This window comes from Brumimicrobium sp. (assembly GCF_048268645.1).
GTDB classification, from domain to species: Bacteria; Bacteroidota; Bacteroidia; order Flavobacteriales_D; family Crocinitomicaceae; genus Brumimicrobium; species Brumimicrobium ulvae.
The window spans coordinates 115,343-159,388 of the sequence record NZ_JBLWVE010000007.1 but is presented as its reverse complement, the minus strand read 5'-3'; the positions used below and the strand labels follow the sequence as shown (position 1 = coordinate 159,388).

Below are 44,046 nucleotides of genomic sequence, written 5' to 3'. Positions count from 1 at the left end.
TATCAAGTTAGCTTAAGTAATGTTTGGGTTTTTGGAGGTTTAGACATTTATTTACCTTCACAGGCAACAGGAAACGGTACATCTCAAGATTTAAAAATTGACAATTTCCGTTTTTATGAGTTCCCAATTACTCTAACGGATATAACTGCATTATATAACGAGAAAAATAACACTGTGGGTGTTGAAGACATTGAATCTTCTGAGAACATTTCAATTTATCCTAATCCTACAAACGGTGACTTCTCAATAGATTTAGGAGAAACGATTCAATCTTTAACAATTTACATTACGGACATTACTGGAAAAGAAGTATATTCTAATGGTTATAAATCTACACAAAAAGTAAATCTTAACTTAAACGATGCTCCTGGAGTTTATTTTGTAACAATAGAAGCAGATGGGGTTCAATCGAAATATAAGTTAATCAAAAAATAACTGAAAATGAAAAGATTGTACACAACATTTTTGGCTATAGCAATAAGCTTGTCGGCTTCAGCGTTAAATAGATTTTATGTAGATGATGATGCTACCGGTAATAATGATGGAAGTTCATGGGCAGATGCCTTCACAGATTTAAACGACGCGCTTTTGCATGTAGCAAGTTCTAGTAGTTATGATGGATCAGAAATATGGATTGCAGAAGGCTTTTACACAAGACTATCCAATTCTCAAAGCTTCATAGTGGATAATAATGCTCTATTATATGGTGGATTTGCAGGTAATGAAACTGATCTTAATCAAAGGGATATAAAGAATCACCCGACCATTGTAAGCGGAGATGTAGGTTGGAATGATACAGGAGCTCCAAGTAGTTCAAATTCATATATGATGTATGATAATGCAGCACATGTATTTAAAGTTCAAAGTTCTAACCGTGCTTTGTTTGACGGTTTAATTATTGAACGCGCATTCAGCACAACTGAAGCCGGAGGTGGTATTCATGTTATCAGTACTTCTCTTGAGAATCTGCAAATATCTAATTGTATTATCAGAGAAAATGTCTCTATGAATAGAGCAGGTGTACTCTATTATTCTGATTTAAATGGTAGTGGCTTCTATCTATTTAACAATAGAATTGAAGATAACGTAAACACAGACGGTTCTTCTTCATATACCATTGAATTTCGGGCTTCGAGTAGCAACTGGACGTATTCGGATGTTCATTTTGTAAACAACTTATTTAAAAACAATAGTTCAGAATCTTCATTTCAAATGGGAACGTGTGCTAGGTTTACAGCTTTCGGCGGAAGCGACATTGATTTGTATTTAACAAACAACACATTCGTGGACAACCCACAAACTGGTTCTAATACAAATAACGTTTCTTCACTTATTGTCTATCAACACGGAGGTGGGGGTAGTGCTCTTCACGCATTTGTGAACAATAATATTTTCTATAATAATTCTGGAGCAAACGCTATTTTTGGAGAGAGTATACAAGGTAGTAGTGTAACTGGTGAATTGAATATTTCCAATACAAGTTCTAATCAAAACGTACAGGATTTTGCAGATAATTTAAACTTGCTAAATACCCATGAAGTAACTTCTTCTCCTTTTGTTGATGCATCGAATGGAGACTATACTCCAATAGCGACTTATCAAACTATTGGAGATTTAACTTACTACGATAACCAGTATTTAAATAATCCTTATCCAGGACAAGAATATCCAACAATAGATTTAGCTGGAAACCCAAGATTTGATGGGCAGGGTAACCTCTCGATTGGTGCTTATCAATATGATGAAACAGCAAGTATAGATCGCGTTGCAGAGTTTAATTTTAACGTGTTTCCTAATCCTTTTACTGAAGAAGTACAAGTTGATGCGAATTCTACAATTGAATATGTAGTAATTAGAAACACTATTGGTCAAGTGGTTTATGAATTACAAGAGGTGAATTCGAAGAGTTGGATATGTGACTTATCAACTTTATATTCAGGCGCTTACTTCATTGATGTTAAGTGTGTTGGTAAGAAAACCCAATCACTCAAAATAGTAAAATGAATTCATTACTTCTCGTATTAGCCAATTGCTAATGAAATTAGCCAGTTGTGAAGATTTCGCAGCTGGCTTTTTTTTAATAACGCTGCGTTGTATTTTAACTGCTGCGCTCTTTGTTTAAAAATCCCTAAATCATTTTCGAAGCTCACATCTTTTCATTAAGTTCAAATTATATAATAACGAAACAATTTATCATGAGCTCAATTCAATCAAAAACAAAAGATAAAAACTACGAACTAGAAATTCACTCCTCAACAGGACATACTGTTATAGCCGACGAACCAATAGAAGTCGGAGGACAAAACAAAGGAATGGCACCAGACGAGTTTATTATTGCTGGATTAGCTGCCTGTATCTCTGCCACACTTAAAATGTATGCCCAAAGAAAAGAGTGGGACCTGCAAGAAGTAAAAACATCAATTCGTTTTGTAGATGCAGAAAAGAAAAACGAAGTACCTTCAATTGAAACAGAGATTGAGTTGATTGGTGAACTCGACAGTAAACAAAAAGAACGTTTAATGGTTATAGCAGGTAAGTGTCCAATTCATAAAATGCTGACAAAAGGATTGGAAATTAATAACGCAATGAAGTAATACACCTCAGCGTTATCTTAAACCATACCATTGTAACTTTAGTTACTTACCTTAATGAAAACATGTCTTATCTTTGAACTGTGAATCAAAAAAAGAGAAATATCTTATCGTACTTTCAAGTATTGGCTTTCGGGCTAATACTTGTTTTTTCGCCATGTTCTGTGCGAAATTCAATACAAGACTCTCTTGGTGTAGCACAAACAGAGGTTACCAACAAAAGTAAAACCACAAATAATTTTGAGGAGCTGTGTTCTACCTTGAATGTAGATTTGTCAGGAGACCATTCTTCTGAATTGACTAATTCAACACCAGGGCTTCCTACTTTTGGAAACTTCAACGATTATAGCTCCCAAAAAGAATGGATCATTGATGAATCCATTTCATTAAGTCAATACAAAGCTCCAACTACCGTAAAAGACAAAACCCCTTTGTATCTTTTACATCAACAATTCAAAGTCTACCTGCAAGAGGCTTAATCGTTTAATTGAGCAATCCGCTTTTTTAATCCGTTTTGAGGAACGAAATTACCTCAATATTTCAAAATACTTATCAGGGCTTTGGCCCAACAACTTTAATTTGAATCATTCAACTGCGTTGACTATGGTTCGAATCTAAAACACATTAAAATGAAAAAAATACTTTCAATTCTCGTTGCAGGGAGTTTTCTAACTGCATGCGGATCAAATACCGAAACAAAGGAAGTTGTAGATCTTCCCGACAATAGTGGCGATACCATTACTATTATACAAACAGCAGACATTCATGGTCAAATCGAAGTGCATGATGAATTGTTCTGGGAAAACGAAGAGATTACCTTTAAGCGTTTAGGAGGCCTGGCTAACATGAAAACGCTTTTCAATACCGAACGTGCTAAAAATCCAGAAGGAACTATAATTCTCGATGGAGGAGATTTAATTCAGGGTGGAGCAGTAGCCGCACTCTCTGAAGGATCAGCATTTTCAGGTATTGTAAAAGCCATGGAGTATGACTTCTTAATTCCTGGGAACTGGGAAGTAGTTTATGGAAAAGAAAAGATGATAAATGTCCTAAAAGGATATGAAACCCCTGTTATCGCTGCGAATATGTATGACGATAAAACAGAAGAATACATTTTCCCACCTTATTTTATTAAAGAGTTGAAAGGCGTAAAACTTGGATTTATTTCGTACAACGACCCTGATATTCCAGTGCGTCAAAACCCTTCATTCAGTAAAGGAATTCGTTTCGATAAAGTACACGATAATCTGGCGGCTTTGGTGAACAAATTAAAAGATGAAAAAGAGGTCGATATATTATTTTTGGTAACTCATATTGGAATTTCAAAACAATTTGATTTATCAAACGACCCAACTTTAAGCAAAGTAGATTACATTTTAGGAAATGATACCCATGAAAGAATCCGTGAACCGCTTCAGGGGGAGTTTTCGAGGGTTACAGAACCAGGTGCTTTTGCTTCATTCGTCGGGAAAATGCAATTGGTGTTTAAAGACGGTAAAATCACTTACGAAGGCTACGAATTAATGGAAGTTGATCCTGAAATTTATGCCCCAGATGAAAAGGTAGCTGCTGTAATCGAGGAAGAGGTCGCACCATACAAAGAGAAAATAAGCCGTGTTTTAGGATATACTTCAACACCACTGTACAGGTATTTCGTAGTAGAGAATCCAATGGATAACTTCATTACAGACGCTTCAAGGTGGAAGACAGGAGCTGACATATCAATTTCTAACGGATTCCGTTTTAGTCCACCACTAGTGCCAGGAGAGGATGGGAAAGCTGCAATTACTTACGAATATTTATGGAATATGCTTCCGGTAAACGAATACGTAAAAACAGGTAAAGCCACAGGTCAACAAATTCACGATTGGATGGAAAAAGAAATTCATAACGTGTTTGCTGAAGATCCAAAAGAACGTTTTGGAGGTTGGTTGGTTCGTTTCTCAGGAATGACGCTGAAATTTGATTCAAGTAAGCCCAAAGGTGAACGTGTAATTGAAATTACAGTTGGTGATGAAGTATTAGACTTAGATAGAGTGTATACTGTCTCTGCATGTCGACGTGAAGGAGAACCAGATCACATGCTCTGTAGAATGCCAAATCTAACAGAAACTGAAGTGAAAGAATACACGGTTCATGAAGTACTTGAAGAGTACTTAAAAGAAAAAGGAACGATTTCTCCAGTGAGAGATGGTCGTGCACAAGCAGTAGATTTGGGCGATAATGTTTTGTCTCAACTGCCTGGAACAGATTATCATTTCCATTAGACTTTTTACGAATACAATCGAATTAGTGTCCCTCCCCCTTTGAAGGGGGATTAAGGGGGAGGATTTTTTTTGAACATTTAAAATATCAATACGTATGAAGAATTCAACTTTCGAAGTGAAAAAATCTTCAGTGCTTATTTTACGAATGATGTTAAGCGGAATTTTTATCGTGGCGAGTTTAAACCATTTTTTCAATATGGAAAAAACTGTTGCGCGAATAGAACAAGCCAATTTTGGAGCGATCGGTCAACTTTTGGGCCCGCCAGAAGTAGCTGTAATCGCCTCAGGAATCGTAATGATCAGTGCAGGAATAGCTCTTTTAATTGGTTTTAAGACCAGGTGGGCAGCCATTTTGCTCTTACTCGTTCTCATTCCAATTACCTTAACCATTCAAGTTGGACAAGTACAATCGATGGGACCTTTGTTTAAAAACATCGGACTCGCTGGTGGATTACTGTTCTTCGCTATGAATGATTTAAAATTCCGAAAAACATCGGAATCAACTATTAAAAACAAACAATTATGAAAAATATAATAACAATCCTTACCCTTGCTTTTGCATTTACTTTTGTGCAAGCAGCAGTTGCTCAAAACTTAGATAACATCGATACAAGTAAGAAAAACTATATTGTTTTAACCAAAAAAGTGCAACAATTAAAACCAATAACCTTAGCTGCCGAAGAAATGAAAGCGGAAGATGGCTCTGAATACGGGGAGTTTCATGTGGTGTTTTGTGGGAAGGATATTCCGCAATTAACTGATAAAAAATTTATGAAGCCTTATTTAGAAATGCTAGAGAAAGGAAATGTAAAATTAATCGCGTGTGGATTCTCATTAAAGAAGTTTGGAGTTGATCCAAAAGACCTTCCTGAAGGAATCGATATCGTAGACAACGGAATCGCGTACAGTCTTAAGTTGAAGAAATTAGGATTTTATGGGATGGAGTTGTAGATGGTAGGAGTTCCTAGTTTTAATTCCAGTTTCTTTTGAAAATAGTAAATACTGTTTTGATAAGGAACTGGATTTTCTTTTTTTTTGGGGCTGCCCCTGACAATTCATGACAATAAATTGATCAAGAATTGCAGGGTCGGGTCATCCGCTATATCTCTGACTGAAACGTCAGAGGATGTCGCTGCTACCCCTCAGCCGAAATGAAGCTAGCAATTAATCATATCAAGCTATATTTAATTCCTAATTACTCTAATTCGTAATTCGTAAATGCCAATTCATTTCTTATTTTTGAACTCCCACATTATACAAACCAATGGATTCAACAAAGAAAGTACTTGTTATTGCATATTACTGGCCACCAAGCGGTGGAGCAGGCGTACAGCGTTGGTTAAAACTAACTAAGTATTTAGCCAGACTTGGACATGAAGTTCATGTTTTATCGGTAGATCCAGAAAAAGCAAGTTACTTTCATGTGGATGAAAGTCTAAAAAACGATATTCACCCTAAGGTAAAAATACATTTATCAGATTCTTTTGAACCCATTAATATTTATAGTCAAATGGTGGGCAAAAAGAATGTCCCTACTGCAGGTTATTCTAATGTCGACGAACAACATTGGAAACAAAAATTAGTCAGCGGAATACGCAGCAATTTATTTATTCCAGATCCACGTATCGGTTGGAAAAAACATGCTTATAGGAAAGCAATGGAAGTTATTGCTAGCGAAAATATACAGAATGTGATCACTACATCCCCACCACATTCTACACAGTTGATTGGACTAAAACTTAAAAGAAAACTAAAAAGTAAAATCAATTGGATTGTCGATTTTAGAGACCCTTGGACAGATATTTATTATTATTCACTACTTCAACATTCTAAATTATCACACAAAAAAAACTTAAAGTTAGAACGCCAAGTTGTTGAGGAGTCAGATCAAATTATAACAGTTGGTGAAGGGTTTAAAGCTTCGTTTTTATCTAAAACTAACAAAGTTTCTCCCGATAAGTTTGAAATTATTTCTAATGCTTTCGATCCAGACGATTTCAATATGAAAGATGAGGTTAGACCAGATGAAGATGTATTTTTAGCGTCATACATTGGTACTGTTTCAGATAAATATGAACCGGATGTTTTCTTCGAGGCACTAGGACGATTGGCAAAAGATTTTCCTGAAGCTCCAATACGATTTAAAGCGACTGGTGTAGTTTCTGAAAGATTGCAAAAGCTAATCGTTGATCACCTTGGTGATAAAGCCTCTTTTCATCCTCCAGTTCCTCATGAGCAAGCCGTTCATGCAATGCTCAAATCGCATGTGTTATTATTGATTACGCCTGGTATTGAAGGTACAATCCCAGGAAAAACATTTGAGTATTTAGCTTCAGGTAGACGTATTCTTAGTGTTGGAAAAGGCGATAGTGCAAAAGCAATAAAACAGTGTAATGCAGGAGCAGCTTTCGAACGATCAGAAAAGGAAGCAGTTTACGAATATTTAAAATCAGCTTTATTAGATTTTCAGAACAAAATTCCTTTCGAAACCAATAAAAACGAGCTTAAAAAAATGGCTTGGGATTATAAAGCAGCTCAGGTAGTTGAACTGCTTCGATAAGTTCACAGCAAAATAAATATTTCCCTGCCGCGAGCTTTTAGCTCATGGTCGAAAATACTTATTGGTCGTCTGTGGCGTTAAAACAATCTTTGAAAACCTCCACTCAACAATGAAATATTCAATCTCGCCGTTTGATATTCGATTTGTGACTGCAATAACCTTCCTTCAGCTTGAATAGCGCTGTATTGAATTTCTCTCAATTCTAGCGGTGTAATGCTTCCCGCAACAAGTGCTGTTTGTGCAATCTCTGCAATCGATTGTGTTTGGGTAATATTACGTTGTTCAAACAATAGTTTTTCCTCTGCAAACTGCATGACTTCATAGTAATTTCTTAAGTCTGCCAACGCACTAATCGAATCGTTTTTGTAGGCCAGTTGAGATCGTTCTTCACCCAATCGACTGTTACGTAATTCGGTAGCCCTAGACAAATGATTGAGAATACTCCACTTTGCAGTTATACCTATGCTTGGACCAAAACTTCTGTTGGAAGCTAAAAAACCAACTTCGCTTGATGATGTTCCAAAATCGTAAGCAGCATAAAAACTTAATTGTGGATAAAATCTGCTTTTCGCCTCTTTTGTTGTCAATTCTGAAATTGCAATATTGGACTTTGCTTGCATAATTGAAGTGTTTTGCTCCATAAACTGCTCTGCAATTGCATCCCATTCTTTTTGCTCCTCAAGCTGATTCAAATCTCCTTCGACTATGAGTTCTTCAGTAACAGGAAGCTGTAATATCTTTGTTAAAGCTGCTTTTACTTGTGACTGAGACTGTTGATTGGCGATGTATGCTGCACTATCTGCTGTTAAATCTAATTCTGCTTGCATCAATTGAATCCTGTTGGCTGCTCCACTATTATACTGATTTTCTGTATAAGTTTTACGCATTTTAGAAAGCTCAATTGCACTAATGTAAACCGCTTCCATTTCCTGTAACGAAAGCAGGGTGTAGTAATTGACAACAGCTTCGTAAACCTTCATTTCCATAGCGGCGCGTAAATTCATTTCACTATAACGCTCTAGTTCATCTAGCTTTTTGTCCGTCGCAAACATTTTAAATCCGTCAAAGAAGGTCCAGTTTAACATTGCCCCAGCGCTAAATGCTCGGTTTTTTGCATTGTCTGCTTCGTTGACATCGCCTGTTAGGAATTCTTGACGAGCACTCGACATACCAAGGTCTTGTGTTGCTTGAAGATCAAGCGTTGGCAAATATCCAGCAGCTCCAGGATTGTTCTGATTCTTGGCGATTTCTGTATCAATTTTTGCAATCTGAATACCGAAGTTTTGATTTAAAACTCGGTTGACAACTTGTTCTAACCCCATTCTTTCTTGCCCAATGGATAATGAACTTAGCAATAATAAACAACTTATAATTAATGCTTTCATGATTCGATTTCTTTTAATTCTGTTTTTGCTTTTGGCTTCGAAGAAATATAAATATATAGTCCCGGAATAATGTAAAGCGTTAATACCAAGGAGAAGGTTAAACCTCCAATAATAGCTAACCCCATAGGGACACGACTTGTTGCTGCATCACCCAATGCCAATGCTATAGGAAGCGCTCCTAGTATCGTGGCCAAAGAAGTCATCAAAATCGGTCTAAATCGTTCTGAAGACGCATCTATAATTGCAGACTTTAATGTTAAACCTGCTTGTTTACGTTGATTCGCGAATTCAACAATTAAAATTCCGTTTTTGGTTACTAATCCAACAAGTACGATAATTCCAATCTGACTAAAAATGTTAAGTGTATGATCAAATAACCATAATGTTAGTACTGCTCCAGCAAGTGCCAGAGGAACGGTCAACATAATCGTAAACGGATCTCTAAAGCTTTCAAACTGGGCAGAAAGTACTAGATAAACCAAGATTAATGCGAGTCCAAATGCGAAAACCAAACTTCCCCCACTTTCCATGAATTCTTTTGATGTCCCAGAAAGAGAGGTAGAGAAAGAGGCGTCTAACAACTCGTCTGCTATCCTGTCCATTTCCACAATTCCATCTCCAATGGTTTTTCCTGGAACTGGAGCAGCCGAAACCGTGGCCGATACATATCTATTGTATCTGAATAATTGTGGAGGACTCGATTCGTCTTTGATGTCTACCAGGTTGCTCAAAGGAATTAACTCACCACTTTTACTGCGGACATTGATTTCTTGTAAATCACTAGGTTCGTTTCGGAATTCCTTATGGGCTTGTCCGATAACTTCGTATTGCTTTCCGTCTTTTATAAAATATCCGTAACGTTGACCAGAGAAATACAATTGCATAGTCTGCGCTATATCCATTACAGAAACACCAACTGTGCTTGCTTTTTCACGGTTAATGGTTACTTGTAGTTCTGGCTTGTTGAATTTTAAATTCACATCAGACATCGCAAAAATTGGGCTTTGACGTACTTCATCCATGAATTTTGGAAGTACCTCTTCTAATTTCTCTAAAGTTGGTGCTTGCAGTACATACTGTACAGGAAGTCCCGACATTCTACCCCCTCCAATGGTTTGCTCCTGCACTACAAATGTACGAGCGAAATTGAATTCTTTTAATTTTGTAGAAATCTCATGGGCCAATTCCGCTTGACTCTTTTTTCTTTCTCCTTTGGGCACTAAATTTAATCTCACAAATCCAGCGTTAGTAGAAATTGATGACCCAAATCCTGGAGAAGTAACCGCAAGAATGTTTTTTCGCTCAGCGAATGTGTCTACATAAGCAATAATTTCCTCTTGGAACTTGTCCATTCTTTCAAATGAAGTCCCTTCTGGTGCTGTCGACATAATCATTAAACGTCCTTTGTCCTCCATTGGCGCAAGCTCTGACTGAAGCTGACTTCCAAAGAAGAAAATAGATCCAACAATTAGGGCCATGTATATAAAAGACTGCCAAGGCCTTCTCATAAAGGCAATTAAGGAGCGTTTATAGCTTCTCTCTATTCCTTTAAAGAATTGTTCGGACTTTAAGAATATTTTACTCTCATTTTGGGTCTTTTTCAGCATCCTAGACGACATCATAGGAGTCAAAGTCAGGGACACAAATGAAGAGATAAGAACAGAACCTGCGACGACCACTCCAAACTCCCTAAATAATCGACCTGTTAATCCTTCTAAGAAAATAACAGGCATAAATACAGCGGTTAATGTAATTGTGGTCGCAAGAATGGCAAAAATAATTTCATTTGCCCCTTCTATAGCTGCCTTTTTTGGTTTCATCCCACGTTCAATCTTAGTGTAGATGTTCTCCATCACAACAATGGCGTCATCTACCACCAATCCCGTAGTCAATACGATGGCTAAAAGTGTCAAAATATTAATGGAGAAGTCCATTAGATACATAATGAAGAATGTACCAATCAATGAAATCGGAATAGCAATAATTGGAACTAGCGTCGTTCTCCAGTTTCTTAAGAAAAGGAATACGACCAGAACAACCAACAAGAACGAAATCAACACAGTTTCTTGTACTTCAGCAATCGATTTACGAATGTTTTCTGTTGTATCCATGGCTACACCCAAGTGAATGTCTTCAGGTAAATCCACACTAATCTCGTTGATTTTCTTGTAGATTTCATCTACAATTTCAATATAGTTGGCACCTGGTTGTGGTTGAATGGCTATACCAATCATGGGGACACCTTTGTTTCCACGTAAAAGAGACCTTTCGTTTTCTGGACGCATTTCAGCAGAACCAATGTCTTTCATACGGATGATTTCGCCGTTTTCCTCTCGAATGATCAGGTTGTTAAATTCTTCCTCCGTTGTAAGTCGACCAAAAGTACGTATCGTTAACTCCACGTTATCTCCTTCGATTCTACCAGAAGGCAATTCAATATTTTCACGTAATAATGCCGTTCTCACTTCTGGAGCAGTAATGTTTTTAGCCGTCATTTTGTTGGGCTCTAACATTAACTTCATCGAATACTTTTTCTCTCCCCAAAGATATATTCTACTGATCCCAGAAATGGTCTGTAAACGTTCTTTAAAGAGGTTAATTCCAATGTCTGTTAGCTCCAGCAAACTTCTGTTGTCTGACTGAACCGTCAGAGAGAAGATAGTTTCTGCATCGGCATCTGATTTTGCAACAATCGGCGGATCAGCATCGTCAGGCAACATTCGAATTGCTCCAGAAACTTTATCACGAATATCATTGGCCGCGTTGTCTAAGTCCAAATCTAAATTGAACTCCACAGTAATGGTGCTTCGCCCATCACTACTTACTGAGGTCATGGTACGAATTCCTTGTACTTGGTTGACGGCCTCCTCAAGGGGTTCCGTAATTTGGGATTCGATAATGTCGGCGTTGGCACCTGGATAGTTGGTCGTAACTGTAATGATTGGTGGATCCACCGAAGGAAACTCTCGCACCCCTAATGAATAGAATCCAATGGCTCCGAAAATGATGATAACAATGGACATTACCATTGCTAAAACCGGACGGTTTATACTTAATGATGAAATACTCATTTGATTTCGTTTTTCGCTTTAATTGACATTCCGTTTCTCATACCTAAAAGTCCTGACATTACTATGGTGTCATTTGGTTTTACTTCACCATAGATTTGGACATGTGTATTCGATCGGTTTCCTAAATTAACTTTACGTTGTACTGCTTTTCCGTTGTTAAAAGCCCATACAATTTGACCATCGATCACAGAAACTATAGCCGAAGTTGGAACACTAATGCTGTTAGGAGACTTTCCTAAGTTATAGTCTACATTTACAAATCCTCCAGCAACTATGTTTTTGCTATTGTCTATTTTAGCCCTAACATTCAACATTTGTGTATTCTCATTAATGATAGGACTAGTGGCGTAAACAGTTGCGTTTAATGGAGTTGGATTGATAGAGTCTGAAGGAGGACGTAAGGTTACCTTCTGACCAACCTCAATCTTATGGGCATAGCGTTGTGCGATTGAAAAATCAACTTTTAATTGGTTGGTTTGGGCCAGTACAGTAATTAAATCGTTGGTCGTGATAAAAGCTCCTTCACTGATGGATCTAAGTCCTACAATCCCTTCAAAAGGCGCTGTAATTCGTCCCTTAGAAATTTGAACGTCCAAAGATTGTATTTGTGCTTTTAAAGAATTGACCCGTGACTCAGATTGTTCGAAAGCCTCTTGTGTACCTGCTTCACTTTCTAATAAGGTCTGCTTACGCGCTTTATCTTTTTGAGCTAAATCTAAATCAACTGTAAGTTTATTTCTTTCGGCTTGTAATATGTCGGTGTCCATTGTGACTAACAATTGACCTTTCTTAACAGTATTTCCTTCGCTAAAATGAATCTTCTTTACGCGTCCATTTATTTCACTATATACTTGCACTTGTTCAAAAGGCATGGTTTTACCTGGAACAGTAATAACTTCCTCAAAAGATTCAGGTACAGCAATATAATAATCAACGTTGGTGTAGTCGATTTCGCCATTTTTGCTTTTTAACCCTGGGTCTTCACTGCATGAAAATGCTAGAAATAAGGGGAGTGAAAAAAGAAGTACTTTTTTATTCATTTTTTAATTGTTTAGTCTTTTGTATTCTAATACGATTCGGTCACCCTCTATTGGTCCGATTTTGTTCACCATATTGGTGATTTCAGATAAGAAATCTGCCTTTTTATCTGCGCTAATTGCAGAAGTAAATATTTTGTCTGTTTCTATTAATGCTTTCTCAATGGCTGGTATGTACTTTCTTCCCTTTTCGGTAACATGAAGTAAAAATGATCTTTTATCTTCAGGGTGCTTAAGGCGTTGAATAAATCCTTTTTCAGTCAGGTACTTAATTATTCGAACGATAAAAACCTTGTCTGTTTGCGTAATTTCAGCCAATCTCTTAGATGTTATCTTTCCATCATTGTTTGAAATCACCCAAAAAGCGTAAAAATAACGGTCAATTGGAAGATCACTTAATTTGGCCCCTAAAACACTTAGGTACTGCTTGGTTAACAAGGCGAAAAGCTTTCCTAAAGGTGTTATTTGTTCTTTAATCTCAGGCATTTTAAAACAATAATTTCAGGTAAAAAAGTTTACAAAGTTAACCAATTAACACGTCAAACTCAATTTTGTTTGATGAAGTGTTGAATAAAAGTTTGAAAAATATTGATGTGCAGGTTATCGATGTGTTTATTAGGTATTGTTTTGATTTTATCTATAACTTTAGCAAAAATAATTTGATCGAAATGAAATACTATTTAACGTTTACATTGATTGTTTTTACATTCTTTTTTTCAGTAGAATGTAAAGCATGGGGGTTGTTAGGACATCGTGTTGTTGGTGAAGTTGCGAGTAAACACTTAAATGAGACAGCAAAACATAAGGTCCAAGGAATTTTAGGTAGTCGGACCTTAGCAGAGGTGAGTAATTGGATGGATGAAATCAAATCAGATAAAAAATATGATTCTTTGAAGCCATGGCATTATGTTACAATTCCTAATGGAATGAAATATAGTGAAACCAATGTTAATCCTAAAGGAGATGTGATTTCTGGAATTAATTTCGTAGTTAAACAATTGAAGAAAGGTGATCTTGACCCTCAATTAGAAAAGGAATACCTAATGATTTTGGTGCATTTGGTAGGAGATGTTCACCAACCTCTGCATGTAGGAAATGGAAAAGACAGAGGAGGAAATGATGTAAAGGTTTCGTGGTTCGGAGAAAATTCTAATTTACATAAGATTTGGGATAGCGAAATTATTGATGGAAAAAAATACAGTTATACTGAACTAACGGCTATCATAAATCATCCAACTCACGAAGAACTTGTCGAATGGCAATCAGACAGTGTTGAAGATTGGGCACATCAATGTATGGTTTTTCGAGATGATATTTATAATTATGAAACTGGATATGCTTGGGAATACAAATATCAATATGCGCATTGGGGAACCCTAAAAAAACAATTGCTAAAAGGTGGAGTTAGATTGGCGGGTGTCTTAAATGATATTTACGGATAGTTTATAATTATTAATGGTCAACCCTATTTAGGGAAGTACGAAGTACACAATTCGTAATTCTCCAATTCATAATTAACTTCGTTGAGGGCTAAAGCCGTTCGTAATTAATTATTCTTGTCCCCTCAAACGTATTACAAACAACCAATTTAATGTTGGGTGTGGCTCAATGCTTAAATCCAAAATTTGTAATTCATTCAATTGCTTACGCCAAACCTTATATGAAGATTGTTGCGAAAAATCACTTTTGATTAGATAGTCACTTTCTTCAAAAGGAAGGAAATTTTGCTTGTCATTTGTGGTAAAAACAAATGATCGGGGTTCATAGTCATTTTTAAGTGGAAGAAAAGACAAGCTTGAATCTAAACGACTAATTTCATTCCCTAAACTATCAATAACAGAAATATTGTTTTTGTTCCAACTTTGAATTTGCTCAAAGAAGGCTGAAATCAACTCTTCTTTCGTTGGTTTTCTTTCTTCTTTTTGATTTTGTAACTTCTCTTGACCTCCGCATGAGGAGAGTGTTATTAGAATAGTACTAAGAATAAATAATATCTCCTTCTTCAACCAAACCATCACCTTTCATTTTTAATAGAAGTTGTATCAAGGCTACAACATCTTTTTCGCAATATACTTTTATTCTTTCAAGGTCATTCTCCTCAAAGTAGACCCTAGCCACATCCGCTCCAGAAATATCATCTTTAGGTGTCGGTATTTTAAAAATATGGCATAAAAGAGGAAGTGATGTATAGTGTTTGTAGTCACCAAACTTCCATAGCTCTAAAGTGTCTAAATGGTTGACTTCCCAGGGTTTTTTACCTGCGATATCCAATGGTGGAGGAAGAGGTATTCCATGAATTAACATGCGTCTAGCGATATACGGAAAGTCAAACTCCTTTGCATTGTGCCCACAAAGTAAATGATATGGGGAACTATAGTGGTCATTTAATAGTTTTGCAAACTGTTTCAATAAAGTTTCTTCATCATCGTGATAAAAAGATTTTAATCGAATTTCTTTTCCTGTATGGGTTTGGTGGATATAGCCAACCGAAATACAAACAATTTTTCCAAATTCAGCGAGTATTCCTCCTCGCTCTCCGTAAATTTCTTCTACAGTTTTCCCATCCTTTTGCTGAAATCGGGTTTTTTGGTTAAATAACTCGGCAGTAGTGTCGTCCAGGTCTTTAAAATCATAGGTTTGAGGGACTGTTTCGATATCAAGAAACAAAATCTTTTCGAGGTTAATTTTATTGAGCATAAATATTGTTTTAATATTAAATATAGTAATTTTTAGTTCAGATAAATCAACTAATAGGATATTTTATTTTTTATTCAAGGTCAAGGCAAATTGATGAAACTTATATTTTTTTTGACGGTCCCTGTTGGATTTGTTTTTAGAAATTAATTGAAAATGAATTCGCTGAGCTTAAAAATTCTGTTAAATTTGTTAACTAACCTTATTATTAACTATAATTTAAATTTTATGAAAAAAGTATTTTTTGTTGGAATGGTATTCGGAGCTTTAGCTTTAACTTCTTGTAAAAAAGAGTATACATGTGAATATTCAGATGGAACTAAAGTAAGTTATTCAGAGGATGACTACTCAGATGATCAAATCAAAGATAGAAAGGCAGCTTGTCTTGCTACTGATGGTACATGGAGTGAATAGTTATTGACTTTAATAATTTAAGAAGGAGTTCTATTAAAGAGCTCCTTTTTTTATGCCTATTTTTTTTGAGAATCCCATTTTTATTCCGAACTTCAAGTAAACCTAAAAAAATTAAAGACATGACCACCAAAGAATTAGGAGATCTTGGAGAGCTTAAGGCGCTTCAATACCTCCGCAAAAAAAGGCTGCAAATTATAGAAACGAATTACCGTTTTCATAGAAATGAAGTAGATATCATTTATAAACTACCAGGTAAAGTTGTTTTTGTTGAGGTAAAAACCCGACAAACTGCTGAAATAGGACCTCCATGGAAATCAGTAACCCGACATAAGCAGAAGCAAATAATTAAATGTGCACACAATTATATAGTGACAAGAGATTTGGATGTGGAAGCCCAATTTGATATTATTTCTATCGTTCATAATTCCCATGGAACGTTTATAGAGCATATCGAGGAGGCTTTTTATCCAAGGTTATAGCGATTGGGAAGTATTTGTACCCTGAAGTTTAACTTATTCTACTTAAAAAAAGACTGTGATGAATTTTTATATATTTTATCGTAGTCTTTCTTTATCTTTGCAATATAATTATTAGAATATGAGTAGAAATAGTGGAGATAATCCAAAAAGTAGAGAGAATAGAAGAGGGGGAAATTCTAAATATGGTGCGAAGAAAAGTAAATACCTTTCTGATAAGCCAAAAGGAAAAGAAAAAACAGGTACCACTTCAGCAGGATTGCCTAAGAGACAGCGAACTAGACAGGGAGAGCCTTTGCCTAAGTTTGATGATAAGATCAGATTGAATAAATATATTGCAAATGCTGGAATTTGCTCAAGAAGAGAGGCAGATACACTCATCTCATCTGGAGTGGTGAGTGTAAATGGTGAAGTGATTGTTGAATTGGGGTATAAAGTCAATCCAACAGATGTAGTAAGGTATGATGGAGCTACAGTGAAACATGATAAGAAAAGGTATGTTTTAGTCAACAAGCCTAAAGAATTTACCATTCGTTATTCTGAAGACCCGTCTAAAAAATCGGTATACCATTTTATTGAAAAAGCTTGTAAAGAACCCTTGTTTCCTGTTGGAAAGATGGACAGAAGTGCAGCAGGATTAATGCTATATACGAACGATACGGATATGGATAAGAAATTGATGCACCCGAAATTTAAAGTATCTCAACTTTTTCATGTGGTACTCAACAAAGCTGTTTCTGATGAAGATCTAGAGAAATTGACGAAAGGTCTTTATGTTGACGATAAAATGTTTAGTGCTGAAGAAGCTAGTTTCGTAAGTGGTAAACCCCATAACGAAATTGGTGTGAGAATTCTTTCCCATAAAAGTAACATGGTAAAATTGATGATGGGAAAACTGGGATATGAAATCCTTGTATTGGATCGTGTTGAATTTGCAGGATTAACAAAAAAAGATTTACCAAGAGGACATTATCGTCATTTGACAGAAAAGGAAGTGGCATTTTTAAAAATGAGCTAAATGAAAAATTTATTCATATTGATTATTGGTGTAATCATTCTTTCGGCTTGTAATACATCAGAGGATAAAGGAAATGAATCAGTAGATTATGCGGAGTACTTCTATCCAACAGATAGTATCATTCCATTTATTTATCTTTTTCAAGAGGAAAATAACCCTTTGAATGAGAAGATGCACCGCATTTATAGATTAGAGTCGGCAGCTGATACTACATTGGCGGTTGAAATTTTTAATTCAGAATTTCGGATAACAGAAGGCTTTACCTATGATGTGAATGATTTTTCAGTAGAAGACCATATGGTTGTTGATGCTGAAGGATTGAAAAGAAAGGCTAAACTGACTTCGAATACGATTTTTCCTTTACGTAATGGTGAACAATCTTTGTTTGTATCCGATTTCCCTTCGCACTTAGATTCTATATCGATGGTTTATGCTTCGAAGAAATCTGTAATTGACGATGCAACAGAAATAAATGTCTTAGGAAAAAATGCTCCTGCGATTGTTGTAAGGGACTCGGTTACTGTTACCATGGTGAATGTGTACACAAAGCAAGGAAGTAGTCAGCAGTTTGCTATGGATCGTGTTTATGCAAAAGGATATGGACTTGTTAAATGGTCGTTGACTGATGATTCGGTAGTGTATGAATTGAAAAATATATTGAGCAATAAATGGTGGGAGGAAGTAGCTCAGGCACCGAGTGTTAGGCTTTAATTATTTATAGGCATAAAGTTTGCTAGTAAAGAAGGAATTATAGAAAAGACATGAATTATATTATCACATCTCTATTAAGTATCTTTTTTGTGCTTAACTCCATATTATCAATTCCTTTTAAGGAAGTAGAAACTGCTTTTACACAAGGTAACGCCGCCAAGGTGGTTAGTTACGGAACGACGAAAATGCTAATTTCAATCGACGGAAAAGAAGGCGTTTATAGTAAGTCGCAAGGAACCCAGGTTTTAAGCAGCTTCTTTAAAAGCAACCCTCCAAAATCTTTCACCTTTAGTTTTAAAGGAAAAGATGAAGGAGCTTCTAGCTTTGCAGTTGGAGAGTATCAGTCAGTAAAGAAGTACAGGGTGAGTATCAAGTTCAAGAAAATTCAAAGTCAACACCAAATCGAATCCTTAACCATCGCCTCTTCTCAATGAAAACCAAATTGATTTATGTCGGAAAGACAGGAAAGTCTTTTCTTACCGAAGGTGAAAAAGAATATACCAAAAGGGTAAAGAGATACACGCCTTTCGAAACCATCGAACTCCCTGATGTTAAAAACGCCAAGAAGCGCACGGAAGAAGAGATCAAATCAATTGAAGCAGAAGCGATTTTAAAAAAGATAAAGCCGAGCGATTATGTGGTTTTGTTGGATGAAAAAGGGAGTGAGTTTACTTCAATTCAATTCGCCTCTTATATTCAAAAACAGTTTAATTCGGGAAGTCAAGGGTTGGTTTTTGTAATAGGAGGTCCGTATGGCTTTTCAAACGAAGTTTATCAGCGTGCAAATGATCAGTTAGCATTGAGTAAACTTACATTTTCGCATCAAATGGTAAGAATGTTTTTTATTGAACAGCTGTATAGAGGTTTAACCATTTTAAAAAATGAACCTTATCATCACCAGTAACTCTATTTTTTTAAGGTGGTGGAACAGCTTGAACATAAAGTCCTCCGTATAATTTATTTAAAATAGCACAAGTTTGGGTGAGTTAAACAATAAAATTCAGCCCTCTGACCTTTTGATTTAATATTTGTAATACTGAATACTGTCTATCATCAACTCCCATTGCCCAAATTCATTGATAAAAGGTTCACGATTTACTGTATGGATTTGTTGGACAGAATTTCCTACTTGAATACCTTGACTTGCTTTGTTATACTTTACTTTTCCTGTTTGGAAATATAAACACTTTTCAAAAGGGTCATCCTTGTCACAAGCAATTCCAAACCCACTATCAGCACCGTCTATTGTTAAGAAGTTTCGAATAGAATCCCCTTTTGTAGGTGAGAAATAAACTCCGGTCCTCCATTCACCTTTGAATTCTTCGTTGTACTTTTCTATGTTTTGTACATTGCATGAATTTGTTGTGAATATTAGAATTACTCCTAGCGCGAAAAATTGAAGTTTGCTTTTCATCATCTTTTAGTTTCGATAAATAAAGATACAAAAAAAGCCATCAACATTGTTGATGGCTTTTAATATTTTGTTCAACCTTGAGCTTATGCTTCAGTTGTTTCCTCTAATGGGGTAACAGATACATAAGAACGATTGTCTTTTTTCTTTCTGAATTCAACAATACCAGTTGTTAGTGCATATAAAGTATGGTCTTTACCAATCCCTACGTTTAAACCAGGGTGGTGTTTAGTACCTCTCTGACGAACAATGATGTTTCCTGCAACTGCAGCTTGTCCACCAAATATCTTTACACCAAGGCGCTTACTTTGCGATTCACGACCGTTTTTCGAACTTCCGACTCCTTTTTTATGTGCCATCTTATTTAGTTTTTTACAATTGAAAGAGCAAATCCTTCAATTTGAGTTTATGCTTTTATTCCTGTAATAGTCAACTCTGTAAATTGTTGACGGTGACCATTTTGTTTCTGGTAACCTTTTCTTCTTTTCTTCTTGAAGATAATTACTTTATCTCCTTTCAGGTGACGTTCTACTTTCGCAGTAACTGTTACACCTTCTATAGCTGGGGCGCCAACGTTAACTTTCCCTTTGTCATCCGTTAATAATACACGGTCGAAATCGATTTTATCTCCTTCTTTAGCGTCTAAACGGTGAACAAATAAACGTTGATCTTTTTCAACTTTAAATTGTTGCCCTGCTATCTCTACAATTGCGTACATAGCTAATTCAATTAATTATTAATATTCGTATAAAAATCAGACTGCAAATGTAATGAATTATTTAATAAAATCATAAATCAACTGCTTTTTTTACGATTTGTTTTCTCATTCTATTGGCTGTAAATATTCCAGCGAGTATGATAAACATCGCAACAACTTGAATCCAACTGATTGTTTCGCCATCTATAAACCCTATGAGAACTGCTACTATAGGAATAAGATAGGTGACGCTGCTGGCAAATAAGGCTGAGGTTTTACTGATTAAGTAATTGAATAATATGACAGATAAAGAGGTGCCTACAATAGCTAAAATCAAGACGTAAATCAAAGCTTTTGTGGCATGAACATTTTCAACTATGGTTTTTGGAGTGTCAAAGTAGAAAAACAAAATAACCGCAGGAAGAAAAGCGAAAACAAAAGCAACCGAGGTGACTTTCAATGGTGGAAGGTGACTTAAGTTATAGCGAATAGTGTTGGTACTTAATGCGTAACATAGAGTTGCAAACACAATAGCGAAAACATGCAGCAATGTTCCTGAAGTATCTACAACGGTCACTCCATTCACCAAAATCACTATTCCAACTGTGCCAATGATTACGCCCAAAACTTGATTGCTAATTAGTTTTTGATTGAATAATATAGCGCCAAGTAATAAGGTGAATATGGGGGTGGTACTGTTTAACATTCCAGCGTAACCAGAGCTGATTCCAGTCTCTGCATAGGTAAACAAAAAAGCAGGTATAAAACTTCCCGCTAATGAAACAACAGCTAGGCTCAAGCCAATTTTAAAAGAACTGATGATCTTTAAAGACCTTAACCCAATTGGAAGTAAAGCCGATGAAGCAAATAACATTCGCATTGCGCCCACTTGGTTGCTGCTGAAAATTGCATCTCCAGTAGCTTTGTCAAACATTCCTCTTTTCATCAGAATAAATGAACTTCCCCAAACCAATGACAATAAAACCAATATTGCAGCATACTTTATATTTGACTTCATCTTGCAAAAGTAATACTTCATTAAAGATTTTATTTGTTCATTAGGAGGATATCTTATGTTTTCTTATTTTTGATAAAAAATGTTAATCATGAAAAGAGTTTTCTTATTGACCTTGTTGACCGTTTTGTTCTTTGCTTGTGATTCAACAAATAACGCTGTCGCTGAAGCTGAAGACGAAACGAGTGTTTCCCCAACCCATGTTGCTGTTATTGAAGTTGAGGGTATGATGTGTCAGAAAGGATGTGGAGCTGTTATTAGAAAAGGACTTTACGAAACAGGAGGAGTTTCAGAAGTTGAGGTAAGCTTTAACGAAGAAAACCCTGTGAGTGAAATCAAAGTTTATTTTGACATTAACAAAACAACGACAGAGAAAATGTTGAGCGTCATTGGCGGATTAGCCGACATGCGTTATACAGCAAAATTGAAAAAGGTAACAGAATCTAAAATTGTAATGCACAACAATACATCTAAAGAAAACACAATTCAAAACCTGAAATCTGTTCCTGCGACTAAAGCTTCTGCAGCAACATTTTCATTGCCTGATTTAACAAAATTGTTGAATGGCTTGATTCGCTAAGAATTAGTTTTCCTTCCGTTTTTCTTGCCTTTTATGAATTGATTTGATATTTTCAAATCATGAAAGTAATTAATCCATACGACAGTAAGACTATTGGTGAAATCACCTTGCTGAGTCGCAAAGAAGCCCTTCAAAAAGTTAAAAACGCAGTAGGAGCAAAACAGAAAATGCGTCAACTTTCAGCGGGTGATAAGTCCACAATTTTGAATCAAATCATAGAGGGTATTCAAGATCATTTTGACGATTTTGTGAATACTATTGTTTTGGAAAGTGGTAAACCCTATCGCTATGCAAAAGGAGAGGTGAATAGAGCTATTGCTACGTTTAAAGTTGCCGCAGAAGAATGTAAACGCTTACCGCATGAGTTGATTGATATTGATGCTACTGAAAATGGGCGCCATTTGAAAGGTGAAGTGGTCTATTTTCCACGAGGTGTAGTCTTTGGAATTTCACCCTTTAACTTTCCTTTAAATCTTGCAGTGCATAAAATAGCGCCTGCTATTGCTTCAGCTTGTCCGATTTTGTTGAAACCATCAAGTAAAACGCCTTTAACTATGGAGCTGTTATTTAAGGTGATTCAGTCTACTGATTTACCACAAGGAGGTTTTGAATTGATCCATTGCTCAAGAGAGGTAGGTGATGAATTAATTGCGCACCCGTCAATTGACGTGTTGTCGTTTACAGGTTCGCCTGATGTGGGGTGGGCCATGAAAGCAAAGGCTGAAAAAAAACATGTGGTTCTAGAATTAGGAGGAAACGCAGCGGCCATTATCGGAAAAGACGCTTCTCTAAAGTTGGCCATAGATGAATTGCTTGTTGGCGGATTTGCTTATTCTGGTCAGGTTTGTATCCATACCCAAAGAATTTATGTGCATGAATCTTTGATGGAGGAATTTGTTAGCACCTATGTTTCTAGAGTAGAGGAGTTTGAGATTGGAGATCCTCTAAGTCCTTCAACAGAATTTGGTGTGATGATCGATGAAGCAAATGCAAAACGTGTGGAAAGTTGGGTGAGTGAAGCACTTGAGGCGGGAGCAGAATGTCTTGTCGGCGGAAGTAGGGTTGGAGCTTTTTATGCTCCTACGGTTTTAATCAATGTGCCCAAAGGTCAAAAAGTTAGAGACGAAGAAGTGTTTGGTCCTGTTGTGATGATTGAGTCGTTTGCCTCTATAGATGATGCAATTCAAGAGGTTAATGATTGCCGATGGGGACTACAATCCTCTATTTTTACAGACAGTATCGAAGTAAGGAATAAGGTTTTTAACCAACTCAATGTTGGAAGCGTAATTCACAATAAGTCAACTACTTTTAGAGTAGATGATATGCCTTATGGTGGAGTGAAAGATTCAGGTTTTGGTAGAGAAGGAGTGAAGTATGCTATGCTGGATTTCTTAGAACCGAAGTTGCTGGTGAGGGAGTGAGGAGTAAAGAGGTTTGTGATACGGTATTATCGTTTTCATTGTTGTATCGCTTAAAACAATCAAGAATCTATTTTATTAAGAGGGGGAACAGTTGTTTTTTTGGAGAGCTTTTTATTGATCAAAATGAATCCTTTAAACATATTCTGTGTAAATGTGTTGACCCTTATTCTAAGGACTTAAATTCTTGTGTCCCTTATCTGAAAAATACAAGATAAATTGTTTAAATTTGCAGGCATGAAAAAGAGTGAAGACAAGCTAAAAGATGTTATTTCCCATGCGAAAGAGTATGGGTATGTATTTCCATCTTCAGAGATATATGATGGGTTATCGGCAACGTATGATTACGGTCAGTTAGGTGTTGAATTGAAAAACAACATCAAAAGATATTGGTGGACAGCAATGGTTCAGATGAACGATGAAATCGTTGGTTTGGACGCGGCTATCTTTATGCATCCGAAAACTTGGGAAGCGTCTGGACATACAGAAGCTTTTAATGATCCAATGATTGACAATAAAGATTCAAAAAAACGTTACCGTGCAGATGTACTTATTGAAGAGCACATCGAAAAATACCGTGAGAAAATTGCCAAAGATGTTCAAAAAGGTAAAAAACGTTTTGGAGATGACTTCGATGAAGCACAATTCTTGGCAACAAATCCAAATGTTAAAAGAAATCAAGAGAAGATTGATCTACTTGAAGGTCGTTTGGAGGAAATCTTCAAGAATGATGATTTGGCTGCCTTGAAAGATATGATTGATGAATTAGGTATTGCTTGTCCTGTCTCTGGTTCAAAAAACTGGACAGATGTACGTCAGTTTAATTTGATGTTCTCAACAGAGCTTGGTTCTGTTGCTGGAGATGCCTCGAAAATTTATTTACGTCCTGAAACGGCACAGGGAATTTTTGTAAACTTCTTAAATGTGCAAAAAACAGGAAGAATGAAAATACCTTTCGGTATTGCTCAAATTGGAAAAGCTTTCCGTAATGAGATCGTAGCGCGTCAGTTTATCTTCCGTATGAGAGAATTCGAACAAATGGAGATGCAGTATTTCGTGCGTCCAGGTGAAGAGTTGAAGTGGTATGAGCACTGGAAAGAGAAAAGAAAAAGATGGCATAAAGCATTGGGGCTAGGGGATGAGTTCTACAGAGATCATGATCATATTCAATTGGCACATTATGCTAACGCAGCCTCTGATATCGAATTTGATTTCCCAATGGGATTCAAAGAATTAGAGGGAATTCACTCAAGAACAGACTTTGATCTAAAAGCACATGAAAAGCATTCGGGTAAAAAGTTGCAGTTTTTTGATCCTGAATTAAAGAAGAGTTATAATCCGTATGTGGTTGAAACCTCAGTAGGATTAGACCGTTTGTTCTTGGCTGTATTTAGTGCTTCATTGAAAAGTGAAACCCTTGAAGATGGATCTGAAAGAGTTGTTTTGTCTCTTCCGCCAGCTTTAGCGCCTTATAAAGTTGCCGTGATGCCATTGACTAAAAAAGATGGTTTGCCAGATAAAGCAATGGAAATTATTGATGATTTGAAATTTGATTTCAGCTGTCAATACGACGATAAAGACTCTATCGGTAAACGTTACCGTCGTCAAGATGCAATCGGTACGCCTTTCCATGTTACGGTTGATCATCAAACATTAGAGGACAATACAGTAACAATTCGTGATAGAGATACCATGAAGCAAGACCGTGTAGCAATTTCAGATTTACATGACATTATTGAAGAGAAAGTAAGCTTGAAAAAGTTACTTCAGAAAGGATAATCTGATATAGAATTGATAAAAGCCACTGCATTTTGTAGTGGCTTTTTTGTTGAGAGAATTTTTATATTTCGATTCGCTAAAACAGCGAAGTTAAGGCTCGGCTTAATTCTGCTCGTACATAAAAAAATAACTTGTTGGTGGTTTAATCGGCTGCCGAAGTTCTATAATGGGAAGTTTTCGATGGACTTGACTTAGGGTGAAAAAAAAGACGAACCAATCAGTTCGTCTTCTTGTGAAATGTTGTGTAAGTCTAATTGGGCTTTAGAATGCTGATTGATTTATCACCAAAGACATTGTTTCCACCGTATGGCGATCCAATTCCATCCCATTTTTCCCACTTTTTCAATTCGATGTATTGTGGGTTTCTTGCGATTTGCTCAGCCTCAAGTCTGATGGCTTCAGATTTAAATTTCGCAGAAATAATTAAAGACGAATCTCCTCTTGCCTTCTCAATTCTGGCATTCGCTAAATACTCTTGTTCTTTTTGTTTTTCCTTAGCTGTAAGGTTTCTTTGTTTTTGCGTTTCTTTTTCTTCAATTTGAGCAGCAATGTTCTCTGGAAGATTAACGTCTGCAATCTCAACATAATTTAAATGAAGGTAATTATTCATGAAATCTTTCTCAAGAATCTCTTCAATTTCTCCTTCTAAAGCTTCTCTTTTTGAAGAATAAACTTGTTCATACGTGTATCGACCAATTACATCTTTGATTGCTCCTTTTGATTTGTCATCGATAAAAATAGTGTAGTTTTCACGATGTTTAACGTGAATCTGTGCTACTTGATTTGGAACGATGTTGTAGTTTACAGAAACTTCAACCGTTACATCTGTACCATTCAGGTCCATCACTTTTTGAACATATTGTTTCGACTTGTTTACTACCTCATACTTAATCATTTCGTTCCAAGGAAGAATAAAATAAGTTCCTTCCATGTACACTTCGTTAGAATCAATACTCGGAGTGTTAAAAGGTTTAAAAACGAACCCTCTTTCACCAGGTTTAACATCTACCCACGAGTTTAAAAATATGACTACTCCAATAAGAAGAACTGCTCCTATTGCAACATACCTTACCATTTGTTTACTTTCCATATCTGTCTTTTTTACCTTTTTTTACTATGTAATCTATTGTTAAATATATGATCGCCACCAAAGCAATTAAAACTAGAATTTTAAAAAAGGGTGGAGATTTAAACAAATACCTAAATGAAACATAAAGTGAACCCCCAATTATGATTGATCCTAGTATGATTCTGAAGATTTGTCTATTTCGAATATTCATTAATTATTTAATTAAGAGGTGCAAAGGTAGTAATATAATATGTTTTGAACCAATGAATATTCTCAAAAGTGAAACCTGTTTACTTTCTTTTTACTTTTGAATATATTTTGTACATCCATTTAAACCAAAACGGAGAATTATCCCAAGAATAATTGAAATATTCGGTGTCTTGTCCATTAAAACGTTGGTTAAAAAATTGAATTCCTTTTACACGAGAACCACCAAAGTCTATCCCGCAATTTTCTTTAAAGCCATATTGTATAAAATGATTCATTAAAGCATACATTGCACCTTCTTGTTGAAGTTTTTCCATGGCTGTACCTTTTAGGTAAAGTAAGGTCTTGTTAAACTTTAATCCGATCAATCCACCTTTTAAGATATTGTTTTCAAAAACCCCAACTTTGTAGATATAACCTTCTTTTTCTGCTTTTTTTATGACATCAAATAAAAAATGAACATCCGAGGTAGCGTATATCGGTAGTTTTTTAGCGAGTTCTTTAGCTATTAACTTCGACAATTCATCAGTGTCAATATGCGCTTCACGAATTTCATAATTGGTTTTTGAAAAACGCTTAATCATTCGTTTGGCTTGTGTTTTCAATTTGAATTGATCTACGTCTACAACTTGATGAATATGTTTCGAGAGACGAATGGTTTTGTTCTTTTCAAGCGTAGGAATAGTAGTTTTAAAACTTAAGTCTCCCTTCGCGTAGCGTTCTAATAAAGATGCTTGAAATTTTTCCCAATCAATTTTTGAAACATCGCCAATGGGTTCAATGTATCTTTGGAATAGGGGAGGATAAACTCTAGAAATTCCTCCTTTACGGACCACACCTACAGGAATAGCAAATGAAAAATCCTCTGCAATGTATGCCTCCCAATCAATGGAAGTAGCGTCTAGGTAAAAAGAGAGGGTGTAAATGGTAGCATCAGGTGTTTGCCTAACCAACTTATCCCATTGTTGACGGTCAATGTCTTTTTTATTTATCCAATTTGCTTTCATATTGCTAGGCAGCTAAGTTAAAGAAATTCTTTTGAGCGTTTGATTAATGGAGAAAGAATAAGGGATTTGTCCAGATTAATAATTATTTAATACAGAAAAATGAAGTTAGATTATATTCTTTTATTTTTTTTCCACTAGATTCGTATTGGAATTTTAATGGAATGATTTCTTCAAATACACCCTTATGAAAAATAGAATATTTAGTTTGCTTCTCTTGTTTGTTTCTTTGCTAGTACAAATAAATTGGAATGCATTTCTTGCACAGACAACTATTTTTTCAGAAGCAGGAGGAGGTGCATTTCCTGCTGGATGGAGTGGAGTTAATAATGTTACGACAAATATAATTGATAAAGGGAGTTATTATTTGGTGGATGCTGGAAACCCTTCAGATGTAATTACCACAGCAAGCTATGATTTAAGCGCTTATGGATCGGCAGAATTTTCATTCAATATTAGATCATATGGTTCTGGTTCATACGGAAGTGCAATAGTAGAAGTTTCGTATGATGGTGGAACAACTTTTACCCAGACTTATACCTCACCTGTTACAACCGATGGTTATGTTACTCATTCCTTTTCTTTGTCAAGTGTTTCCAATCAAGTTGTCTTAAGAATTTCCCATAATGCAACATCAGGAAGAGGAATTCGGTTACAAAACTTAATATTAGAAGCAACTCCTCCTGTTGGGCCTACTTTAGTTGCTACACCAACGTCTTTAGCTGGATTAGATTACAATTTAGGCTCTGGCCCTTCTGCTGTGCAAACTTTTGAGTTGACAGGCTCAAATCTTAATGGAACAGATGCTATAGAATTACTGACAGGTACTGAGTTTGAAATTTCATCTGATAACATCTCATTTTCGGATTATATAGACTTAGGACTTTTAACTTCTGTTTCACAAACAATTTACGTGCGATTAAAGGCTGGTTTAATTGTGGGAAATTATAATGATATGATCTTAATTGCCGGTGGAGGTGTTCCTTCCGCAAATGAACCAGTCGTTAGTCTTTCAGGTGAGGTCTACGAAGCTTATGACATCATCTTTAATTCAAACGGAGGAACGGGTACAATGCCCAATCAAACCATTACTTCAGGGAATACTGAAAACATTAATCCAAATACCTTTACCAGAACAGGTTATGTTTTTGCTGGCTGGGCAACTACCGCAAGTGGAGCAGTAGTTTATGCAGATAACGACGCATATACTATGGGAAGTTCTGATGTTACTTTGTATGCGCAGTGGGATGTTTATGTTGGGCCTTGTTTTTCAATGAATGGACCTGATTTTCCTAATACGTCTGGATATACATCTTCAGGTGATACTGATTCCGGTGGTTCTCCTACAAATACAATCAGATTAGCTTCAAGTAGTACGGCAGGTTCAATTTCAACAACCGCAACAGGCGTGACTGCAGGTGATATTACAGTAAAGTTTAGAGCAAAAGGTTGGAGTGGCTCTGAAACGGAGGTGACTGTAACAGTAAATGGAGTTTCTCAAAATATATCAACGTTACCCACTTCTTTTGATGAAGTGGTGTTAACTTTTACATCAGTTCCAGCGGATCCGATTATTGAATTTAGTACTGCCTCAGGTAAAAGAGTCCATATAGGTAATGTTGAAATTATTTGTGAACCGATTGTTGTGTGCACCCCAACAGCATCCATCACTTCTTTCCTCCCTAATTCTGGTCCGGCGGGAACAATTATTACCATTACAGGTTCAGGTTTTACAGGAACAACAGAGGTGAAGTTTGGAACGGTGGATGCTACTAGTTTTACAATTGTTGATGATAACACGATTACTGCTGAAGTACCTGCAGGAATTGGAAACAGCGAAACGATCTCTGTCTTTGATGCAAGTGCTTGTGAAGAGGTGAGTGTTGACACCTATAGTTTGACAACTTCAAGTGGGACTTGCTCAGCATATCCTGGCTATACAGATTTATTTATGTCTGAAGTTTATGATCACTCACCTGGAAATGGTTGGTATTTAGAGTTATACAATCCAACGAGTTCTCCAGTTGTACTTACAGGGGTGTATCAAATTGAAAGATATGGAGAATTGAATTTAACAGGAAGTCATAATTTGATAGACTTAGTTGGAACCGTTCCACCTATGAGTGTTTTTGTTATTCAATTGCATTCATATGTGACTTGTTCTGGTCTTTCGGTTGATTTCCAGACACCGGGAGATTGGGGGATTAATGAAAATGACAGAATTCGTTTAGTGAAAAATGGAACAGTGGTAGATGATGTTTCTACTCCAAATTATACTGGTTATACGATTGTGAGAGATATTAGTCCTTCAGGAGTCGCTCCTTCTGATGTTTACCCTACCGTGGGTTGGACAACCTCTTCAGCTTTTGATTGCTCTGATTTAGGCTTTTTTACTTTACCCCCTTCAACAAATATTGATGTTACTTCACCAACTGATGTTAGCGGATGTTCATTAAATATGTCTGTTACTTCAACAACTCCTGGCGTGACTTATTCTTGGAAATTTAACGATCCAACAACAAATACGTGGTTAGCTGTTAACTCTACAAATTTACCAGGGGTAACGATTACGGGCGAAACAACTTCTAACTTATCTATCACTGGTGATCTTGCTTTTATGGAAGACTTTCAATTCTATTGTGAAGTTTCAGAATCAGGATGTTCTTCTGCTTCAGATGCTGCACAATTCAATACTGATTCCCGTCCAATTTATCGTTCTGTAGCAGGTTCAAATGGCGTTTGGTCAGATTACACTAATTGGGAAATGTCTTTCGATTATATTACTTATGTTCCAGCGTGTACCTATCCAAGAGACATAAACTCTTCAGAAGTAATTATTCAAGCAGGAACTTATATTCGTTTGGATTTGACAGGAACAGATGATGTAACAATTGATAAGGTAACTATTGAAAATACAGGGACTTTAGAAATTGAAGCCAATGCTCAGTTAACCGTAAATAATAGCGTTGCCGCTTCAGATTTTATAGTAAACGGAACATTATTCGATAGGACAAACGCAACGAATGTAATGGTTTTCGTTACTGGTGCTACTTGGGAACTGGGTGCTAACGGTACTGTAATAAAGAGTAACGAAAGTGATGTTGACTTCTATAGAGATGTATACGAAGGTGGAATGGCTAATATTCCAGCAACAGCAGATTGGATTTACCGATTTAATAATGACGGTGATCCAACTGTAGGGACAATTGACTTCTTTTATCCGAATCTATCATTTGAAAATACTACGGCTACTGCATATTCTTTTGGAGGAAACTTTAACTCTTTTAATGGAAGTACAGGGTTTGCAACAGTAAAAGGAGATTTCGACATTGGAGTAACAGGTAGTTCTACTTGTTTGGTAAGTAATGCGAATTTCAATGTGCAACCCATGTTGGTTTATGGAAATATGCATGTTGATTATGGCTCTGGTTTAGTCAATTACAATACAGCAACAACAGAGTTTGGAACTGGTTTTGAATTAAAAGGAGACCTGCTCGTTAATGGAACTTTAAGTGTTTTGTCAGGTACAACAGAAAGGGTCCTTCGATTTACTGGTACAACAGATCAAACTGTGTCAGGAGCGGGTGTAATTGACTTGTTTAAGGTGACTGTAAATAAAGCGACAGGAAATATTTTGCTCAATAGAGATTTGCAAGTGCAAAACGAATTGGTGATGGCGCAAGGTCATATTTTTACCAACACAAGTCTTTTAGAGTTAGGATTATCAACTACTCAAAAAGGAATATTAAATCATACCAATGATTATGTAGTGGGAAGAATGCGCCGTTGGTTCGATGGAACTAATTTAGGTGATCAAACGGGATTGTATCCGATGGGTTATGATGATGGTGGTTTGAAAAATAGAAATACAAAAATAGAGTTTACAACGGCGCCAACAGATGGTGGACATTTAACGGTGGAGTACATAGATGTTCCAATGGGTCCAGCAGGCTTGACTATTCCAGCTATTAATTCAGGCGGAGCTGGGTTTGATGTTACTACAACAGAAGATCAAGGATATTGGAAAATTGATAATGAAATTGGGAAGTTGGTAGATGGTTTATATACAATTTCTTGTATCGGCGAAGGCTATACTACTATTACTGATTTGTCTAAGTTGACTTTGTTGAAACGTGTAGTTGCAAATAGTCCAGATTGGTTTTGTCCAGGGGTTCACATTGCAACAGTTCCTTCAACTTTTGCTTTGCCAATGGTTGCTCGACTTGGTGTTACAGGATGGTCAAACTTTGGTTTTGGGAGTGTATATGATATCAATCCATTGCCGGTAACTTTAACTTCATTCGAAGTGGATTGCTCAGGAGATAATAAACAAATTAATATTCGTTGGAGTACTTCCAGTGAATCTAACTCTTCTCATTTTGTTGTCGAAAAAAGTCGTGATATGGCGCAATGGTCAACCGTTTCTCAAGTTCCTGCTGCGGGGAATTCTACACATCATATTGATTATAGTGAGCTAGATGAAAACCCATGGAGTGGTATTGTTTATTATCGATTAAGGCAATTTGACTTTAACGGAGATGCTGAAGTTTTTAATGCTATTAGCGCTTCATGTTCAATGGAAGGAAGTAAAACACTTATATACCCAAATCCATCGGATGGTGATTTCACGGTAGAGGTAACATGGAGTGGTGGAACTAAGGCAACCCAATTACAGATTGTCGATGTGACAGGAAGAATAGTAGGTCTGCAAGATGTTATTTTGAAAGAAGGCATAATGCAATTCTATTTTAATCAAATTGATTTGAAACCTGGAATTTATAGGGTTGTTTTCCCAAACACAGAATTGAAACCCCTTAGGGTATTGGTTGCTCATTAGTAATAATTGAAACAAAAAAGAGAGGGGAACCTCTCTTTTTTGTTTCAATTATTTATTATTCATCTTCCTTTTCTACTTCCTCCTTACACCCTCCATCCAATCCATAATTCATAGTTCATCATTCATAATTATATTACTTCTCTTCAGCCAAAACAGCATCTCCAAAGCGTTCGTAGTTGACCAGCCAAGCAGCTGCATTTTTGACATATCGACCAGTCCCAGCAGTGTCCCACTTGATGAAAAGTCGAGTAAATCCTCCATCAATGAGTAAGCGTTTCCCATCTTTTTCATAGGCTGCGGTTACCAAATTACCACTTGAACCGTAAATTATAGGAGTAAGATCTTTGTGGGCACTGATAGTTGCTATGGTAATTCCTTCGTAAATATTCTGAAGTCCGGTAGTGATTAAATGGTTAGGCATAATTCCAGATTTGCTACCGTCTCTTAGTAAACCTACTGTTTGATCCCCCATAACGTTTCCTTGCATATCGTTTCCGATTAAATAATCAGCAATATAGTTAGCATCTGCATAATAAGGCTGGTTATCACCCCAAATGTAAACTCCTTTTCCGCTGTCAAAATAATTCTTTATTACTTTCGCGTGCTCTTCACTGAGCTTTCTTTGGTTGGAAGAAATAATCCATAATTGACAAGATTTAGCCAATGCCGAGTCTAATGCCTTAGCAGTTGGAGGGTTGTTTAACCAACGGTAAACAGAAAAGCCTTTTTCTTTTAACGCTTCTGTGGGTAAACGAAAGTCAAATCCTTCTCCTGTGTAAAGGTGTAGAACAGCAATCGTTTGTCCTTCAAAAGCACCGTCCACTGCTAAGTCATATTGATTTCCTTCCGCATTTCCAAAGACATCCGAATCTACCTCACGGAGTTCTTTAACGACCTTGTAAGATTCTGTAGATTCGTCATACACTTCTACACTAACTTCCTCTTGAATAACATTTTGTCTTGCTGCCTTGTTGTATTGCGATTGAACACTACTAATAAAAAGTGAAACAAATAATCCGGATAATAAAATAGTCTTTTTCATAATGAATTGTTTTAGTTTTTATCCTTGTACAACACACTTTGAAATGGGTTCATATTTAATTAAAAATTACGAATAGGAGAATTATGAATAGATTAACTTTATTCAATAATTCGTAATTCGTAATTGATTAACTCGTAATTGATTAATTCGTAATTCCCCAATTCTACATTCGTAATTGATTAACTTTATTCAATAATTCGTAATTCGTAATTGATTAACTCGTAATTGATTAATTCGTAATTCCCCAATTGTACATTCGTAATTGATTATTTAGCCCAATCATCTCTGTCCAAACTCCTAAATTGTATGGCTTCAGAAATATGGGATGTATTTATTTCGGCATCTTGATTTAAGTCAGCAATCGTTCGGGCGACTTTTAAAATACGATCATAAGCTCTCGCAGATAAACCTAGTTTATCCATGGCTTGTTTGAGTATCGTATTACATGCCTCATCAATTTTACAGTATTTCCGAAGTTCTTTACTGCTCATTTGTGCATTACAATGTGTTTCATCTGTTGTTTTAAAACGTTCTTCTTGAATTAAGCGGGCTTCTACAACGCGCTGCCTAATGTCTTTACTTCCTTCATCTGGTTGGTGGTAGGCCAGTTCGTCGAAACTCACTGGAGTAACTTCTACGTGTAAATCGATACGATCGAGCAGTGGACCAGAAATTTTATTTAAGTAGTTTTGGACTATTCCTGGTGCGCAAACACAATCTTTATCTGGATGATTGTAATAACCGCATGGACATGGATTCATGGCGGCTACTAACATAAAGCCTGCTGGATATTCTACGGTGAATTTCGCCCTTGAAATGGTTACGAACCTGTCCTCGATTGGTTGTCTCATGACTTCTAGAACAGAACGTTTGTATTCGGGTAATTCGTCAAGAAAAAGCACTCCATTATGTGCTAATGAGATTTCCCCAGGTTGTGGATATCCACCGCCGCCAACTAGCGCAACATCTGAAATCGTGTGATGAGGTTTTCTAAAAGGACGTTCCGTTATTAGTCCTGCTCCGGCATTTACTTTTCCAGCAACCGAATGAATTTTTGTGGTCTCCAAAGATTCGTTGATGCTCATAGGTGGTAGAATGGTTGGCAGTCTTTTCGCCAGCATTGATTTTCCTGCTCCTGGTGGACCAATAAGAACAACATTGTGTCCGCCCGATGCTGCAATCTCAAAGGCTCTTTTAATGTTCTGTTGACCCTTCACATCTCTAAAGTCGACTGTAAACTCATCTAGTTTTTTGTAAAACTCTTGTCGAATATCAATTCTTGTAGGTTCGAGTCCAATGCCGTCATTTAAAAATGTGATTACTTCATTGATTGTGGAAGCGCCATAAACATCTAATCCGTCTACAATAGCAGCTTCTCTTACATTTTCTTTAGGAAGAATGATTCCTTTAAAACCTTCTTCTTTTGCTTTTAAGGCGATGGGAAGTACTCCTTTCATAGGCTGTAGGCTTCCATCGAGCGACAATTCTCCTAATAAAATGTAGTCGGCTAACGCATCTGTCTTTACTTGCTCACTTGCAGCCATTATTCCTATTCCAATAGGAAGGTCGAAGGTTGATCCTTCCTTGCGAATGTCTGCAGGAGCCATGTTGACTGTAATTTCTTTCATGGGGTATTTATACCCGTTGTTGGTAAGGGCGGCTTTAATTCTTTGTTGACTTTCTTTTACCGCGCTGTCGGGTAGTCCTACCAAAATAAAACTGATGCCCTTGTCGATGTTTACTTCGATTGTAATGGTGGTGGCTTCAATACCGAATACGGCACTGCCAAAGGATTTGACTAACATGTTGATTTAGGTTTTTAAGTTATTTCTTATTTAAGTTAGTGAAATTTATCAAATCAAAAAACTTTTATAGAAAAAATATCTTGTCTAAATATTTTTAACAATTCAGGTGTAAAAATCAAGAAATTTGTTAATTTTATAGAGAACTTAAATTAAAAGAAATGGGATATTACAAAACAATTGATGGTAACAAGTATGATGGCGAATTATTAGAATTGGCTGAAAAATTAACTTCTGGAGCAGGAGATGGTAGATTGTCAAAAGAAGATGCGTCACAACTATTGGATGCTGTTAAAGATGGAGATTCATATACAGACATTGAGAAAGCTACTGTTGCCTACATTCGTGAGAACTATAAGTGGACTGATGCTGCAGATGAGTGGTTCAGAACTGAAATTAGAAAATGGGCTGCGACTAAATAAGCAACTTTATTATCATTAAAAAGAGCTGCCTTTTTGGTAGCTCTTTTTTTATTTTAGGTGACGCTCCACGTAGTCTATTAGGCTGTGTATAACCTTAATATGAATCTCCTGAGCTCTATCGGCATATTTCGCATGAGGCGCACGTATTTCAACATCACAAAGACCAGCCATTTTACCACCGTCTTTCCCCGTTAAGCCAATCACCTTCATTTCTTTTCTTTTTGCTGCTTCAATGGCCTTAATCACATTTCCTGAATTGCCACTTGTGGAGATGGCCAATAAAACATCGCCTTTGCGTCCAACCCCTTCTACGTAGCGAGAAAATATATATTCATAACCATAATCATTCGCAACGCAAGAGATGTGTGAAGGATCTGAAATTGATATGGCACCAATGGAAGGTCGGTCGTTTCTATATCGACCGGTTAATTCTTCTGCGAAATGCATGGCATCACACATAGAGCCACCATTTCCACAGCTTATAACTTTACCTTCAGATTGAAAGCTTGAAACCAGAAGTTCTCCAGCTGCAACAATCTTTTCTAGATTAGCAGGAGTGTTGAATTTTTGCAATACATCTAAAGCTTCATTAAATTGGTCTGCTATTTGTTTCATGACTCAAGAATTAAAATATCAAAATTAAAAAATTAAACAGAAAGAAGCCCCGATTTGAACCATTTTATTATATTTGGAAACCCGGGATTATAACTGTGCTAAACTTAACATGATGAGAAAACTTTTACTATTAGCGATTACTAGCGTTTTAATTTTTGGAGCGAAGACAACTTTCGCTCAAAATGACAAAAAAGAATTGAACTGCTTTGAACGATATGAAGCCGCATTTAAAGAGCGTGGTTCTTACACTATTTCAGATAATATTTATAGAAATGTTATGATTTCCTTTTTTGAAGGTGACGAAGTATACTGTGTTAGAGGAAAGGTACGTGTCGAAAATGGATATGTAAGTGCAATTTTTTATTATTACGATGATAATACCGAAGAACTATATGATAAAAAGTTTCATAACTTAAATAATGAGCCGCCAACGGTAACAAATGGTATTTCTGAGATGATCATCAACGCCGACCGTGAAAGGTTTAGAGTGGTCTTCATCGATAAGTTAAAACCTAAAAGAAAAGCATTACAACAAATGAAGATTCCAGACGATCTTTAGAATGTTGACAAGTAAAAAAAATAAAAAAGCAACCTAAACAGGTTGCTTTTTTATTTTTTGTCACTTCTTTAAATGTTGCTTTGATACTTTTGAGTATAGTCTCGTGTTAGTATAACTGAACGTAGACAACTTTTTTTGTTTCAAAAAATGCTTCTGAGAAGTTGTCAGAGATTAAATGAGATTCATGAAAAGTCTGAACTGGTCTCATCTCCTCTGTTAAATCACCACCTTTTAAATATAAAATACCGTTCGGTAATGCATTTTTGTGTTGCTTGTTGATTTTTTTGCGAACCCAAGAAATAAAAACAGGCATTTTTGTTACAGCACGACTTACAATAAAATCATATTTATCTTTTAATTCTTCAGCTCTTTTGTGACTTGCGCGAACATTCTTTAAATCTAAAGCTTCAGCAACAGCTTCTACAACTTTAATTTTCTTTCCTATCGAATCCACCAAATGAAATTGACATTCTGGAAAAAGAATGGCCAATGGAATTCCAGGAAATCCTCCTCCAGTTCCAACGTCAAGAATACTTGTTCCTGGATTGAAACGTATGACTTTAGCGATGGCTAAAGAATGTAACACATGGCGCTCATAAAAATGGTCCATGTCTTTTCTACTGATGACATTGATTTGTTGATTCCACTCTTCATATAGTGGCCCCAGTTTTTCAAACTTGTCAATTTGATCCGCTGTTAGTTTGGGGAAATATTTTTTGATAATATCCATAAGGCAAAAATAGCATAATCTCACCACATGGGCAGGTCTTCTATTCAAAAATAAATTCTAGACTATATGGTGTCTTTTGTGTTGCTCATAAGGTTGGCAAGAAACTCTCTTGCACGAAAAAGCTGTGCTTTAACTGTACCTAATGGTAAATCCAAGTCATCAGCAATTTCATCGTAGGTTAATTCTTCGAAATACCTTTTGATAATCAGTTCTTTATAGCGTGGCTTGAGTCTTTCTACAACTTCTCGCATGGTTTTTATCTTTTGCTGTTGAATGTAAACCTCTTCAGGGTCCATATGTCCACCATCAATTTCCATTCCCACACTTTCTCCGTTTTCGTTGGTGTAAGCATGGTCCATTGAGGTGATAACCACCCTTTTCTTGCGTATGTAGTCTATACAGTTATTTGATGCAATTTTGAAAAGCCAAGTGCTGAATGCATAATTGGGAACGTATTGGTTAATGCGATTGAAAGCTTTTCCAAATGCTTCGATGGTTAAATCTTCAGCATCGTCCGTGTTTTTGATCATCTTCAGCAACATAAAATAAACTGGTTCTCTATATTTAGACAGTAATTCTGCATACGCAGATTGGTCGCCCTGTTTTGCGCGATTAACTATGTCTAAATCTTTTTTACCCTTCTCTGATAGGTTTTCTCCTATTTCCATTTTGTTGCTGTTGATTGCTCAGTAGTGTAATAAACAATAGGGGTGAATATCGCATAAAATAAATCCCAAAAAATAATGCTCCAAATAAAAGACTTTTGTTCTAGCTTTTTAAAGGCCATCCCTAATATTAACCATTTTGAAACAATAAGTAATGAAATTACACCTATTGATATCCAACTCATCCAATTATTAACAATCAAAGTAACTAAAGAAATGTATAGCAAAAGCAAGGAGAGAGGATATATTCCTAACAATAGTTTTTTGAAAAGTGAGTAGCGGCCAGAGGTAGTGTAGTGTCTAGACTTTTGAGAATACCAATCTTTCCACGTTTTCTCTCCATCTGAATAGCAAAAAGCTTCTGGGGAAAGCGAAATCGTATAGTTCTTTTTCTTTGCTACCTCTTGAATAAATAAATCATCATCACCAGACTGAATTGAGTAATGCGATTTGAAACCACTGTTTTTCATGAAAACTTCCTTGGTGTAGGCGAGGTTTCTACCAACTCCCATATAAGGAACGCCTGCTTTGGCAAAGGATAAATAGTTTAAGGCTATAAAGGTAGAATCAAAACGAATGACCTTGTTGAGAAAGCCCTTTGATTTACGATGTGGAGCATAGCCTAAAACGATTTCTTTTTTTGGGGTAAATTTATTGGTCATCTGCTTTATCCATTGGTCTGAAGAGGGTTTACAGTCAGCGTCTGTGAACAAAAGGTGTTCATATTTAGCGCCTTTTATTCCTATGGTTAAAGGGAGCTTTTTTCCATGTGCTAAATGATGATTGCGCTCAATATTGATGACTTTAAGGTGAGGGTACTTTCCTTGATAAGCTTTTAAAATAAATGCTGTGTTGTCAGCTGATTGATGATTGACAACGATTACTTCGAAGGTTTTGTAATCTTGCTCTAAAATGTTGGGTAAAAATTCATATAAATTGTCTTCCTCATTTCTCGCGGCAATAATTATACTCACTGGTAAATCTTTATTTTCTATCGTTTTTTCCTTGTGAGAAGCAATCCTTAAATAGAAGAAAAGTAGCCAAAACAGTTGGATGAAGGCCATTCCCCAAAATAGAATTGAGAGGGTCAATTGAGAAGTGTACGTAATGTCAGGAATAATTTCCATTGATATAGTTTTGTACAAATATGGCACACTTGTTTAAATACAATTATCTTTGTGTTTTTATTTTTCAACATATTTATGCACTTCGAATTATTACATCGCGATAAAAAGTCCCAAGCAAGAGCAGGGAAATTACAAACAGACCATGGAGAGATTGAGACACCGATCTTTATGCCGGTGGGAACAGCCGGAACTGTTAAAGGAGTAAATCAACTTGAAATTGAGAATGAGATCAATGCCCAAATTATTTTAGGGAATACATATCATCTTTTTTTACGACCAGGTACAGAAGTGCTTGAGGCTGCAGGAGGTTTGCATAAATTCATTAACTATAATCGTCCGATCTTGACCGATAGTGGAGGTTATCAGGTATATTCTCTTTCCGGTTCACGTAAAATTACCGAAGAAGGGGTGAAGTTCCAATCGCATATAGATGGTTCGTATCATTTCTTTACTCCAGAAAGAGCAATTGATATACAGCGCGTAATTGGTGCTGATATTATTATGGCTTTTGATGAGTGTACGCCTTACCCTTGTGACTATCAATATGCCAAGCGTTCAATGAAAATGACGCACCGCTGGTTGGACAGGTGTTTTAAACAGATGAATAGTACCAAGTCTAAATATGGATATGAACAGGCTTTGTTTCCAATAGTTCAAGGGAGTGTGTATAAGGATTTGCGTCAAGAGTCTGCAAAGTATATCGCTGATCAGGATTCTTTAGGAAATGCTATTGGAGGATTGTCTGTTGGAGAGCCTGATGATGATTTATATTCTATGACCGAAACAGTTTGTGAGATCTTGCCGATTGAAAAACCAAGGTATTTAATGGGGGTAGGTACTCCAACGAATTTATTAGAGTGTATTGCCCTTGGAATTGATATGTTTGATTGTGTAATGCCTACTCGTAATGCAAGGCATGGTTTGTTGTTCACTAGTGAAGGAACCATTAATATTAAAAATAAAAAGTGGGAAAAAGATTTTTCTCCTATAGATCCTAACGGAACATCCTCTGTAGACCACTTCTATTCTAAAGCTTATTTGCGTCATTTGATAAAAACTAAAGAAAATTTAGGGATTCAAATTGCGTCAATTCATAATTTAGCTTTTTATTTGGCGTTAGTTAAAGAGGCTAGAGTAAGAATTATTGATGGTACATTTACAGATTGGAAAAACACAATGGTTAAAAAGCTAGGACAAAGATTATAAGTTGCGCATGTTAAAAATCATAGATCGCTATATCATCAAAAAATACCTGATCACTTTCTTCTTTATGTTGGGGGTGATAATGATTCTTGCGATGGTGTTTGACTTGGCAGAAAGACTTGGAGAATTCATTGAAAAAGAAGCTCCCGTCCGTGCTATAATTTTCGACTACTACCTTAATTTTGTGGTGTATTTCGGAAATTTATTCTCTCCTCTAATCGTCTTTGTTGCTGTGATTTGGTTTACTGCTAAAATGGCCCAAAACACGGAGATTATCCCCATGCTTAACAGTGGTAGACCTTTTCGAAGAATTCTTCGCCCTTATATGATTGGTGCAACTATATTGATGCTTATTTCCTTAGCGTTAAATCATATTGTGTTACCAGAATCTAATAAGGTCAGACTGCAATTTGAAGAAGATTATTATCGTAATATTAGAACGGTTGCCGATTATTTTGCAGAGTTTCCAGGGAAAAAGGTGGTGTATTTTGATTCTTACCGCTCGGATAAAAGCAGGGCACTTGGGTTTGTGATGGAAAATCGAAATGAAAACAATGAATTGGTTTCTATTCTAAAAGCAAATCAAGCCATTAACCCTGATAGTACAGATAATTGGAGGTTGATTGATTACCATATTCGGTACATTGGAAATCCGCATGATAAAATTGTTTATCCGCCCAATAGTGGACAGCATTTAGATACGATATTGCCCTTTAAATTGAGTGAAATGGCGCAGCGTTCAACCGTTGTGCAAACAATGGGATATAACGAATTGAAAGAATTTATCGAATTGGAGAAGATCAAAGGTTCAGCTGATATTGCTTTTTATGAAATCGAGTTCTACCAACGAACTTCTTTTCCTTTCGCTACTTATGTATTGACTCTAATTGGGATGTCGGTTTCATCTAAAAAATCCAGAGGAGGAATTGGGGTAAATATTGCAGTAGGCTTGTTCTTGGCTTTTATTTATATTTTCGCTATGAAGGTGACTTCTGTTGCAGCAGAAAATGTTGGGTTTCCGAGCATGATTGCTGTGTGGATCCCCAACATTATATTTGCTGTGCTTGGACTCATCCTATATCGAATGGCCCCAAAGTAACTTAATTACGATTCTGCAACTACTTCCTTAACTTCAGGGATGTGTTGTTTGAGTATTTGTTCAATTCCGCCTTTTAAGGTGTTTGTAGATGAGGGACAACCAGAACATGCTCCTTTTAGTACGACAGTCACTACCCCTTCATTAAAGTTTCTGAATTCTATGGCTCCTCCATCTCCTTCAACTGCTGGTTTTACATATTGATCCAATAAGCCTTTGATGGCATCATCAAATTCTGATGGTGTATAATTGGAGGTGTCTATTGTTTTGTCTTCTGAAATTGGAGCAGCTTTCTCTTCAGGGATCTTGGTAACGACCTGGTTTCCTTCGGCAATATAATTTCTGATGTAATCACGCAGCTCTGTAGTAACGAAATCCCAAGCTAAAGTGTCGTCTTTTGTGATTGAAATAAAGTTATTGGCAATATAAACCTCTTTTACAAAGGGAAAGTTGAATAATTCATCTGCTAATGGAGAAAATCCTTTCGTTTCTTGCTGGGTCTTAAATTCTGCTGTTGCTGAAGGATCAATCAAATAATTGTTGGCAACGAATTTCATTGTGTTTGGATTCGGTGTCATTTCAGCATATATTGTTACGGGTATCTTTGACATAATCTTATTTTTTTACAAAGTTAAGAAGTAATAAGTGAATAAATGTCGATTTGAACTAAAGAATACAATACTGTCCTTCTTTCGTTAATATCAAGTTAAATTTTTAGTATCTCATCTTTATTTCTTATTTTCGTGCTGTGAAACAACATGTTCGAATATATTTGTTAGGACTTGTAGCGCTTTTCTTTATCAGCACTACTGGAGTAACCGTATATAAACACTATTGTAGCTTTGGTGGCGAGTTTTATGGTTTATTCATGGATGTTAATCATGATTGTGGGCCAGATACCGCTGGAGAAGTTCACGCTTGTTGTTCTGTAAAGGATGTCAATTACGATATTCAAATCAAAGAAGAGTGTTGTACAAGTGATGTTGACGTTTATCAAATTGATACCGATTTGATTTATCAAGATGAGGATGTAGAACTGGTTAAAACCTTTGTTTGCAGCATTCCTTACGCAGTAAAACTACCTTTTCCTAAGGTAAAGGAGTTGGCAACCTCAAATAAGGCTCCGCCTGCCTTGACTTTAAATAGGCGTCTTTCTTTGTTTCAAAGGTACCTATTGTAGAATATTTATTTGATGGTCTGTTGGTGATGTTTTGATCGAATAGACATGATGGATTGTGATTTTATCACAGTTGATTAACATTTAATAAATTTATTCTAAACAATACGGAAATGAAATACATTTTATTTATTACAATATTCATACTGGGCTTGTCTGCCTTTGGACAAAAGATAAGCATCCAAGGATCAGTTAATAGTTATATAGATGGCAAGTCAACCTCGCCAATTTTTGGGGCAGAGGTTTTTCTGAAAAATGCCAAATCCGGTGATATTACGGATGAGAAAGGAAACTTTAATATCAAAACAGACGCACAACTTCCGGATACTTTAATTATACGTGCGAGTAGCTATCATCCCGATACGGTGGTGATTAGTGAATTAGAAGGAAATAATTACAAGGTTACACTTTATCCAGAATTCGTTTCAGATGAAGTGGTGATTAGAGCGAAAAGAGAGAATTCTAGTATTTTACGTTTAGACCCTCGAAATGTGGAGAACCTCACCCAGGGAGAGTTGAGAAAAGCAGCTTGCTGTAACTTATCAGAATCTTTTGAAACTAACGCTACAGTTGATGTAGGTCTTGCTGATGGTGTGTCTGGATCGAAAAGGATTCAAATGATGGGGTTGAGTGGGCGTTATACGCAACTCCAGTTCGAAAATATACCCTTCATGCATAATCTTGATCAAGCTTTCGGTTTGTCTTCTGTTCCCGGTACTTGGATCCAGTCAATTCAGATTACAAAAGGAGCAGGAACTGTAACCAATGGTTATGAATCAATGGCTGGATTGATTAACCTTGAATATATGAAGCCAGATAATATTGAACGTCTTTTTGTAAATGGTTATGGAAGTATTCAGGGGAGGGTAGAGCTCAATATTCATGGAGGAAAGTCTGTTGGTGATAAATGGAGTACAGCTTGGTTTGTCCACGGAGCTTCTGTCATGCAAGAGAATGATAGGAATAAAGACGGATTTAGAGACCTTCCTCTAGGAGATGTACTGATTGCAATGAATCGTTGGAAGTACACAGCTGAACTTTTCAGGGCTCAAGTAGGTTTGAAGGTGAGCCATACTGATCAGCAAGGGGGGCAAATAGGATTCGATCGATATGCGCACCAATCTAATCAAGGCCTGTATGGTGTAGGTATACGAAACACGAATGCTGAGTTGTTCGGAAAGACAGGTTTCTTGTTTAAGGAAGATGTTTTTAGTTCAATTGGAATAGTGTATTACGCAAAGTATAATGAATTGAACACAGTTTTCGGAAACCGTGCATTAAATGCAGTCGAGAGAAGAGGTTATATGAATACGATGTATGAAACCATCCTTGGGAATACAAATCATAAATTGAAGTCAGGATTGAGC

At 36.4% G+C, this 44,046-nt stretch carries 44 protein-coding genes (1 of these 44 running past the window's edge); 25 read left to right on the top strand and 19 right to left on the bottom strand.

Annotated elements, in window-relative coordinates; all coding sequences use genetic code 11:
• The 8 genes from ACN0U3_RS07910 to ACN0U3_RS07875 form a co-directional block, all read left to right on the top strand.
• Positions 1 to 435: T9SS type A sorting domain-containing protein (locus ACN0U3_RS07910; RefSeq protein ID WP_417265776.1), on the top strand; the 435-nt coding region annotated here is incomplete at its 5' end.
• A gap of 6 nt (positions 436 to 441) precedes the next feature.
• A complete protein-coding gene (locus ACN0U3_RS07905) occupies positions 442 to 2,004 on the top strand; it encodes a T9SS type A sorting domain-containing protein (protein WP_417265775.1) in 1,563 nt (520 codons plus the stop codon).
• 191 nt (positions 2,005 to 2,195) lie between these two features.
• A complete protein-coding gene (locus tag ACN0U3_RS07900; protein ID WP_417265774.1) occupies positions 2,196 to 2,594 on the top strand; it encodes an OsmC family protein in 399 nt (132 codons plus the stop codon).
• Positions 2,595 to 2,755: 161 nt separating this feature from the next.
• Positions 2,756 to 3,070 (top strand): hypothetical protein, encoded by a 315-nt coding sequence (locus ACN0U3_RS07895; protein ID WP_417265773.1) that lies wholly within the window; start codon positions 2,756 to 2,758, stop codon positions 3,068 to 3,070.
• A 150-nt stretch (positions 3,071 to 3,220) separates the two neighbouring features.
• Positions 3,221 to 4,858, top strand: coding sequence for a bifunctional metallophosphatase/5'-nucleotidase (locus ACN0U3_RS07890; RefSeq protein ID WP_417265772.1), 1,638 nt, complete (start codon positions 3,221 to 3,223; stop codon positions 4,856 to 4,858).
• A gap of 94 nt (positions 4,859 to 4,952) precedes the next feature.
• A complete protein-coding gene (locus ACN0U3_RS07885; RefSeq protein ID WP_417265771.1) occupies positions 4,953 to 5,384 on the top strand; it encodes a DoxX family protein in 432 nt (143 codons plus the stop codon).
• A complete protein-coding gene (locus ACN0U3_RS07880) occupies positions 5,381 to 5,809 on the top strand; it encodes a sulfur reduction protein DsrE (RefSeq protein WP_417265770.1) in 429 nt (142 codons plus the stop codon). The genes ACN0U3_RS07885 and ACN0U3_RS07880 overlap by 4 nt, the downstream gene beginning before the upstream one ends.
• A 313-nt stretch (positions 5,810 to 6,122) precedes the next feature.
• Positions 6,123 to 7,418, top strand: a complete 1,296-nt coding sequence (locus ACN0U3_RS07875) for a glycosyltransferase family 4 protein (protein ID WP_417265769.1) — start codon at positions 6,123 to 6,125, stop codon at positions 7,416 to 7,418.
• 77 nt (positions 7,419 to 7,495) lie between these two features.
• Here the strand turns inward: ACN0U3_RS07875 and ACN0U3_RS07870 are convergent, their stop codons facing one another.
• The 4 genes from ACN0U3_RS07870 to ACN0U3_RS07855 are packed head-to-tail and all read right to left on the bottom strand — an operon-like array spanning position 7,496 to position 13,397.
• Positions 7,496 to 8,803, bottom strand: coding sequence for a TolC family protein (locus ACN0U3_RS07870; protein WP_417265768.1), 1,308 nt, complete (start codon positions 8,801 to 8,803; stop codon positions 7,496 to 7,498).
• Positions 8,800 to 11,874 carry an efflux RND transporter permease subunit gene (locus ACN0U3_RS07865; RefSeq protein WP_417265767.1) on the bottom strand — a complete coding sequence of 1,025 codons (3,075 nt, stop codon included), beginning with the start codon at positions 11,872 to 11,874 and terminating at the stop codon, positions 8,800 to 8,802. The genes ACN0U3_RS07870 and ACN0U3_RS07865 overlap by 4 nt, the downstream gene beginning before the upstream one ends.
• Positions 11,871 to 12,914 carry an efflux RND transporter periplasmic adaptor subunit gene (locus ACN0U3_RS07860; RefSeq protein WP_417265766.1) on the bottom strand — a complete coding sequence of 348 codons (1,044 nt, stop codon included), beginning with the start codon at positions 12,912 to 12,914 and terminating at the stop codon, positions 11,871 to 11,873. The genes ACN0U3_RS07865 and ACN0U3_RS07860 overlap by 4 nt, the downstream gene beginning before the upstream one ends.
• Before the next feature lie 3 nt (positions 12,915 to 12,917).
• Complete coding sequence (locus ACN0U3_RS07855; RefSeq protein ID WP_417265765.1) at positions 12,918 to 13,397, bottom strand: MarR family winged helix-turn-helix transcriptional regulator; 480 nt, start codon at positions 13,395 to 13,397, stop codon at positions 12,918 to 12,920.
• Positions 13,398 to 13,579: 182 nt separating this feature from the next.
• Between ACN0U3_RS07855 and ACN0U3_RS07850 the strand changes: the two genes are divergently transcribed.
• Positions 13,580 to 14,353: a S1/P1 nuclease gene (locus ACN0U3_RS07850; RefSeq protein WP_417265764.1), complete on the top strand. Its 774-nt coding sequence runs from the start codon at positions 13,580 to 13,582 to the stop codon at positions 14,351 to 14,353.
• Between the two features lie 108 nt (positions 14,354 to 14,461).
• Here the strand turns inward: ACN0U3_RS07850 and ACN0U3_RS07845 are convergent, their stop codons facing one another.
• Together ACN0U3_RS07845 and ACN0U3_RS07840 are read right to left on the bottom strand one after the other, a co-directional pair.
• Positions 14,462 to 14,926: a hypothetical protein gene (locus tag ACN0U3_RS07845; RefSeq protein ID WP_417265763.1), complete on the bottom strand. Its 465-nt coding sequence runs from the start codon at positions 14,924 to 14,926 to the stop codon at positions 14,462 to 14,464.
• The gene (locus ACN0U3_RS07840; protein WP_299205058.1) at positions 14,889 to 15,608 is read right to left on the bottom strand and encodes a 3'-5' exonuclease; all 720 of its coding nucleotides are present in this window, start codon (positions 15,606 to 15,608) and stop codon (positions 14,889 to 14,891) included. The genes ACN0U3_RS07845 and ACN0U3_RS07840 overlap by 38 nt, the downstream gene beginning before the upstream one ends.
• A 225-nt stretch (positions 15,609 to 15,833) precedes the next feature.
• Here ACN0U3_RS07840 and ACN0U3_RS07835 point away from each other — a divergent pair, with 225 nt between their 5' ends.
• From ACN0U3_RS07835 to rlmH, 6 genes are all read left to right on the top strand, one after another.
• Positions 15,834 to 16,019, top strand: a complete 186-nt coding sequence (locus tag ACN0U3_RS07835) for a hypothetical protein (RefSeq protein WP_417265762.1) — start codon at positions 15,834 to 15,836, stop codon at positions 16,017 to 16,019.
• A gap of 119 nt (positions 16,020 to 16,138) precedes the next feature.
• Positions 16,139 to 16,498 carry a YraN family protein gene (locus ACN0U3_RS07830; protein ID WP_299205064.1) on the top strand — a complete coding sequence of 120 codons (360 nt, stop codon included), beginning with the start codon at positions 16,139 to 16,141 and terminating at the stop codon, positions 16,496 to 16,498.
• 118 nt (positions 16,499 to 16,616) lie between these two features.
• Positions 16,617 to 17,513 (top strand): pseudouridine synthase, encoded by an 897-nt coding sequence (locus tag ACN0U3_RS07825; RefSeq protein WP_299205067.1) that lies wholly within the window; start codon positions 16,617 to 16,619, stop codon positions 17,511 to 17,513.
• Entirely contained in the window at positions 17,514 to 18,224 is a 711-nt protein-coding gene (locus ACN0U3_RS07820; protein WP_417265761.1) for a hypothetical protein, read from the top strand.
• 50 nt (positions 18,225 to 18,274) lie between these two features.
• Positions 18,275 to 18,658 (top strand): DUF4783 domain-containing protein, encoded by a 384-nt coding sequence (locus tag ACN0U3_RS07815; RefSeq protein WP_299205071.1) that lies wholly within the window; start codon positions 18,275 to 18,277, stop codon positions 18,656 to 18,658.
• Entirely contained in the window at positions 18,655 to 19,128 is a 474-nt protein-coding gene (gene rlmH / locus ACN0U3_RS07810) for a 23S rRNA (pseudouridine(1915)-N(3))-methyltransferase RlmH (protein WP_417265760.1), read from the top strand. Before ACN0U3_RS07815 ends, rlmH begins: the two co-directional genes overlap by 4 nt.
• 117 nt (positions 19,129 to 19,245) lie before the next feature.
• Here the strand turns inward: rlmH and ACN0U3_RS07805 are convergent, their stop codons facing one another.
• The 4 genes from ACN0U3_RS07805 to ACN0U3_RS07790 form a co-directional block, all read right to left on the bottom strand.
• Positions 19,246 to 19,638 (bottom strand): hypothetical protein, encoded by a 393-nt coding sequence (locus tag ACN0U3_RS07805; RefSeq protein ID WP_417265759.1) that lies wholly within the window; start codon positions 19,636 to 19,638, stop codon positions 19,246 to 19,248.
• 83 nt (positions 19,639 to 19,721) lie between these two features.
• Entirely contained in the window at positions 19,722 to 19,994 is a 273-nt protein-coding gene (gene rpmA, locus ACN0U3_RS07800; protein ID WP_299205078.1) for a 50S ribosomal protein L27, read from the bottom strand.
• Positions 19,995 to 20,041: 47 nt separating this feature from the next.
• Positions 20,042 to 20,353 (bottom strand): 50S ribosomal protein L21, encoded by a 312-nt coding sequence (rplU, locus tag ACN0U3_RS07795; RefSeq protein WP_299205081.1) that lies wholly within the window; start codon positions 20,351 to 20,353, stop codon positions 20,042 to 20,044.
• Between the two features lie 70 nt (positions 20,354 to 20,423).
• On the bottom strand, positions 20,424 to 21,350 hold the full coding sequence (locus ACN0U3_RS07790; protein WP_417265758.1) for a DMT family transporter: 927 nt from the start codon (positions 21,348 to 21,350) through the stop codon (positions 20,424 to 20,426).
• A gap of 88 nt (positions 21,351 to 21,438) precedes the next feature.
• On the opposite strand from ACN0U3_RS07790, the gene ACN0U3_RS07785 reads away from it, so the two are divergent.
• The 3 genes from ACN0U3_RS07785 (at position 21,439) to ACN0U3_RS07775 (ending at position 25,124) form a co-directional block, all read left to right on the top strand.
• Complete coding sequence (locus ACN0U3_RS07785; RefSeq protein ID WP_417265757.1) at positions 21,439 to 21,927, top strand: heavy-metal-associated domain-containing protein; 489 nt, start codon at positions 21,439 to 21,441, stop codon at positions 21,925 to 21,927.
• Between the two features lie 59 nt (positions 21,928 to 21,986).
• The gene (locus tag ACN0U3_RS07780) at positions 21,987 to 23,348 is read left to right on the top strand and encodes an aldehyde dehydrogenase family protein (RefSeq protein ID WP_417265756.1); all 1,362 of its coding nucleotides are present in this window, start codon (positions 21,987 to 21,989) and stop codon (positions 23,346 to 23,348) included.
• Between the two features lie 234 nt (positions 23,349 to 23,582).
• Positions 23,583 to 25,124: a glycine--tRNA ligase gene (locus ACN0U3_RS07775; protein ID WP_417265755.1), complete on the top strand. Its 1,542-nt coding sequence runs from the start codon at positions 23,583 to 23,585 to the stop codon at positions 25,122 to 25,124.
• Positions 25,125 to 25,374: 250 nt separating this feature from the next.
• Here the strand turns inward: ACN0U3_RS07775 and ACN0U3_RS07770 are convergent, their stop codons facing one another.
• Positions 25,375 to 26,214 (bottom strand): SPFH domain-containing protein, encoded by an 840-nt coding sequence (locus tag ACN0U3_RS07770; RefSeq protein WP_299205093.1) that lies wholly within the window; start codon positions 26,212 to 26,214, stop codon positions 25,375 to 25,377.
• Positions 26,215 to 26,483: 269 nt separating this feature from the next.
• Positions 26,484 to 27,407: a hypothetical protein gene (locus ACN0U3_RS07765; RefSeq protein WP_417265754.1), complete on the bottom strand. Its 924-nt coding sequence runs from the start codon at positions 27,405 to 27,407 to the stop codon at positions 26,484 to 26,486.
• A gap of 184 nt (positions 27,408 to 27,591) precedes the next feature.
• Between ACN0U3_RS07765 and ACN0U3_RS07760 the strand changes: the two genes are divergently transcribed.
• Positions 27,592 to 32,241, top strand: coding sequence for an InlB B-repeat-containing protein (locus ACN0U3_RS07760; RefSeq protein ID WP_417265753.1), 4,650 nt, complete (start codon positions 27,592 to 27,594; stop codon positions 32,239 to 32,241).
• A gap of 133 nt (positions 32,242 to 32,374) precedes the next feature.
• On the opposite strand, the gene ACN0U3_RS07755 is transcribed toward ACN0U3_RS07760, so the two are convergent.
• A complete protein-coding gene (locus ACN0U3_RS07755; RefSeq protein WP_299205100.1) occupies positions 32,375 to 33,283 on the bottom strand; it encodes a hypothetical protein in 909 nt (302 codons plus the stop codon).
• A gap of 266 nt (positions 33,284 to 33,549) precedes the next feature.
• Positions 33,550 to 35,088 (bottom strand): YifB family Mg chelatase-like AAA ATPase, encoded by a 1,539-nt coding sequence (locus ACN0U3_RS07750; RefSeq protein WP_417265752.1) that lies wholly within the window; start codon positions 35,086 to 35,088, stop codon positions 33,550 to 33,552.
• 158 nt (positions 35,089 to 35,246) lie between these two features.
• On the opposite strand from ACN0U3_RS07750, the gene ACN0U3_RS07745 reads away from it, so the two are divergent.
• On the top strand, positions 35,247 to 35,507 hold the full coding sequence (locus ACN0U3_RS07745) for a hypothetical protein (RefSeq protein ID WP_299205106.1): 261 nt from the start codon (positions 35,247 to 35,249) through the stop codon (positions 35,505 to 35,507).
• A 48-nt stretch (positions 35,508 to 35,555) separates the two neighbouring features.
• Here ACN0U3_RS07745 and lpcA read toward each other — a convergent pair whose 3' ends face one another.
• Positions 35,556 to 36,122, bottom strand: a complete 567-nt coding sequence (lpcA, locus tag ACN0U3_RS07740; protein ID WP_299205109.1) for a D-sedoheptulose 7-phosphate isomerase — start codon at positions 36,120 to 36,122, stop codon at positions 35,556 to 35,558.
• 112 nt (positions 36,123 to 36,234) lie between these two features.
• Here lpcA and ACN0U3_RS07735 point away from each other — a divergent pair, with 112 nt between their 5' ends.
• Positions 36,235 to 36,681: a hypothetical protein gene (locus ACN0U3_RS07735; RefSeq protein WP_299205112.1), complete on the top strand. Its 447-nt coding sequence runs from the start codon at positions 36,235 to 36,237 to the stop codon at positions 36,679 to 36,681.
• A gap of 106 nt (positions 36,682 to 36,787) precedes the next feature.
• Here ACN0U3_RS07735 and rsmG read toward each other — a convergent pair whose 3' ends face one another.
• The 3 genes from rsmG to ACN0U3_RS07720 all read right to left on the bottom strand — a co-directional run bounded on the left by rsmG (position 36,788) and on the right by ACN0U3_RS07720 (position 39,203).
• Positions 36,788 to 37,411 (bottom strand): 16S rRNA (guanine(527)-N(7))-methyltransferase RsmG, encoded by a 624-nt coding sequence (gene rsmG, locus ACN0U3_RS07730; protein WP_299205115.1) that lies wholly within the window; start codon positions 37,409 to 37,411, stop codon positions 36,788 to 36,790.
• A 62-nt stretch (positions 37,412 to 37,473) separates the two neighbouring features.
• Complete coding sequence (locus ACN0U3_RS07725; protein WP_417265751.1) at positions 37,474 to 38,079, bottom strand: RNA polymerase sigma factor; 606 nt, start codon at positions 38,077 to 38,079, stop codon at positions 37,474 to 37,476.
• Entirely contained in the window at positions 38,070 to 39,203 is a 1,134-nt protein-coding gene (locus ACN0U3_RS07720; RefSeq protein ID WP_417265750.1) for a glycosyltransferase, read from the bottom strand. The genes ACN0U3_RS07725 and ACN0U3_RS07720 overlap by 10 nt, the downstream gene beginning before the upstream one ends.
• Before the next feature lie 75 nt (positions 39,204 to 39,278).
• Between ACN0U3_RS07720 and tgt the strand changes: the two genes are divergently transcribed.
• Both tgt and ACN0U3_RS07710 read left to right on the top strand, forming a co-directional pair.
• Entirely contained in the window at positions 39,279 to 40,409 is a 1,131-nt protein-coding gene (gene tgt, locus ACN0U3_RS07715) for a tRNA guanosine(34) transglycosylase Tgt (protein WP_417265749.1), read from the top strand.
• Between the two features lie 7 nt (positions 40,410 to 40,416).
• A complete protein-coding gene (locus tag ACN0U3_RS07710; RefSeq protein ID WP_417265748.1) occupies positions 40,417 to 41,505 on the top strand; it encodes an LptF/LptG family permease in 1,089 nt (362 codons plus the stop codon).
• A 5-nt stretch (positions 41,506 to 41,510) separates the two neighbouring features.
• On the opposite strand, the gene ACN0U3_RS07705 is transcribed toward ACN0U3_RS07710, so the two are convergent.
• Complete coding sequence (locus tag ACN0U3_RS07705; protein WP_299205130.1) at positions 41,511 to 42,113, bottom strand: NifU family protein; 603 nt, start codon at positions 42,111 to 42,113, stop codon at positions 41,511 to 41,513.
• A 137-nt stretch (positions 42,114 to 42,250) separates the two neighbouring features.
• Here ACN0U3_RS07705 and ACN0U3_RS07700 point away from each other — a divergent pair, with 137 nt between their 5' ends.
• Complete coding sequence (locus ACN0U3_RS07700) at positions 42,251 to 42,682, top strand: hypothetical protein (protein ID WP_417265747.1); 432 nt, start codon at positions 42,251 to 42,253, stop codon at positions 42,680 to 42,682.
• A 110-nt stretch (positions 42,683 to 42,792) separates the two neighbouring features.
• Positions 42,793 to 44,046: the 5' portion of a TonB-dependent receptor gene (locus ACN0U3_RS07695; protein ID WP_417265746.1), read on the top strand. 990 nt of this gene lie beyond the right edge of the window; the window shows 1,254 of its 2,244 coding nt (coding positions 1-1,254); the start codon lies at positions 42,793 to 42,795; the stop codon falls past the right edge of the window.

What these genes read in the sequence shown, in the direction of transcription:
- ACN0U3_RS07905 (WP_417265775.1), top strand. Translation starts at nt 442, where the DNA reads ATGAAAAGATTGTACACAACATTTTTGGCTATAGCAATAAGCTTGTCG.
- ACN0U3_RS07900 (WP_417265774.1), top strand. Translation starts at nt 2,196, where the DNA reads ATGAGCTCAATTCAATCAAAAACAAAAGATAAAAACTACGAACTAGAA.
- ACN0U3_RS07890 (WP_417265772.1), top strand. Translation starts at nt 3,221, where the DNA reads ATGAAAAAAATACTTTCAATTCTCGTTGCAGGGAGTTTTCTAACTGCA.
- ACN0U3_RS07885 (WP_417265771.1), top strand. Translation starts at nt 4,953, where the DNA reads ATGAAGAATTCAACTTTCGAAGTGAAAAAATCTTCAGTGCTTATTTTA.
- ACN0U3_RS07880 (WP_417265770.1), top strand. Translation starts at nt 5,381, where the DNA reads ATGAAAAATATAATAACAATCCTTACCCTTGCTTTTGCATTTACTTTT.
- ACN0U3_RS07875 (WP_417265769.1), top strand. Translation starts at nt 6,123, where the DNA reads ATGGATTCAACAAAGAAAGTACTTGTTATTGCATATTACTGGCCACCA.
- ACN0U3_RS07870 (WP_417265768.1), bottom strand. Translation starts at nt 8,803, where the DNA reads ATGAAAGCATTAATTATAAGTTGTTTATTATTGCTAAGTTCATTATCC.
- ACN0U3_RS07865 (WP_417265767.1), bottom strand. Translation starts at nt 11,874, where the DNA reads ATGAGTATTTCATCATTAAGTATAAACCGTCCGGTTTTAGCAATGGTA.
- ACN0U3_RS07860 (WP_417265766.1), bottom strand. Translation starts at nt 12,914, where the DNA reads ATGAATAAAAAAGTACTTCTTTTTTCACTCCCCTTATTTCTAGCATTT.
- ACN0U3_RS07855 (WP_417265765.1), bottom strand. Translation starts at nt 13,397, where the DNA reads ATGCCTGAGATTAAAGAACAAATAACACCTTTAGGAAAGCTTTTCGCC.
- ACN0U3_RS07850 (WP_417265764.1), top strand. Translation starts at nt 13,580, where the DNA reads ATGAAATACTATTTAACGTTTACATTGATTGTTTTTACATTCTTTTTT.
- ACN0U3_RS07845 (WP_417265763.1), bottom strand. Translation starts at nt 14,926, where the DNA reads ATGGTTTGGTTGAAGAAGGAGATATTATTTATTCTTAGTACTATTCTA.
- ACN0U3_RS07840 (WP_299205058.1), bottom strand. Translation starts at nt 15,608, where the DNA reads ATGCTCAATAAAATTAACCTCGAAAAGATTTTGTTTCTTGATATCGAA.
- ACN0U3_RS07835 (WP_417265762.1), top strand. Translation starts at nt 15,834, where the DNA reads ATGAAAAAAGTATTTTTTGTTGGAATGGTATTCGGAGCTTTAGCTTTA.
- ACN0U3_RS07830 (WP_299205064.1), top strand. Translation starts at nt 16,139, where the DNA reads ATGACCACCAAAGAATTAGGAGATCTTGGAGAGCTTAAGGCGCTTCAA.
- ACN0U3_RS07825 (WP_299205067.1), top strand. Translation starts at nt 16,617, where the DNA reads ATGAGTAGAAATAGTGGAGATAATCCAAAAAGTAGAGAGAATAGAAGA.
- ACN0U3_RS07820 (WP_417265761.1), top strand. Translation starts at nt 17,514, where the DNA reads ATGAAAAATTTATTCATATTGATTATTGGTGTAATCATTCTTTCGGCT.
- ACN0U3_RS07815 (WP_299205071.1), top strand. Translation starts at nt 18,275, where the DNA reads ATGAATTATATTATCACATCTCTATTAAGTATCTTTTTTGTGCTTAAC.
- rlmH (WP_417265760.1), top strand. Translation starts at nt 18,655, where the DNA reads ATGAAAACCAAATTGATTTATGTCGGAAAGACAGGAAAGTCTTTTCTT.
- ACN0U3_RS07805 (WP_417265759.1), bottom strand. Translation starts at nt 19,638, where the DNA reads ATGAAAAGCAAACTTCAATTTTTCGCGCTAGGAGTAATTCTAATATTC.
- rpmA (WP_299205078.1), bottom strand. Translation starts at nt 19,994, where the DNA reads ATGGCACATAAAAAAGGAGTCGGAAGTTCGAAAAACGGTCGTGAATCG.
- rplU (WP_299205081.1), bottom strand. Translation starts at nt 20,353, where the DNA reads ATGTACGCAATTGTAGAGATAGCAGGGCAACAATTTAAAGTTGAAAAA.
- ACN0U3_RS07790 (WP_417265758.1), bottom strand. Translation starts at nt 21,350, where the DNA reads ATGAAGTCAAATATAAAGTATGCTGCAATATTGGTTTTATTGTCATTG.
- ACN0U3_RS07785 (WP_417265757.1), top strand. Translation starts at nt 21,439, where the DNA reads ATGAAAAGAGTTTTCTTATTGACCTTGTTGACCGTTTTGTTCTTTGCT.
- ACN0U3_RS07780 (WP_417265756.1), top strand. Translation starts at nt 21,987, where the DNA reads ATGAAAGTAATTAATCCATACGACAGTAAGACTATTGGTGAAATCACC.
- ACN0U3_RS07775 (WP_417265755.1), top strand. Translation starts at nt 23,583, where the DNA reads ATGAAAAAGAGTGAAGACAAGCTAAAAGATGTTATTTCCCATGCGAAA.
- ACN0U3_RS07770 (WP_299205093.1), bottom strand. Translation starts at nt 26,214, where the DNA reads ATGGAAAGTAAACAAATGGTAAGGTATGTTGCAATAGGAGCAGTTCTT.
- ACN0U3_RS07765 (WP_417265754.1), bottom strand. Translation starts at nt 27,407, where the DNA reads ATGAAAGCAAATTGGATAAATAAAAAAGACATTGACCGTCAACAATGG.
- ACN0U3_RS07760 (WP_417265753.1), top strand. Translation starts at nt 27,592, where the DNA reads ATGAAAAATAGAATATTTAGTTTGCTTCTCTTGTTTGTTTCTTTGCTA.
- ACN0U3_RS07755 (WP_299205100.1), bottom strand. Translation starts at nt 33,283, where the DNA reads ATGAAAAAGACTATTTTATTATCCGGATTATTTGTTTCACTTTTTATT.
- ACN0U3_RS07750 (WP_417265752.1), bottom strand. Translation starts at nt 35,088, where the DNA reads ATGTTAGTCAAATCCTTTGGCAGTGCCGTATTCGGTATTGAAGCCACC.
- ACN0U3_RS07745 (WP_299205106.1), top strand. Translation starts at nt 35,247, where the DNA reads ATGGGATATTACAAAACAATTGATGGTAACAAGTATGATGGCGAATTA.
- lpcA (WP_299205109.1), bottom strand. Translation starts at nt 36,122, where the DNA reads ATGAAACAAATAGCAGACCAATTTAATGAAGCTTTAGATGTATTGCAA.
- ACN0U3_RS07735 (WP_299205112.1), top strand. Translation starts at nt 36,235, where the DNA reads ATGAGAAAACTTTTACTATTAGCGATTACTAGCGTTTTAATTTTTGGA.
- rsmG (WP_299205115.1), bottom strand. Translation starts at nt 37,411, where the DNA reads ATGGATATTATCAAAAAATATTTCCCCAAACTAACAGCGGATCAAATT.
- ACN0U3_RS07725 (WP_417265751.1), bottom strand. Translation starts at nt 38,079, where the DNA reads ATGGAAATAGGAGAAAACCTATCAGAGAAGGGTAAAAAAGATTTAGAC.
- ACN0U3_RS07720 (WP_417265750.1), bottom strand. Translation starts at nt 39,203, where the DNA reads ATGGAAATTATTCCTGACATTACGTACACTTCTCAATTGACCCTCTCA.
- tgt (WP_417265749.1), top strand. Translation starts at nt 39,279, where the DNA reads ATGCACTTCGAATTATTACATCGCGATAAAAAGTCCCAAGCAAGAGCA.
- ACN0U3_RS07710 (WP_417265748.1), top strand. Translation starts at nt 40,417, where the DNA reads ATGTTAAAAATCATAGATCGCTATATCATCAAAAAATACCTGATCACT.
- ACN0U3_RS07705 (WP_299205130.1), bottom strand. Translation starts at nt 42,113, where the DNA reads ATGTCAAAGATACCCGTAACAATATATGCTGAAATGACACCGAATCCA.